Raw genomic sequence first — 57105 nt, 5'->3', positions numbered from 1 at the left:
GAAGGGGTTCGGGGTGACCCTCGCCATCGGTGTGCTGGCGTCGCTGGTCTCGGCGATGCTCATCACCCGGCTGTTCGCCGAGTGGGCCCTGAAGTGGGGAGCGGTCCGGCGGCGCCCCGGGTGGACGGGCATGACGATGAAGGGCCGGGTGCGGACCCGGTTGGAGCACCGCCCGCCGCGGCTGATGCACCGGCGGCGGCGCTGGCTGGGGATCTGCGGCGGTCTGCTGTTGGTGGCGCTCGCCGGGATCGGGGTGCGCGGTCTGGAGTTCGGCGTCGAGTTCACCGGTGGCCGACTCGTGCAGTACACCACCGAGCAGACCGTCGACGCGGACACGGCACGGCAGGCGGTCGCCGACGCGGGGTTCCCGCGTGCCGTGGTGCAGTCGTCCGGTGACAGCGACATCACCGTACGGATCACGGAACTGACCGACGACGAGCAGCAGACCGTGAAGGAGGCGCTGGCCGAGGTCGGCGGCCGGGCGAGCGTGGTGCGTGACGACCGGATCGGGCCGAGCCTCGGCAATGAGTTGCGCACCCACGCGCTGATCGCGCTGGCCGTCGCGGTGGCGGCGCAACTCGCCTATCTCGCCGTCCGGTTCCGCTGGACGTTCGCGGTGGCCGCGGTCGCTTCGATGGTGCAGGACGTGCTGTTGGTGGTCGGTCTGTTCGCCTGGCTCGGCAAGCCGGTCGACAGCGTGTTCCTGGCCGCGCTCCTGACGGTGGTCGGGTACTCCGTCAACGACACCGTCGTCGTGCTGGACCGGCTGCGGGAGTTGCGGCGGGGTGCGCCCCGCGGTGCGTGGCCCGACCTCGCGGACCAGGCCGTCGCACAGACCCTGCCCCGGACGGTGAACACGGGCATGGGGGCGTTGTTCGTGCTGGTGGCGCTGGCCGTGCTCGGTGGGGACTCGCTGGCCGACTTCTCCGTGGCGCTGCTGGCCGGGGTGCTGTTGGGCATCGGGTCCACGGTGTTCACCGCGCTCCCGCTCGCCGTGATCCTCCAGTCCCGGCGACCGGAGCGACGGCGTGAGCCCCGGGTGCGTCCGCAGCAGCGCGACAAGTCGGGTGCGGTGGTCTGATCGGACCGTGCTGCCGGGTCCGGGTCCGACGCCCCGGACCCGGCAGCCGTGGCACCCGCGCCCTACCGTGCTCTGCCGCCCGCCCGGTCGGACAACGGCCGGATTCCGTCCCGGCTGGCCAGATTTGATGTTCACCCTACAAAAGACTTAGGGTCCCCTTAGTTCACCGGCCTCGCCCGGGCTCGCCCGCGTCCCGCCACGCCTTCGTGGCCGCAGCGGCATGCCCCTCGTCACGCCGGGCCATCCGACAAGAGGAACCCTCATGCTCTTCACCTCCACCCGTCCGGGCCTGCGGGCGCTCGCCGTCGTCCCGGCCGCCGCCCTCGTCCTCGTCCTCACGGGCTGCTCCGCCGAGGAGGAGGACAAGAAGTCCTCCGGCGGGGCCGAGAGCAAGGGCGCCTTCCCGATCAGCATCAAGAACGCGCTGGGCACCGCCAAGATCACGGAGCAGCCCAAGCGGGTCGTCACCCTCGGGCACGGCTCGACGGAGACCGCCATCGCGTTGGGCCACACGCCGGTCGGCATGGAGCGCTACGAGTGGGGCAGCGACAAGACCGGTTACATGCCGTGGATCCACGAGGCGGTGACGAAGAAGGGCGACGAGCTCCCCAAGCAGTTCACCGGTGGCGAGAACCTGGACATCGAGGCCATCGCGGAGCTGAAGCCCGACGTCATCCTGGCGCCCTGGTCGGGTGTGACGCAGAAGCAGTACGACGTGCTCACGGACATCGCACCGACGGTCGCCTACCCCGGCAAGGCGTGGAGCACCAACTGGGACCAGCAGATCGAGATCGTCTCCAAGGCGCTCGGCAAGCCGGAGCAGAGCAAGGTCCTCGTCAAGGAGATCGAGAAGACGTTCGCGGACGCCGCCGCGAGCCGTCCCGAGTACAAGAAGCACACCTTCTCGTACATCTACAACACCGGCCCCGGCACGCTCGGGGTGTTCCGCACCGAGGAGCAGCGCGTCGCCGTGGTGTCCTCGCTCGGTCTGAAGGCCGACCCGGTCGCGGACACCTTCAAGGAGGTCGAGGGCACCGACTCCTCGCTGATCGGCCTGGAGAACGGCAACAAGCTCGCCAAGAGCGATCTGATCTTCACGTTCTACTCGGACGAGAAGAACCGCAAGGAGATCGAGTCGCAGAAGCTGTACAAGGCGATCCCCGCGATCGAGAAGGGCGCGGTCGTCGCGGGTGCCGAGAACCCCTTCGTCACCGCCTCCTCGATGATCAACCCGCTGACCGTGCCGTGGAGCATCGAGCGGTACCTGCCGCTGATCGACAAGGCCATCGAGAAGTCCGGCAAGTAGGACCGACGACGGATGACGATCCCGGTGAGCCCGCCCGCGCGCAGGACCGCTTCGCGCGCGGGCGTTCCACGGCTGGTGCTCTGTCTGGTGGGGGCCGCGCTGCTGTTGGTGGCGGCGGCCCTCGCCAGTGTGATGTTCGGCAGCATGAGTACCAGCGCGGGCGACGTCCTCGACGTGCTGTCCGGTGACGCCGACGCGCATCTGACGACCGTCGTCGAGAGCCGCTACCCACGCACGCTGCTCGGCGTCCTCGCCGGGGCGTGCCTCGCGGTGTGCGGAACGCTGATGCAGGGCATCACCCGCAATCCGCTGGCGGAGCCGGGACTGCTCGGCGTCAACACCGGTGCGGCGGCGGGCGTGGTCACCGCCACGGCGTTCCTCGGCGCCACGGGTTCCTCGTCCGCGATGTGGTGGGCACTGCCCGGTGCCCTGGTGGCCGGCGCCCTGGTCCACCTGATCGGTTTCAGTGGGGCCTCCTCCAGTCCGGTGCGGCTGGTGCTCGCCGGCGCGGTGCTGACGGCGGTGCTGATGGCCTACATCCAGGCCGTCACGCTGAGCCGTCCGCAGACGTTCGACAACTACCGCTACTGGGTCGTCGGGGCCCTCGGCGGGCGGGACTTCGACGTGCTGTGGTCCGTGTTGCCGTTCGCCGCGACGGGGTTGCTGATCGCCGTCCTGGTCGCGCCCGCGCTCAACGCCCTGGCGCTGGGCGACGAGTCGGCGACCTCGCTGGGGGCGAACCCGGCGGTGACCCGGGCCCTCGGCTGGGGCGCGGCCGTGCTGCTCGCCGCCGCGGCGACCGCGGCGGCCGGCCCGATCGCCTTCGTGGGGCTCGCCGTGCCGCACGTGGTGCGCGGCCTCGTCGGACCGGACCACCGCTGGCAGATCGCGCTGGCCGCGCTGGTGGGGCCGGTGCTGCTGTTGGCCGCGGACGTCATCGGCCGGGTGCTGTTGCGGCCGCAGGAACTGATGGTCGGCGTCGTCACCGCCTTCGTGGGCGCGCCCGCGTTGCTGATCACGTTGCGTCGGATGAAGCACTCGCTGTGAGCGGGACCGCAGGAAGGGCGCACGTGCCGCACGCGTGCACGGTGCCGGGACCGCGGGGCACGGCGCAGGTCGCCGGGCTCCGCACACAGCCGATGAGGGGTGGACGATGAAGACCCGTACCGTGCCGGACCCGGGCTCCCCCACGGAGCCCGTGGCCCCCTCGCGCCCACCGGCGCGGCTGAGGCTCGGGCGGGTGGTGGCCCTGCCCGTGGACGGCCGGGCGCTGTTGGTCTCGGCCGGTCTGCTGGTGCTGCTCGCGGTGGCGTCCGCGGCCACCCTCACCCTGGGGCGGCTGGGCATCGCGCTGGCGGACCTGCCGTCGGCGGTCACCGGTGGCGCCGAGGGCATGGACAAGCTGATCGTCAACCGGCTCCGCGGCCCGCGTCTGGTGACCGGCATCGGGGCGGGCGCGGCGTTCGCCGTGGCGGGCGCGCTGTTCCAGTCCGTGACGCGCAACCCGTTGGGGAGCCCCGATGTGATCGGGTTGAGCGGCGGTGCCGGCGCGGGAGCCGCACTGGTGGCCCTGCTCGCGCCGGGGTTCCCGGTGTCGGTGGGCGCGTTGGTGGGTGCCGTGGGCGCGATGGGCGTGGTGTACGCGGCGACCGGGACGGGCTTTCGTGACCCGGGCCGGCTCGTGGTGGCCGGCATCGGCGTGGCCGCACTGGCGGCGGCGGTGACCCAGTACGTGGTGTACGCGGTGGAGCGCGACCAGGCGACGGTGCTCACCTCGTACCTCAACGGCAGTCTCGCCACCCGGAGCTGGACCGACGTCAGCACCATCTGGACGCTGCTGCTGGTCGCCGTGCCGTTGACGCTGTTGCTCTCCCGCGGGTTGACGATCGGCGAGATGGGCGACGAGTTGTCCACCGCCCTCGGCACCGACCCGCAGCGCACCCGCACCGCCGCCGTGGTGCTGTCCACCGCGCTGGCAGCGGGCGCGGTGACCGTCGCCGGCCCCATCGCGTTCATCGCGTTGACCGCCCCGCAGATCGCGCGCAGGCTGGCGCCCGCTCCCGGCCCCCGGATCATGGTGTCCGCCGTGACCGGAGCGGTGCTGCTGGTCCTGGCCGATCTGGCGGCCCAGCACATGCCGCTCACCGACGACCTGCCCGTCGGCATCTACACGATGGGCATCGGCGGCATCTACCTCGGCTACCTGCTCATCCGCGAATGGAAGAAGGGCACCCTGTGACCTCGAAGCCCGATGTGTCCGCCGCCGAACGGGACCGGTCCGCCGCCGGGTTGTCCGCCCGGGACATCACGCTCTCGTACGACGGGCGGCCCGTCGTCCGCGGGGTCAGCGTGGACCTGCCGACGGACGGCCTGACCGCGATCATCGGACCCAACGGTTCCGGGAAGTCCACCTTGTTGAAGGCGTTCGCCCGGGTCCTCAAGCCGGCCTCCGGGACGCTCACCCTCGGCGGGACGGACATCCACTCCCTGCGCGGCAAGCAGTTCGCCCGGCAGGTGGCCCTGTTGCCGCAGAACCCGCAGACACCGGCCGGGATCACGGTACGGGCCCTCGTCCAGCGAGGGCGTCACCCGCACCACACGCTGCTGCGCCAGTGGACGCCCGACGACGACCGGCACATCGAGGGGGCGCTGCGCCACACGGGGCTGACCGAGCTGGCGGACACGCCCGCTTCGGCGTTGTCCGGCGGCCAGCGGCAGCGGGCGTGGATCGCGATGATCCTGGCCCAGGACACCCGGCACGTCCTGCTGGACGAACCCACCACGTACCTGGACGTGGCGCACCAGTACGACCTGCTCGAACTCTGCGCCCAGCTGCACCGACGGGGCAGGGCGATCACGGCGGTGCTGCACGACCTCAACCAGGCGGCGCACTACGCGACGCACCTCATCGTGCTCCAGGAGGGTGCGGTGGTGGCGCAGGGCGCCCCCGTCGAGACCCTGACGGCGGACCTGGTGGCGGAGGTCTTCGGGCTGACGTGCGACGTCATCCCCCACCCCCAGACCGGTGCCCCGCACCTGATCCCGCGTCCGCAGCGGCGCACGGACGACTAGCGCCGGCCGATCGGCACGACCTACGCTTCCGTGGTCGAGGACGCCGCGCATCCGGAGCAACGGAGGTCTTGCTGCGGCCGGAACCGGCAGCAGCAGCCCCACGGCGCGGGAGCGGGCGCCCGGCTACGTCTTCCTCCCGGAACACCGGGGCCGGGGCGTCGGATCAGCCCTGCTCCACTGGGCCGAGCGCCGTATCCACCGGCTCGTGCAGCAGCACGGAACCGTCCGGGCGGCCGTGATCGGCGCGAACGCCACGACCTCCGAGGAGGAGTCGACGGCTCTGTTGCTCGCCAACGGCTACCAGCGCGTCTTCACCCGACGGTGGACGTTCGAGAGCTTCCTCGCCACAGCCGATCCGACCTGTTGGTGGGCCGTTTGGGACGGGGAGCAGCCGGCCGGGGTCGTGCTGTGCTCCACCCGTCGGCACGGCCCCACGGTGGGCGAGGTCGAAGAACTGAGCGTCCGGGCACAGTCACGACGTCGGGGACTCGGTCGGGCGTTGCTGCTGGACGGGTTGCGCTGTCTGCGCCGGCACGGAGCCGGGACGGCCCGGTTGTCGACCGGCGCGGCGAATGCGCACAGGTCCTACGACCTCTACCGGAGTGTGGGGTTCCGGCCCCGGAACGAGTACGTCCGTTACCGCAAGCCGATCGCCGTGGCCTCCGGTTAGGCACCCCGGGGCGTCGGGGTCGTCGGCGAAGCCGATCAGGTGACGAGCCGGGTCGGCCGCACCGCGAAGACCCGGCGGCGCGGGATGAGCCCGCGCCGCCGGGTCCGGTCAGCGAATGGTCAGTCGGAGGTCAGATCAGCAGGGACCGAGGTCCTGCCACACGCCCCACTCACCGGTGGTGCCGGGCTCGTCGCCCTTCGTCCACCACTTGGACTTCCACTGCTTGCCCTTGTGGCTCACCGTCTGGCCACCGCCGTACTCGCCACCGGCGCTCCACGGGGGAGCGGTGCAGGTGCCACCGGAGGTGGTGCCCGACGTCGTGCCGGACGTCGTACCGGAGGTGGTGCCGGACGTCGTGCCCGACGTCGTGCCGTTGGTGCCGCCGGACGTGCCGCCACCGGGCTCGACGACCGTGGTGCCGCGGGCCAGCTCACCGGCGAGACCGTAGGTCTTGCCGGCGATGGTGACCGTCCAGTTGGACGGCGTGGAGACGGGCAGGTAGTACGTGAAGTCCATCTCCATCGAGGCTCCCGGCGCGATGGACTGCCAGGCCGGGATCTTCATGGAGACCCGGTGGAAGTCACCCTTGAGGCCACCGACGTTCGGACCCGTGTGGTCGCTGCGGATGATCGACGCGTTGAATCCGGACTGGTCCTTGGCGTTGTTCGGCGCCGAGGTCGCGTAGTCGAACTGGAACTCCGTGCCGCCCGGGAGGGTCGCCGCGGTGTTGTTGGTGATCTTCAGCTTGGGGCTGATGGGGTAGTTCTGGTCGCCGAGCTTGAACCCGCCGAAGTCCACGTCCACCTTGACGGCCTCGGTGGGCATCGCGATGTTCGACTTCTTGGCGCCGTAGGCCTTGGCGGCCTTGAACTTGTTGTAGAGCAGGGTGGTCAGCGTGCTGCCGGGCTCGTACTGGTTCTTGGTGGCGTTCCAGTCGTAGTCGCCGGCCAGCTCCCAGATCATCGTGCCGCCGAGGCCCTTGTCGACCACGTAGTCGGCCTTCGTTCCGATGGACTGCTCGTCCTCGGTGGAGATGAAGACCTTCTTCTCGGCGTTCCACAGCCACGGCGCGACGAGCGTCGAGTCGTACTTGCGGGCGTACTGGCCCTGGAGCTTGGTGTCCGGCGCGAGCCCGAACTTGGGCAGGTAGTCCGGGACGATGCCCTTCTCCAGGTTCTTGGCGTGCCACATCGGGTTGAACCCGGCGGGGGACTCCTTGCCGTTGGTGTCCTTGTCGTGCCAGATGTTGTCGACGCCGACGGCGCCCTCACCGCACTTGGTCAGACCGGAACCGGGCGGGCAGGAGGTGGCAGCAGCCTTGCCCCACAGTCCGTCGGTGCCGCCCTGCACGTTCTTCCAGCCGCGGGTGTAGTAGGGCAGACCGATGTTGATCCGGCCGGCCGGCATCGAGCCGCGGAAGTAGTGGTACGCCCAGTCGGTGTTGAGGTAGCCGATCCCGCCGTACTGGGCGGTGCCGTAGATGTTGGCGCCGGCCAGCTCGGAGTCCTTGCCGTCGTCGTACAGGGCGGCCTGGGGACCGACGTGCTCGTTCCAGGTGCCGTGCAGGTCGTACGACATGATGTTCAGGTAGTCCAGGTACTTCTGGACCTGGAAGGTCTCCATGCCGCGCAGCAGGTAACCGGAGGACGGGGCCGCCACGGTCAGCAGGTAGTGCTTGCCGTCCGCCGCGCCCGCGCGGTCGAGCTTCTCGCGCAGGACCTTCATGAGGACGGCGTAGCCCTTCATGAGCCCGGCGCGCCGGGCGTTGGCCTCGGGCCAGTCGCTCGGGTTGCCCGCGTCCTTCATCGAGGTCGGGTACTCGTAGTCGATGTCGACGCCGTTGAACCCGTACTTCTTGATGAAGTCGACGGCCGAGTCGGCGAAGGTGTTGATCCCCGCCTCGTTGACCGAACCGTCGGCGTTGGTGGCCGTCTTGTAGAAGCCGCCCGTGTCGGTCCAACCACCGACGGAGATCAGCGTCTTCACATCGGGGTGCAGCTTCTTGTACTTGTTCAGCAGGTTGAAGTGACCCTTGTAAGGCAGCGCCGGGTCCATCTCGGCACCGGCGACGCCCGGCCAGGTCATCCCCGTGTTGGCGTTCTCCGGCCCATCGGCGCCCACGCTGATCTTGTTGGCGGAATCGATGCTCGCGAAGGCGTAGTTGATGTGGGTGATCTTGTCCCACGGAATCTGGTTGGCGAGGAAGGCGGGCCTGCCGTCCTTGCCGGTACGCCAGTTGGCGAAGTAGCCGATGATGCGGCGCTGGTGGTCCGCGCCCATCTTCTCGCGGCCCTCGGTGTCGTACACCGAGCAGTAGGGGACGTCTACGCCGGGCGTCGAGTAAAGCCCCTCGGGGCGACAGTTCTCCTGGGAGGCGGCCTGCGAGACACCGGAAGTGAGGGTTCCGGCCAGCATGGCGCCGATCGCGACCGCACCGGCGGCGAACAACGCCGGTTTGGCCCGCTTGGAAGACAGCACGTTCAGATCCTCCTGGTGGGGGTCCGCGACGACAGGAGTCGCGGTTCGTGCGCAAGACGCGTCTGGGGTTGACGCGTTGACCCCGTGACTGGATGTCAGGGAGCCGAAGAGAAACGGAGGGAGTGCGCCGGTGGAAGCTGGGGTGACGCAGTGGCCAGACCTTAAGAGGACTAGACCAGGGGGGTCAATAGGTCTGGACCTTTACGATGGTTTTGCTCAGAGCACGTACCGGCCGGACATCGGAAGGGACCGGCCCCGAGCCCACGGCACCGCACTCCCCTCTCGTCACGACACGGGACGGTTTGACCCCCGCGACGATAGTCCGACCGGGTGGAAACCGGGCCCCACCTGAGAGAAGTCTCATCGCCGTGCGCACCCGCCCGGTGGCGGGCGCCGAACGACCGGGCCGCCGGACCGTCAGGGCCACCCGAGGACGCGCAAGTCCGCAGCCCGGGGCGTCTTTGGCGCCTCGGGCCGACGCGCACTAGGTTGCCTCTTCGGGCCCGGTGAGGGCAAGCCTCCCGTTCCCCGTCGTTACGGTGCCGCCGTCGGTGCAGGGAGACCCGTGAAGCTCAGCACCACACTGCTCGACGTGACCCCGTTGCGGAGCAACGCGCCGTTCCGGCGACTGTGGATCGGGCGCACGCTGTCCGGGCTGGGCGGTCAGATGAGCCTGGTCGCCGTGATGTTCCAGGTGTGGCAGGAGACGGAGAGCCCCGTCTGGTCGGGAGCGGTCGGTCTGGCCCAAGCACTCCCCCTCATCGTCCTCGGACTCTTCGCCGGGGCGGTCGTCGACCGCGTGGACCGCCGGAGGTTCTCCCTCCTCATGACCGCGGGGCAGGTGGCGTGCTCGCTGCTGCTCGCCCTCCAGGGGTTCCTCGCCCCCCTGCCGCCCGCCGGGCTGCTCGTGCTCGTCGCGGTCCAGTCCTGCTTCGTGGCCGGCAACGGCCCGGCGACCCGCTCCTTCCTCCCCCTGTTGCTGCCCCCGCACCAACTGGCCGCGGGGCTCGCGCTGAGCCGCATCGCCTTCCAGGGAGCCCTCCTGCTGGGCCCCGCGCTGGGCGGAGTGGTCGCGGGGACGCTCGGAGTGGGCGCCTGCTACACGATCGACGCACTGAGCTTCACGGCCGCGCTCTACGCCGTGTTCCGGCTGCCGCGGATGGAGCCGGGTGGCGCGGGAGCCCGCCCCGGGGTGCACGGCGTGCTGGACGGGTTGGCCTTCCTCGCCCGGACACCCGTGATCCGCGGCGCCCTGCTCACCGACCTCGCCGCCACCCTGCTGGCGATGCCCGTCAGCCTCTTCCCCCTGGCCAACGCGGAACACTTCGGCGGCGATCCGAGCACCCTCGGTCTCTTCCTCACCGCCCTGGCCGTCGGTGGGGTCGCCGCCTCCCTGCTGTCCGGCGCCTTCACCGGTCTCCCCCGGCCCGGTGTCGTCATGCTGGTCTCGTCCGCCGTCTGGGGGGTGGCGCTCGCGCTGTTCGGGGCGGCGTCCGACCCCTGGGTGGGGCTGGCCTTCCTCGTCCTGGCCGGAGCCGCCGACACGGTGTCCGTGGTGGCCCGCGGGACGGTGGTCCAGTCGCACACCCCGACGGAGTTGCTCGGCCGGGTCGCCGCCGCCGAGCAGATCGTCGGCCAGGCCGGACCCGACCTCGGCAATCTACGCGCCGGGCTCGTCGCCGATGCCACCTCGGGAGCGACGGCCCTGGTCAGCGGTGGTCTGCTCTGTCTCGGTGCGGTCGTCGCAGTGGGCGTCACCACGCCGGAGCTGCGCGGGCCCCGGCGGGTGCGGTCCCGTCCAGCGGCGACCCCCGGCGGTTCCCCGGCTCTCCCCGCGGCGAAGGAGGCACCGACCCCGCAGGAGTGAGACCATGCGCTCGAACCCCACCCGTACGCCCGAGTGAGAGTGGACCGCACCCCATGAACGCACACTCCACCTGGACCACCCGCGTCGAGACCGAAGCGGACGTCACCGCCGTTCGGGGGATCAACCTCGCGGCCTTCGACACCCCGGCGGAAGCTGACCTCGTGGACGCGCTGCGGCTCGACCCGGCATGGATCGACGGACTGTCGCTGGTGGCGGTCGACGCCGACGGTGACCCGGTCGGGTACGCCCTGCTGACCCGCTGCCACATCGCGGCGGTGCCCGCCCTGTGCCTGGCCCCGGTGGCGGTGCGTCCCTCCCACCAACGGACCGGGGCCGGTTCCGCCGTGGTCCGCGCCGTACTGGCCGCCGCGGCGCAGCGGGGCGAGCACTTCGTCGTGGTCCTCGGGCATCCCGAGTACTACCCGAGGTTCGGCTTCGCACGCGCCTCGGCCCACGGGATCGGCATCCCGCTCGACGTCCCCGACGACGCCTTGATGGCGCTCGCCCTCGATCCGGAACACCCGTTGCCCGGCGGGACGGTACGGTACGCGGCGCCCTTCGGGATCTAGGGACGAGCAGCCCCGCCGGCCCGGTTCGAAGGAACGCCCCGGAGCCGGGCCGGCCAACCGTTCGTCCCACCGGGCGGGCGCCGCTACCGGGCCCGCCCCGCCCGTCCGGACGCCCGTGCCGCCAGACCGAAGGCCAGTCCGCCGATCAGGAACCAGGGGTTCCACAGCAGGAGCGTCCACAGCCGCTGCTCCGGGCCCACGTCCAACTGCCGGCCCCCGGCGTCGGTCAGCAACACCACCTCGACCACGACGCCGCGTACCAGGAGCACCACGCAGACGCACCAGCCGAGGGCCTTGACCACGCGCCCCGCGGGGCCGCCGGGCGGCGGCCCCGCGAGCAACAGTCCCAGCGCCCCGGCGACGAGGCACAGCAGTCCCACTCCCCACAGGCCCACCAGCACGAACCACCAGGGGCGTTCCTCGGCGAGGGGACCCGCCGAGACGCTCAGGCCCCAGCCGCCGCCCAGCGCCCAGAAGAAGTGGAGTGCGGCGAAGACGAGCGCCCAGGCGCACGCGAGGCGTCCCCACGTCCCGGACGTCGTCCTGCCCAGCTGTTGATGCATGTCGGGGAGCATGCCATCGCCCTGACGCGCTGCGCCGGCCGTGTGCGGGATTCAGCCAACCCGAGCGCCGGCCGGTCCTCGTACGCACCCGCACTCGGACCGGGACCGGGACGGGGACGGGGACGGGGACCGCGTCCGGGGCCTCACGCGGACGGCCCGGCGCCGACCGGACGCCACAACACGGCGCGCGGCCAGCGGTCCAGGCCGTGCGCAGCCTCCCGCTGCCGGATCTCCCGCAAGCCCGGGGTCAGTTCGTCCTCGTCGAGGACCCGGAAGCCGATCCGGACGTAGTAGGGCGCGTTCCAGGGGACCTCGGTGAAGCTGGTCAGGGTCAACCCCGCGGCGCCGACGGCACCCGCACGGGCCGCCGCGTGGTCGAGCAGCGTCCGGCCGACGCCCCTGCGTGCCGCCTCCGGGTGCACGGACACCTGCTCGACGTGGAGGTCGCCGTCGACCGGCTCGGCGAGGAGGTAGGCCACGACCGTCCCCGTTCCGCGGGAGACCGCGACCCAACAGGCGTCCAGGGCGACGAAGCGGGCGAGTTCGTCCAACGACGGCGGATCGTCCTCGGCGATCTCGGGCATCCCGATGTCCGCGAAGGCGCGCCCGGCGGCCCGCTCGACCTCCTGGAGACGGGGCAGTTCTTCGGTGCGGACCGAACGGACGACGAAGGCGGCGCGTGGGGACATGGCCTGATCATCCGGGGTGCGGGGTGGTCGGGCGAGCCCGGGTGTCCCATCGCCCACGGCAGCCCGTGCCGGTTAGCGGAGCGCCCGCGGCCCCTCTACCCTGGCCCAGGGACCATCGGCGGCGCGGAGGGGGAACGTTGGGCGCGCCCGGCGACATCATCGACGGACGGTTCGAGCTGCTTGAACGACTGGGCAGCGGGGGCATGGGCACCGTGTGGCGGGCCCGGGACGCGGTGCTCGGCCGTGAGGTGGCGCTCAAGGAGATGAGGGCGTCCCATCCGGGACTCTCCGACCGGGACCGCGAAGTGTTGCGCGAGCGCGTCCTGCGGGAGGCCCGCGCCCTGGGGCGCATCCACCACCCCCATGTGGTGACGATCCACCAGGTCGTGCAGTCGCCTCCGGACCCCGACACGGGCGAGGTGCCGCAGCCCTGGCTGGTGATGGAGCTGCTGCCCGGCCGCACCCTGGACGACCGGACGGCCGAGTCGCCGCTCGACCCGGTGGCGACCGCCCGGCTCGGCCGCCAGGTGCTGTCCGCGCTGTGCGCCGCGCACGCGGCCGGGGTCCACCACCGGGACGTCAAGCCGGCCAACATCATGCTGCGCGAGGACGGTTCGGCGGTCCTCACCGACTTCGGCATCGCCACGCTGCGGGACGCGGGAACGCTGACCGTCACCGGACAGCTGATCGGCTCGCCCGAGTACATGGCCCCCGAGCGGGTCCGGGGCTCCGACGACGACCCCGCCTCCGACCTGTGGTCCCTGGGCCTGGTCCTGTACGTGGCCGTGCAAGGGGTGAGCCCGCTGCGCCGGACCACGACCTTCGGGACGTTGACCGCCGTCCTGGAGGACTCGGTGCCACCGGCAGCACGCTCCGGGCCGCTGGCCCCGGTGCTGTCCGCGCTGTTGGTGCGCGAGCCGCGCGAGCGGCCCGATCCCGCCCAGCTGGACGCACTGCTCGCCGCGGTGGAGAACGGCCGGACACCGCAGTGGACCGGGGCCACCGTGACGGCGCCCGGTCCCTCCGCGCCGGGTCAGGGGGCTGCGGAGCCGCGCGCCGGGGCGGATCCGGCCGCAGCGGGCCGGTCCCGCGCGGCGCTCGTGGTGGCCGTGGTCGCCGTCGTCGTGGCGGTGATCACGACCACCGCGCTGTTCCTGGCCCTCAGCGAGGGCGGCGGTGACGGACCGCGGGCGACGGGGGACCGCGCACGTCCGGCAGTCGGGGCCGCGGCCTCGCCCTCCCGTCCTCCTTCGGGGCCGCCCTCGGCCGGGGCTTCCGCGTCGGGCGTCCCGGGGCGGACCGACCCGTCGCGAAGCGCGGCCGCCCCGCCGGACGCCGGGCCGGCCGGTACCTGGATCGCCCAGCTCGCGTCCGTCGAGAGGTCACTCGGCAACACGGCCCGCGAGCAGCAGGCGGCGGCGCTGCGGGCCCGGGGGCTGTCCGGTGTCCGGGTGCTGTCCAGCGACCGGTTCGCCGCCCTGCGCCCCGGGTACTGGGTGTTCTACTTGCCGGACTTCGCGACCGGGCGGGCGGCGGTGGAGTACTGCCGGAGCAAGGGGCTGGTGACCCGGAACGCCTGCGTGGGACGGTACGTGAGCGACGATGCCGCGGACTTCGTCTTCCAGTGTTATCCGACGGTGCGGGGCGTGCAGCCCGGCAGCCGTTGCACCCGCGACTGACCGGACCGCAGCAACCACCCGGCGGGCGGGTCGGGCGGCGGGTCAGTCCAGTCCGACCTGGCTGATCCGGTCGTCGCCGAGGTCCCGCTGCACCGTGCGGAGCAGGGCACCGAGCAGCTGCGCCAGTTGTTCCTGCTGGGCCGTGGTGAGGCCGCCGACGAGTTCCGCCTCGCGGTGCAGCACATGGCCGACGGTCGCTTCGACGACCCGGTGACCGGCTTCGGTCAGGGTGACGTCGACGGTCCGGGGTCGGCCGGCCCCGGACCGCCGGGTGACCAGTCCCTCGCGTTCCGCGCGGGCCACCCGCTGGGAGACGGCTCCGGCGGTGACCAGGGAGCGACGGGCCAGTTCGCGGGTGCTCAGGGTGTAGGGCAGGCCGCCCCGGCGCAGGACGCTGAGCAGGTCGAGCGTGGCAGCGTCCACCTCGGCGCGGGCGAGGATCCGGCGGCGGTCGTCCCCGAACAGCTTGGCGAGCTGCCACACCGGGGTGACGATCCCGATCGGCGCGACCGGCACGCCGGGCAGTTCGCGGGCCCAGGCGGCGGAGATCTCCTCGACGGTGGCGGCGCCCCGGCCCCGCTCCGCGGCTCCGTTCGGGGGCACGTCCCGGTCCGCATGGTCTGCGGTCCCCTGCGCGTCCCGTTCGGCTCCGGTGCCCTCGCTTGCCACAGCACCCCTCCCCCATCTTATATTTAGACCTGAATTTAGACCTGAACGAACAGTGGAAGGACAGCATATGGCACGCACCGTCCTGGTCACCGGCGGTGGCACGGGCATCGGACGAGCGATCGCCCGGCAGTTCGCCGCCCTGGGGGACGACGTGGTCGTCACCGGTCGCCGTACGGGGCCGATCCGTGCACTGGCCGAGGAGACCGGCGCACGGGCCCTGGTCTGCGACCACACCGACCCCGCGGCGGTCGAACACCTGGTGGGCCTGCTCCCCGGCACCGGCACCGTTGACGTACTGGTCAACAATGCCGGCGGCAACACCGACTTCGACGCGGACGGCGCCGGCGGGCTCGCCGCGTACGCCCGTGACTTCCGGGCCAATCTGGACGCCAACCTCGTCAGCGCCGCGCTGACCACGAAGGCCCTGGAGGAGCGGCTCGTCGCAGGCGGCAGCGTCATCCAGATCGGGTCGATCGCAGCGGGTCAGGGCGCCGGCTCCTACGGGGCGGCCAAGGCCGGACTCATCGCCTGGAACCTCGACCTGGCGAAGGCGCTGGGCCGGCGGGGCGTCACCGCCAATGTCGTCGCACCGGGTTACGTCGCCACCACCGAGTTCTTCCGCGACCGCCTCACCGGGGAACGTCAGGACGCTCTGGTCGCCGCGACGTCCACCGGCCGGGCGGGGACTCCCAAGGACATCGCCGGCGCGGTGCTCTTCCTCGCCTCGACCGCCGCGCGGCACGTCACCGGGCAGGTGCTCCAGGTGAACGGAGGTGCGTACACCCCGCTGTGAGCCGCGGTCGGTCAGTAGCGCAGGGCCCGGTCGACCTTGGTGCGGATGGTTCCGGACAGCTGGTGGGTGCTCCGCGCCACCGCCTTCTTGGTCCCTGCGGCGGGCACGTCGGACACGGTCACGGCGACGGCGTCGACGAGGTTCCCGGCGGAGTCCTGGAACGTGACCTGGACGACGAAGGACTTGGTGCTGTCGGCGGTGTTGTGGGCGGTGACCTCGACCGTGGTGCGGCCGTCCCCGTCGGTGGCCTGGCCGGAGAGCTTCACCTCGTCCCGGGCGTCGACGCCGTCGGTGACCTCGTCGATCTTCCGTTCGGCCGCTGCGGAGGCCGAGGCAGCGGCCTCGGCGGCCTGGGAGGCGAGGCCGGCTCCCGCGGAGGCCGCGGCGGAGGCCGCCTTGGAGACCGTGCCCGACGGCGAACCACCGCTGTCGGAGCAACCGGTGCCGGTGGCGGCGAGTCCCGCCACCAGAGCGACGCTCACCACTCCCCGTCCGAAGTGCCCGTTCACCTGCCGCCTCCCGTGCCGTGATCGCTCCCCGCCCTCGGCCAGTCAAGGAGCCGTCGGGGCGATCCGCACCTCCGGGCCCGCCGAACGGGTGGGCGGAGCGCGCGTCGCGGGGTGCGTTCGGCCGAGCGGCCCGATCAGAAGGAGTCGCCGTACCAGTGGACCGCACCGGGTGCGGTGAGGGTGCGCCCGACGCGGTCCGGGGCCTGCGTCAGCGGGCGGGCCATGCCGGTGGGGTCCACTGCCTCGACGGCGGTGCCGGCGGCGATCAGGAGCGGCGCGGCCCGCCGGGACGCGGCGCACGGGGGCGGGAAGAGCCGGACCCTGGTGCGCCCGGCGGTCCGGGCCCGGAGCGCGAGTTCCGCGTACAGGTCGGTGAGCACGTCCGGCTCTGCGGGTTCGCGTGCCGTCTCCAGGACGTCCACGCGATCCGGGCCCACCGGACGGGCGACGAGCCAACCGCTCGGCGGGCCGCCCCGACGGCGCTCGGCCAGCAGCGACCAGCAGTCCGGCCCGTACCAGGCGGGTACCCGTACCCGCCAGTCGTCGGCGTCACGGACGGCGCTCAACGGCCGGGCCGCGTTGTGGGCCGACTGGAGTCGGATCACCGCCGGGGCGTCGGCGGGGAGCGCGGAGCGCACCCGGTACCGCCCGGTGCCCTCGCGGTTTCGCCCGTTCCGTGCCGGGAGTGCGCCCTCGGTGCGGGGGCGGTGGAACTCCCGCCAGCCGGAGCCCCGGTAGACCCCCGGCGTGCCGGTGAACAGCAGGGACCAGGCGCAGCCCTCCGCCGCCATGGTGTCGACCGCACGGGCCAGCAGTTCCCCGACCAGTCCCCGTCCCCGGGCCTCGGGACGGGTGGCGACGGAGCCGATGCCTCCGACGCGTTGGGCTGTGCCGGTCGCGTCGCGCAGGGTGCGGGGAACGTACACGACGACCGCGTCGAGGGTGCCGTCGGTGCGTGCGGCGACGAAGGTGCGGTGGTGGCGGCCCGGGTCGAGGGCGTGCAGCGCGGGGAGGTGGCGGGCGGTGGGGAAGCAGACGGCCCACAGGGCGTGCAGGGCCGCCCCGTCGCCGGGGCGAGCGGTGCGGATCACGGGCGGACGTCCTCGGAGCGGGCACCGCCCGGGGGGAGGGCGCTGCGGTAGGGCGGCATGAAGCGGGTGCGGGGCATCTGGTCGGCGAGGACGCCGCCGTCCACGACGAGCCGGCTTCCGGTGAGGTAGGCACCCGCGTCGGAGGCGAGCAGGAGGAGCGCGCCGACGCATTCGTCGGGGTCGGCGTAACGACCGAGGGGGATGCGTTCGCGGTACGCGGACTCGAACGCTTCCCGGTCGAACGGGAACTCCCCGTCGATGGGGGTGTCGACCATGCCGGGGGCGAGCGTGTTGGCGGTGATGCCGTGCGGGGCGAGTTCCACGGCGAGGGTCTCGGTGAGGAGTTGGGCGGCGGCCTTGGAGGCGTTGTAGTGGGCGAGCCCGGCCTCGGCGACCAGCGCGTTCTTGGAGGTGACGGTGATGATGCGGCCCCTGACGCCGTCCGCGATCATGTGCTCGGCGATCCGCTGGGACAGGAAGAACACGGCGTCGACGTTGACCCGCATGATCTGCTGCCAGGATGCGGGGGTGATGGTGTTGAAGCGTTCGAGGGCGGCGGTTCCCGCGTTGTTGACGAGGACGTCCGGGGTGCGGTCGAGGTCGGTGCGGATGCGGTCGGCGAGCGTGGCCAGTTCCTCGGTGCGGGCGAGGTCCTGGGCGTAGGTGTGGGTACGGCGGCCGAGGGCCTGGACCGCCGCCTCGGTCTCCGCGAGGCCCGGGGCGCCCGGGAGGTCGACCAGGACGAGGTCGGCGCCCGCTTCGGCGAGTCCGACGGCGAAGGCGCGGCCCAGGCCCCGGGCGGCCCCGGTGACCAGGGCGGTGCGGCCCGCGAGGCTGAATCGGTGCATGGGTTCGTTCCTCGGTGGGAAGCGGGGCACCCGGACGGGAGTCCGGGCGGGCCCGGGGGGCGCGGAGTGCGCACTCCCCCCGGGCGTTCGCGCGGTCGGTTCCCGGCGGGTGCGTGACGGGTACGCGATGGGGAGCCGGGGCCGCGGTCAGTCGGTGAGGCCGAGCAGGGGCAGCGCATCGCGGTGGATCAGTTTCTCCACCTCGTCCTTGTCGAGGGGCGGCAGGCCGGGGATGCCGGGGACGTCCGCCACGGCCCGGAGCCCGGCGACGGAGTCGTCCACGGTGGTGAACGGGTAGTCGCTGCCGAACAGCAGCTTGTCCCAGACCCCGTAGTCCTGGACGAGCCGCAGGCTGTGCCAGAGCTGGAAGGGGCGGTAGTGCAGCGCGCTGACGTCCGCGTAGACGTGCGGGTGCTTGCGGATGACCGCGATGCACTCGCCTTCGAAGGGGTGGCCGAGGTGGGCGAGGACCATGCGGAGTTCGGGGTGGCGGATGGCGACCGCGTCGAGGTGGCGCGGCATCGCGTACTCCAGCGGCGCCGCCGACACGAAGGTGGTCCCCGTGTGGACGAGCAGCGGCAGTGCGTGCCGCTGCGCATAGGTGTAGAGCTCGTCGTACGCCGGGTCGGCGGGGTCGAACCCGGCGTACATCGGCATGAGTTTGATGCCGCGCAGTCCGAGTTCCTGGTGCCCGTACCGGAGTTCGTCCTGCCATCCGGGTTGGGTGGGGTCGATCGAGAGGTAGCCGATGAGTCGGTCGGGGTGGGCGGCGGTGTAGGCGGCGACGGCCGCGTCGTCCACCCAGAGGCCGCTGCGGCGGGCCTTGCCGCCGACGACGACGGTGCGGGTGTCCTCGGGGGCGGTGGCGGCGTACTCCTCCCAGTCGACCGTCAGGTCCACCTCGCCGGCGTGCGCCCGGGCGGAGTCGGAGGCGAACGGGTCGCCGATGTCGTGGTGGTGCCGGAACAGGTGGGAGTGGACGTCGGTGATCATGACGGCCGCCTCCGCGTCGACGGCCGCGGCCCGATGGGGGCGGGTGCTGCTGGTTCCGTCATGTGCGGTTCCTCTTCTCCCAGCCGTCTTCGAACATGTTCCAGAACCGGTGGGTCGGCGGGTGTTCCGCGAAGACCTCGTCCACGAGTTCGACGCCGAGGCCGGGCGCGGTCGGGAGACCGATGTGCCCGTCCACGAGGGGGAGGGTGCCCTTGAGTGCGTGGAAGACGTGGTCCTCCAGCAGACCGTCGAAGGTCTCCAGGATCTTGAGGTTGGGGATGCCGAGGGCCGCGTGGACGGACGCGGTGGTGCACAGCGGCGAGTTGGAGTTGTGCGGGGCGACGAGCATGCCGTGGGCGTCGGCGATGGCGGCGATCTTGCGGACCTCGGTGAACCCGCCCGCCATCGACAGGTCGGGCTGGATGATGTCGACGGCCGCGGTGGCGAAGAGTTGTTTGTACTCGTAGCGGTTGTGGAAGTGCTCGCCGCCGGAGATCGGGAAGGCGGCCCGCTGACGCAGTTCGGCGTACCGCTCGATGTGGGTCCACGGCATCGGTTCCTCGAACCAGCCGATGTCGAAGGGTTCGAGGGCGTGGACCAGTCGGCTCGCGGTGGGCATAGCGAAGCGGGCGTGGCCCTCGACGAAGAGGTCGACCTCCGGGCCGATCGCCTCGCGCACGGCGGCGACGAGGTCCAGGGAGCGGCGCAGTTCGGCGCGTTCCAGCTCGTGCAGGCCGGGGCCGAAGGGGTCGAACTTGAGGGCGGTGAAGCCCTTGGCGACGGTGGCCCGGGCCTTGGCGGCGAAGACGTCCGGGTCGCGTTCGCCGTTGTACCAGCCGTTGGCGTAGACCCGGACCCGGTCCCGGCAGGCGCCCCCGGTGAGCCGGTAGGCGGGCACCCCGAGGGCCTTGCCCATGAGGTCGTACATGGCCTGGTCGAGGCCGGACAGGGCGATGCCGCCCATGTCTCCGCCGCGCAGGAAGTCGCCCTGGTAGAGCCGGAGCCAGATCTCCTCGACGTCGAAGGGGTCGGCACCGATCAGATGGCGGCGGGCGAGGGATTCGGTGAGGGCGCAGACCTCGGCGCCGCGGTACGGGTGGGTGATCTCGCCGATGCCCGACAGTCCCTCGTCGGTGTGGACGCGGACGTAACCGAAGTCGCGCCAGGCGGTGCCGAGCATCAGGGTCTCGACGCGGCTGATCCGTCCGGCGGGGCCGGCGGGGCGGGAGGTGTTGACGGTGAGCATCAGCGGACCGCCCCGCCCATGGTGGAGGCGTTCTCCAGGTCGCGGGCGCCCCCGTCGGCGAGGACGGCCCGTACGGCGGCCTCGGTGCCTTCGAGCAACCGGTCGACGTCCGCATCGGTGTGCGCATAGCTGAGGTGGCTGCGCTTGAGGTTGAGCGGGAGTTCGAACAGTCCGTGGTCGAGGAGGCGACGGCGGTAGCCGACGAAGAGGGTCGCGTCGTTGGCGAGGAGGTCGTCGTAGGTGCGCGGAGCGTCGCCCGGCATGAAGTAGGTGACGAAGACGGAGCCGTGGCCGGTGACGACGGCGGGCACGTCGAGCCGCTGGTACACGCCCCTCAGCCCGGTCCGGACCCGCTCGCCGAGGCGGTGGACGTGGTCGTGGACGGGTTCCGTACGGAGCTTGTGCAGGGTGGCGAGGGCCGCGGCGACCACGGAGGGGTGGCCGTTGTAGGTGCCGGCGAAGAAGGCGGGGGCACCGGGGCGGGTGGAGAACAGGTCCATGAGGTCGGCACGCCCGCCGATGGCTCCGACGGGGGCGCCGTTGGCGATGGCCTTGCCGAGGGTGGTGAGGTCGGGGGTGACCCCGCTGATCGACTGCCAGCCGCCGAGCGCGTGGCGGAAGCCGGTGATCACCTCGTCGAAGACGAGGACGCTGCCCGCTCTGGCGGTCTCCTCGCGCAGGGTGGTGAGGAACTCCGGGTACGGCAGGAGGGTGCCGACGTTGTGCGGAACGGGTTCCACGATGACTGCGGCGATGTCGTGACCGTGTTCGGCGAAGGCGCGGCGGACGGCCTCGCTGTCGTTGAACGGCAGCACCAGGGTGGCGTCCAGCACCTCGGGGAGGATGCCGGTGGAGATCGGGTCGTGACGGCCGACCATCTCGGGTGCGGAGATGACGTTGAGGCTGACCGAGTCGTGCCACCCGTGGTAGCAGCCCTGGAACTTGACGATCAGGCGGCGTCCGGTGGCGGCGCGGGAGACCCGTAGCGCGTGGAAGGTGGCCTCGCTGCCGGTGCTGGTGAGGAGGACCTTCTCCACGGAGGGGATCAGCTCGGTGAGTTGTTCGGCGAGTTGGACCTCGCCCTCCGTCACCCCGACGCCCAGATGGCCGATGCGGGCGCCGGCCTCGGCGGTGGCCCGGGCCACGTCGGGGTCGTTGTGGCCGAGCAGCGGGGGACCGAAAGCGGCGTGGAAGTCCGTGTACTCGCGGCCGTCGGCGTCCCGGAACCGGGCGCCCGAGGTCGCGGTGACGACGAGGTCGGCCAGTCCGGGAACGCTGCGCTGGCCGCTGTTCACGCCGCCGGGCACGACCTTGCGGGCGCGCTCGGCGATCCGGGCTCCGGAGGTGGTGTCCGGGCCTGAACTCATGGTGCTTGCTCCTTGCGTCGAGAGTCGTCGGGTGCGCAGGCCCTGCCCGGCCTCCGCACCCCGGCGCCATCCGCCCGGCAGTCGCCGCAGGAAGTGGGTCGGTTCGTTCGGTGGATCTGTGCGATCTATGCGATCTGTACGACTTGCCGTGCAGATCGGATGAGATGGTGCGGTGAATTTTCAGAACACCGTTCTGTGATGCAGAACAGTTCCTGAAGGTTACGGCCGCCACTCCCCTCGGTCAAGACCTTTCGCCCCCATGAACCCCTGCACTACGGCTAAGCTGTTCGGTCATGACGAACAGAGCTGGTCCGGACGAGCCGAAGTACTGGGTGAAGAGCGTCGCCAGGGCCGCCGATCTCCTGGAAGTCCTCGCCACCCCCGCGCCGGGCAACGGGCTGAGCGTCACGGAGGTGGCGCAGCTCTGCGGCATCTCCAAGAGCGCGGCCTTCGGCACCCTCCAGACCCTGCGCGCGTACGGCCTCGTCTCCGACGACGGCGAGGGCATGAACCGGCGGTACCGGCTCGGCATGGGACTCGCCCGCCTCGGCGACCGGGCCCGCGCCCAGGTCTCCCTCCGGGGGGTCGCCCACCCCGTACTGCGGGAGTTGACCCGGCTGACCGGCATGGCCTCCCGACTCGCCGTGCCGGAGGACGGACACGCGGTGGTGGTCGACCAGGTCGAGCTGGACCACCGGGTCCGGCTCGACCTGCGGATGGGGCAGCGCGAGCTCCCCCACTGCACCGGCCTCGGCAAGGCCCTGCTGTCCGCGGTGCCGCCGGCCGAGGCCGCCGCCGTGATCGAACGACATGGACTGCCCCGCCGCACCCCCCGCACCATCACGGACCCCGCGACGTTCCTCGCGCACCTACGGGACATCGCACGGGTCGGCTACGCGCTCGACGACGAGGAGGACGCCGAGGGCATCCTCTGCATCGGCGCACCCGTCCGCGACGACCACGGCACGTGCGTGGGGGCGATCAGCATCACGGGACTGAAGCTCGGACTTCCCGCCTGGCGCTACCAGGAGCTGGGCGGACAGGTGCGGGACGCCGCCGAGCAGATCAGTACGGCACTGGGGTGGGCCGCGCCGGACCAGGACGACGACACGGGCCGGGCGGATCGGCCGGCCGACCCGCCCGCGCACCCCTGACCTGACCGACCGGCCGCACAACCGGCCGGCCCGCGCACACCCCGCTCCCCCTCACGCCCCCACGCCCCCACGCCCCCAGTGCACGGTGCCCCGGCCGCGCGATCGGTGACACCGGGAAAGCGGGGGCGTCCGCGCCGCGCCGCACCGCGCCGCACCCGGACCGTGCCGTGCCCTCCCTGACCGTTCCGCCCCGGTACCGCTGCGCTCCCACCGATTTCGCCCGGGCGGAAATTCGTCGTGAACGACCCCTTGACCTCCCGTCGAACCGGCACGTACGTTCCTGCCATCCGCCGGGACGTTCCCCGTCACCGGCCCCGCATCTCCGCACGAATCCCCTCCCGGGCCCTGCCCTCCCGCCCGGGAACCCCTCTGTTCACCCTCCAGAGGGCGCTCTCTTCGAGCCATCCGCCGTATCGGCAGTCCACCCGCAGGAACGCTCCCTTTCCGTCCGGTTCCCCGGCATTCCCCGGAAGGCGAAGTCCGCGATGAGCGTTCCGCACCACCCGAGCACCGCACGCCGCAACCTGCTGCGCGCCTCCGGCATAGCCGGCCTGGCCGTCGCGGGCACGGCAACCGCCACCGCCCCCGCCCAGGCCAAGTCCGCCAAGGACGCCACCCTGCACGTCCCCACCGTCGCGGAACTCCGCGCCCTGTCCCCCAGGTCCCTGCGCGCCGACGCCGTGGTCGTCGTCGCGGGGTACCACCGGGCGGGTGACGGAGGGACCTTCGCGGCCCGCTGGGACGACGGGTCGACCGCTCCCCACAACGGCGGCACCGTCATCGCCCCCGCCACCAGGCGCCCCGGCGCGGGCCGCTGGCTGCAACTCCACACCGGCGTCCTCGACTTCCGCACCTTCGGCCACTTCGACGCCGACAAGCCGGCCGACGACGCGCTCGACGCCATGGTCGAGGACCCCGCCGTCCACCGCGTCGAAGCCCACACCCCCCTGCTGCTCCAGCGGCGCCACACCTTCACCCGCTCCCACATCGAACTGGACTTCCACGGCAACCGCCTGCACACCCGGGGCACCGAGAAGAACACCCACGACAACCCCTTCGGCGCCACCCTCGCCTTCCGCGGCCGGACCACCGACGACACGCACAGCCACCAGCTGACCGCCGCGATGCCCGACCTCTCCGACGTCTTCGAGGTCGGCGACTCCGGCCGCTTCGCCGTCGGACAGTGGTGGGCCGTCGAGGTCAACGCCCTCGCCGGACGGTGGGAGCGCGAAGTCCAACGGCTGGTGCAGGTGACGCAGGTCGTCGACGGCTCCCGCATCCGGGTGAACTACCAGATCGGCTGGGACCTCGCGGCGGGGCGCACCCTCAGTTGGACCCGCGTCGAACCGGTGGACCGCGCCCACGTCCGCAACCTGGTCTTCGAAGGCGCGGGCGACGACCAGTACACCGGTACCCATCCCGTCTCCTACGAGTACGCGGTGCGCTGCGACGTCTCCGGGATCGAGGCGACGGGCACCTTCTGGCCGGTCGTGATGCGCCGCTGGTGCACCCACTTCCGCACCGAACGCTGCTCGCTCACCAACCCGAAGTCCGTCACGTACGGCGGTGCCGGGTACCTCACCCAGCAGATCTACTGCCTGTACGGACATGTGACGGACTGTCATGTGTCCAACGCCCGCCACCTCAACGACTTCACGGCCTCGGCCTACTGCTACGTCACCAACTGTCACGGCGACGGCGACGACCAGGGGCCGTTCGTCACCCACGGCCAGTACGAGCACGACCTCGTCTACACCGGCAACTCGGGGCTGATGACCTTCGCCAACTCCGGGTCGGCCTGGGGCGGAGCGGCCAAGCGGATCACCGTACGGCGCCACTCCTGTTCCTGGTTCGTGGCCCGGGTCAAGGTCACCGACCTGACCCTGGAGGACGTGACCGTCATCGGCAAGAAGTCCCTCGCCGGTTCGGGAATGCTGTGGGTGAACGCGGACGGCGTGCAGCTGCGCGGGTGCACCGCCAGCGGTCCGCTGATCGTCTCCCAGGCGTCCCGGCGGTCCGCGCGGCCGAACGTCATCGCGGACTCGTCCTTCGCCCTCGGCCCGGGCGCCGAGGTCACCCGGGCCGAGGTGACGACGCCCCTGACCCTGGAGCGGGTGACCCTCACCGGGATCGGCGGCGCCGCGTTCAAGGGCACCGGACGGCTCACCCTGGACCACTGCGAGCTGACCGGCGCACCGGACGCCGCGCCCGCCACGTACGCGCACTCCGAGGTGCACGTCGAGGGCGGACGCCTCACCGACACCGGGATCCGGTTGACCGGAGCCGGGGACCAGACGCTACGGATCGACGGCGCCCGGCTGACCGGCACCACCAAGGACGGCGCGTTGTTGTCCCGCGCGGGTGCCGACCGCACCGTCACCTGGCGGCTCAGCGGCGTCGAGTCCACCGCCCCGGACGGCACCGCCCACGTCCAGCTCACCGACGGGGTCAACCGGTACCGCGCGCACGGCTGCGCCTTCACCGGTGGACGGCTCGAACTGCGCCCGGGCGCCTTCGGCGACGGCGGCCACCTGCTGCACACCGGGTGCGTCGAGGACGGCACGGAACGCACCGCGCTGCCCGACGAGGGCCCCGCGGTGTCCCACGGCACGGGCAATCTGCGCCCCTGAACCGCGCGGCCCGCCCGGCGCCCGCCCCACCGTCCCAGCGAACCAGGGAACCCCCGTGTCCACGCATACCCCGATCACCGGCCGACCGGTGCGCGTCGCCCTCGTGGGCGCCGGAAACCGCGGCCTCACCTACACCGAGTGGATCAAGGCGAACCCCGAGCGGGCGCAGCTCGTCGCGGTCGCCGACCCCCGTCCGGCGGCGCGCGCCGCGGCCGGTGCGCCGGTCGAGTTCGACGACTGGCGTCCGCTGGCGGAACAGCGGATCGCGGACGCCGTGATCGTCGCCACCCAGGACCGCGAACACGTCGAGCCGGTGCTCGCGCTGGCCCGGGCCGGGTACGCGATCCTCGCCGAGAAGCCCCTGGCGCCGACCGAGGAGGAGACCCGGACCCTGGTCGAGGGGGTGCGGGAGGCGGGGGTGTTGTTCGCCGTCTGTCATGTGATGCGCTACCAGCCGTACACGGACCTGGTGAAGCGGGTCGTGGACTCCGGGGTGCTCGGCCAGTTGGTGTCCCTGGACCACCTGGAGCCGGTCGGCTGGTGGCACTACGCGCACAGCTACGTACGCGGCCCCTGGCGCAGCGAGAAGCGCTCCTCGCCGATGCTGCTCGCCAAGTCCTGCCACGACCTCGACTGGATCAGTTACGTCCTGGACGGCCGGATCGAGGAGGTGGCGAGTTTCGGGGGGCTCGCGCACTTCCGGCCGCAGAACGCACCGGCCGGGTCGGCCGAACGGTGCCTCGACTGCGCGGTGGAAGCCGGTTGCCCGTACAGCGCGTTGAAGCTGTACCTGCCGACGCTGCGCGAGAAGGGCGCGGTGTGGCCGGTCACCCATGTGACGGAGGCGACCGACGAGGCGGGGCTGCTCCGGGCCCTGCGCGAGGGCCCGTACGGGGTGTGCGCGTACCGGTCGGACAACGACGTGGTCGACCACCAGGTGCTGGCCATGCGGCTGTCGGGCGGGGTGACGGCCACCTTCCAGATGGTGGCGTTCACCGAACAGACGCACCGGCAGACCAGGATCTTCGGTTCGCACGGCTGGTTGCGGGGGGACGGCGAGCGGGTGACCGTCCAGGACTTCAGGACCGGCGACACGGTGACGCACGAGCTGGGCGGGAGCGGCTCGAACGCGGCGGACGGGCACGGGGGCGGTGATCCGGCGCTGGTCGAGGCGTTCGTCCGGGCCGTGGCCACCGGCGATCCGGGGGCCGTCCGTTCGGGTACGACGGCCTCGCTCGGCAGTCACCTCGCGGCCTTCGCCGCGGAACGGGCCCGGCACTCGCGGACCGTGCAGACCGTGCCCGCGGGCTGACCGGGACCACCGCTCCCCCTCGCTCCCCCGCTTCGTCCGACACCCCCCGACACCCCCGGCGCTCCTTCCCTGATCCCTCCCCGCTCCACACCCACGACTCGCAGCCTTCGGAGGCACCCTCATGTCACGCTCCTCTACCGTCCGCACCTCCGCCCGTCGCGGCAGACTCCGGGCCGCCGCCGTGCCGGTGGTGTCCACCGCCCTGGCCACGGCCCTGCTCACCGCCTGCGGCGGGGGGAGCGGCGGCAGCGGCGACAAGTCCGTCACGATGTGGACGTACCCGGTGATCTTCGACGAGGCGAAGAACAAGGCGTACTGGGACGGTCTGGTCAAGGAGTTCGAGAAGGCGCACTCCGGCGTCTCGGTGAAGGTGGAGACCTTCCCGTGGGCCAACCGGGACACCGCGCTCGCCACCGCCATCGCCTCCGGCAAGGGCCCGGACGTGGTGTACCTGGTCCCCGACCAGCTGCCGAAGTACGCCAAGAGCATCGTCCCGGCCGACGAGTACATGCCGGCCGACGCCAAGTCCGACTACACGGACTTCGCCCTCACCTCCGTGACCGTGGACGGCAAGCCGCTCGGCACCCCGGTGCTGACCAGCGCCAACCCCCTGATCTGCGACAAGCGGGTGTTCGAAGCGATCGGGGAGAGCGCGTACCCGCAGACCTGGGCCGATCTGGAGGGCCTGGCACCGAAGCTGAAGGAGAAGGGCTACTACGCCACCAGTTACAGCGGCGACACCCAGCAGACCCTCAACATGACGTTCTACCCGCTGCTGTGGCAGGCCGGCGGCGACGTGTTCGCCGACGACGGCAAGAAGACCGCGTTCAACGAGGACGCCGGGGTCAAGGCGCTGACGTACCTCAAGGACCTGGTGGACGGCGGCCACACCGACAAGGACCTGGTGACGACCACGCCGAAGTTGGAGCAGACACCCGTCGCGAAGGGCAAGGTGGCCTGTACCTGGCAGAACGTGGCGGCCGATGTGGAGCCCTTCTGGGGCAAGGAGAACATCGTCGTCCAACCGCCGCTCAAGGACGCCGAGTCCGTCGGCTACGGCACCGTCGGTGCCCTGTCGATGCTGAAGGGCGCCAACAAGGAGGTCGCCGGCGACTGGATCTCCTTCGTGGCCGAGGCGAAGAACGCGGCCGGTCTGGAGAAGGAGTCCGGGTACTTCCCGGCCCGGAAGTCGGGCGGCGACCTGTACCCGGGCGATGCGCTCCAGAAGGCGGTGGGCGACACCCTGCCGACCATGACGGCGGGACCGCTGCACGACAAGTCCCGTGAGGTGATGGGCGTGTTGGCGCCGGAGATCCAGGCGGCCCTGCTCGGCAAGAAGAGCCCCCGGGAAGCGCTGGACGCGGCGGCCAAGGCGGCGGACGCGATGCTCGCCCGCTGATCCGCCCGAGCGGGGCGGCCGGGGGCGCGAGCCGCCGCCCCCGGCCCCGCCCCGCCTCTCTTGAGTCTCCACCGGCCGGGACCCGTACCGCGGGCCGCCCGGCCCCGCCCTCAGACCTCCCTCCCCCGCACCGCAAGGAGAATCACCGTGGCAGTCGTCGCGGAACGCGCCCGTCGGGGCCGTCTCAGCGGGCCGCTGGCGCGCCGCGAGGCCCGGATCGGCCTGCTGTTCGTCCTCCCCTGCTTCCTGCTCTTCCTGGCCTTCCGGTTCGGTCCGGGTGTCGCCGGCGTGCTGATGAGCTTCACCGACTACTCCCTGACCGGCGGCGGTCAGTTCATCGGCCTCGACAACTTCTCCCGACTGTGGGACGACCCGCTGTTCTGGCAGGCCCTCCAGGTGACCGTCATGTACACGGCCATCGCGGTGCCCGGCACGTTGCTGATCTCGGTGGCGCTGTCGCTGCTGACCCGGCGGGCCTTTTGCGGGTCCAAGGTCTTCCGGTCGGTGTTCTTCCTCCCGGTGGTCACCTCACTGGTGCTCGCCGCGACCGTGTTCGTGTGGATCTTCTCCACCGGTGGCCCGTGGTCGACGCTCATGGGATGGCTGGGCTTCTCCGAGGGCTCCTGGCTGTCGGACGACGTCCTCGTCATCCCGGCCCTGGCGCTCGTCGGCGTCTGGTCCCGCTTCGGCTACGGCATGCTCATCCTGCTGGCCCGGATGCAGGACATCCCCCGGGAGTTGGAGGAGGCCGCGCTCACCGACGGAGCGGGGCCCTGGCAGCGGTTCCGGTACATCGTGCTGCCCCAGCTGAAGCCGACCCTGTTCTTCCTCGCGGTGATCGAGACGACCGCGTCGTTCCAAGTGTTCGACGCCGTCTACACCATGACGGGCGGCGGCCCGGCGAACGCCAGCTACACGCTCGTCTTCCAGCTCTACGACGCGGGCTTCAAGTACTTCGACCTGGGCTACGCGGCCACCATCGGTGTCGCGCTGTTCGTGCTGACCCTGGTGGTCGCCTTCGTGCAGCGGCTCGTGATCGGGAAGGACCAGTGACCATGACCACGACCACCACACCGGTCGAGTCCCCCTCCACCGGGGCCGGAGAGCCGACCGGGCGCAGCGGGGCGAAACCCGACCGCCGCAGCCAACGCCGGTTGCGCCGGGAGGCCGAGCGCGACTCCGTTCCGCACGCGATGCGCGGAACGCGGGGCGGTCGGATCGGCCGTGCGCTCCTGCTGGGACTCGCGGCGATCGTCACCGTCTTCCCGTTCTACGCGATGGTCGTGCTGTCCCTGAAGCCGTCCGCCGCCGTCGAGTTCCCCGGCAGTCTGCTGCCCTGGCCGTTGACCGGCGAGGCGTACGACAGCGTGTTCCGTGCGCAGGACGTGCCGCGTTGGGTCTTCAACACCCTCGTCTACTCGCTGGTGTCGGTCGTCGGCACCCTGCTGCTGGCCTCGCTCGCGGGATACGCCTTCGCGAAGAAGCGGTTCCCCGGGCGGGAGGCCATGTTCTGGTCGTTCCTGTCGATGGTGATGGTCCCGTACCACGTGACGATGATCCCCACCTTCGCGATGATCGCGAAGCTGGGCGGGGTCGACACGTACTGGGGTCTGATCGTGCCGACCCTCGCCAACGCACAGGCGGTCTTCCTGATGCGGCAGTTCATCAAGGGGCTGCCCGACGAGCTGTTCGAGGCGGCGCGCCTGGACGGCTGCAACGAGTGGCAGATCTTCCGACGGATCGTGTTGCCGCTGCTCAAACCGATCCTCGCCACGCTCGGCGTCTTCGTCTTCCTGTGGCACTGGAACGACTTCCTGTGGCCCCTGGTCATCGGCCAGTCCACCGACATGCGGACCCTCACCGTCGGCATCGCCTCGCTCCAGCAGCAGAACGTGCCGCTCAACGTGGTCCTGTCGGGCTCCGTCATCGCGTTCGTGCCCATCTTCGCCGCCTATCTGGTGGGCCAGCGCTACTTCACCGAGGGCGTCACGGCGTCCGGAATCAAGGGATAGCACTCCATGTTCACCGACGAGGCGGCGCTCGAAGAGCGCCTCGCCACTCCTTCTCCCGCCCTCGTCGCGGATCTCGCCCGACTGGACGGCGATCTGCTGGTGCTCGGCGCGGGCGGCAAGATGGGCCCCAGCCTCTGCCGGCTGGCGCGCCGCGCACTGGACGCGGCCGGACGCACCGACACGCTGGTCCACGCGGTGTCGCGCTGGTCCGACCCGGCCGCCGCCCGGGAGCTGGCAGCCGACGGGGTACGGACCGTGGCCTTCGACCTGATGGACCCGACGGCCGACCTCACGGACCTCCCGGACGCGGCGAACATCGTGTTCATGGTCGGCGCCAAGTTCGGTTCGGCCGGGGCTCCCTCGCACGCCTGGGCCGTCAACGCGGCGCTGCCCGACCGGGTGGTGCGGCGCTGGCCGGCCGCCCGGATCGCCGCCTTCTCCACCGGCAACGTCTACCCGCTGGTACCGGTGACCTCCGGCGGCTGCACCGAGGAGCATCCGGTGGGGCCGGTCGGCGAGTACGCGATGTCCTGTCTGGGGCGGGAGCGGATCTTCGGGCACGCAGCCCTGACCCGCGGCACCCGGGTGGCCCTGATCCGCCTCAACTACGCGGTCGACCTGCGCTACGGAGTCCTCGCCGACCTCGCCGTCCGGGTCCGCACGGGCGGGGCCGTCGACGTGCGGACCTCGGCGGTGAACGTGGTGTGGCAGGGATACGCCAACGAGGTGACCCTGCGCTCCCTGCTGAACGCCACCGCCGGCGAGGCGTTCACCCTCAACCTCACCGGACCCGAAACGGCCCCGGTCCGGCGGATCGCGGACTGGTTCGGCGCCGAGTTCGACACCGCGGCGGTGTACGAGGGGGAGGAGTCCGGGACGGCCCTGTTGTCGGACGCGAGCCGCTGCCACGCCCTCTTCGGATATCCCGACGTGCCGTTGCGCACCCTGGTCGGATGGCAGGCCGACTGGCTGCGCCGCGGACTGCCGTTGTCGGGCAAGCCCACCAAGTTCCAGGTCCGCGACGGAAGGTTCTGAGGCGTTGACGTCCCCCGCCGCGACCCCGCGCACCACCGCCCCGCACACCCCCACCGCCCCGCACACCCACGCCGTCCGGCCGGCCCCGCCCGACCGGGCCCCGTCCCCCACGGAAGCAGCCCTGATGACCCCCCTGGAAGTCCTCGCCCACGGCACGGTGATCCCGGCCCATCCACTCGCCCTCACCGCCGGGTCGGACCTCGACGAACGGCGCCAGCGCGCGCTGACCCGCTACTACCTCGCGGCCGGCGCCGGTGGCGTCGCCGTGGCCGTGCACACCACCCAGTTCGAGATCCGTGAGCCCGGCGTCGGACTGCTGCGACCCGTGCTGGAGCTCGCCGCGGAAACCGTCGACGCCGAGGCGGGACGGCCGTTCGTGAAGGTCGCCGGGGCCTGCGGCTACACCGCGCAGGCCGTCGCCGAGGCGGAACTCGCCGCCTCGCTCGGCTACGACGCGGTGCTGCTGAGCCCGGCCGTGCCCGGGGCCGACGAGAAGGGCCTCATCCACCGGGCGCGTGCGGTGGGCGAGGTGTTGCCCGTGATCGGCTTCTACCTCCAGGAGGCGGTCGGCGGCCGGTACCTCTCCCCCGCGTTCTGGTCGGCCTTCACCGACCTGCCGTCGACGGCCGCCGTGAAGATCGCGCCCTTCGACCGCTACCGCACCGCGGACGTCATCCGCGCGGTGGCCACCGCCGACCGGGCCGACGAGGTGGCCCTGTACACCGGGAACGACGACGACATCATCGGCGACCTCCTGACCCCGTACGCCACGTCGGGCGGGCGCCGCTGGTTCGCGGGCGGGCTGCTCGGCCAGTGGTCGGTGTGGACCCGGTCCGCCGTGGCCCTGCTGGAGGACGTGCGGCTGGCCCGCACGGGCGACCACGCGGCCGTGGTGCGGTGCCTGACCCGCCGGCCCGAGCTGACCGACGCCAACCAGGCGGTGTTCGACGTGCGGGGCGGCTTCCGGGGGTGCCTCGCGGGCGTGCACGAGGTGCTGCGGCGCCAGGGACTGCTGGCGGGCACCTGGTGCCTGGACCCCTCGGCCGTCCTGTCGCCCGGGCAGGCCGAGGAGCTGACCCGGGTCGCGGCGGCGTACCCCTGGCTGACCGACGACGCGTTCGTCGCGGAGCACCTCGATGACTGGCTCCGCTGATCCGCGCCCGGGCCGCCCCCGGGTCGTGGTGGCCGTGCCGCAGCGGCTGCGCGTCCAGTTCTTCGCGGCCGGGACCTGGGCCCGGCTCACCGAGCGCGCCGAGGTGACCGTCCTCGACGAGCACACCGACCGGGAGGCGTTGGCCGCCGCGCTGCCCGGGGCCCGCGCCCTGGTCACGGCCTGGGGCGCGCCCCGCGTCGACGCGGAACTCCTGGACGTGGCGGACCGGCTGGCGCTGGTCGCGCACACCGGGTCGGCGGTCGCGCCGTACGTCACCGAGGAGGTGTTCCGGCGCGGGGTGCGGGTCACCCAGGCGGGCGACGCGATGGCCCGGCCCGTGGCCGAGGTGGCCCTCGCGTTCACCCTGGCCCTGTTGCACCGGGTGCACCGTTTCGACCACGCCCTGCGCATCGGCGCGGACTGGGAGAGCGCGGGGCGCGCACCCGACCGGCACGAGATCCACGGCAGTGCGGTCGGGGTGATCGGCGCCTCGCGGACCGGCCGCGCGTACCTCGCGCTGGCCCGTGCCCTGGGTGCCCGGGTGGCGGTCGCCGACCCGTACCTGTCGCCGGCCGCCGCGGAGGAGCTGGGCGTGCAACTGCTGCCCCTGGACGCCTTGTTGGAGCGCAGCAGGATCGTGGCGGTGCACGCCCCCGCGACCGAGGAGACCCGGCACCTGCTGGGTGCCCGGGAACTGGCGCGGATGCCGGACGGGGCGGGGTTGGTGAACACGGCGCGCTCCTGGCTGGTGGACGAGGACGCGCTCCTGGCGGAGGTGCGCACGGGTCGCCTCGATGCGGCCGTGGACGTCTTCGACGCGGAGCCGCTGCCCGTGCACCATCCGCTGCGCACCCTGCCGAACGTCCTGTTGACCCCGCACCAGGCGGCGGGCACCGTCGAGTGCCGGCTCCGCCTCGGGTCGAGCGCCGTCGAGGAGGTCGTGCGCCTGTTGGACGGTGCGCCACCGGTGCACGCGGTGGGCCCCGAAGCCCTGGCCCGACTCGACTGACCATCCGCTCGTCATCCGTCACCCACCCACCCACTCGGGAGAATCCCATGCGTCTGATGCGCGTCGGCGAACCCGGCCAGGAGCGCCCGGTACTCGCCGGGGCCGACGGCCACCACTACGACCTGTCCCCGCTCACCGACGACATCGACGGGGCGTTCCTCGCCCGGCTCACGGACGACCCGTCACTGGTGTCCGCGGCCGTGCACCGGCTGCCCGCCGTCGACGTCACGGGCCTGCGCATCGGAGCGCCGATCGCCCGGCCGTCGGCGGTGCTGTGCATCGGGCAGAACTATGCGGCGCACGCCGCCGAATCGGGGTCCGCCCCGCCCGAGCAACCGATCCTCTTCTACAAGTCGCCGAACACGGTCGTCGGTCCCCACGACGACGTCCTGATCCCACGGGGCTCGGAGCGGACCGACTGGGAGGTGGAACTCGCGGTGGTCATCGGCCGTCGGGCCGCGTACCTGGAATCCCCCGAGGCGGCCCTCGCGCACCTCGCCGGGTTCACCGTGAGCAATGACGTGTCCGAGCGGGCGTTCCAGTTGGAGGCCTCGGGCGGGCAGTGGTCCAAGGGCAAGTCGTGCGCCACCTTCAACCCGCTCGGCCCGGTCCTGGTGACGCCCGACGAGATGGGCGATCCGCAGGACCTGCGGCTGCGGTCCTGGGTGAACGGGGAGCCCCGCCAGGACTCGAAGACCGCCGACATGATCTTCTCGGTCGCCGAGATCGTCCACCACCTGTCGCAGTACCTGGTGCTGGAGCCCGGTGACCTGGTCAACACCGGCACTCCGGAGGGGGTCGCCCTGTCCGGGCGCTTCCCCTACCTCGGTGCGGGCGACGTGGTGGAGTTGGAGGTCTCGGGGATCGGGCGGCAGCGCAACGCGTGCCGCCCGGCCTGACCGACCTCCGTTCCGTGGTCCGAGCACGGCCCGTGCTCGGACCTGCGGGGGAACCGTCAGGGCTTGCGGCCGACACCGCCGTAGGCGTCGACCCGCTGCACCGCGGCGCCCACGGTCTCCGGCCGCCATTCGGTCACGGGGACGATGCCGGGCTCCAGCAGTTCCAGCCCGTCGAAGAAGCCCGTGATCTCGTCCACGGCGCGCACGTGGTAGGGCACGGCGCCGCTGGAGTTGTACGCGTCGGAGGCGGCGATCATGCCCTCGCTGGTGGCGGTGCTGTCGCTGATGACGAGGTAGCTGCCCGACGGCAGACCCTCCATCAGGGTGGCGACCAGGGAGCGGGCCTGAGCGTGGTCGGCCACGTGACCGAGGGTGTTGAGGATCATCAGCGCGACGGGCTTGCTGAGGTCCAGCGTCTCCTCGGCGGCCTTCAGCACGGCGGCCGGCTTGTAGAGGTCGGCGTCGAGGTAGTCGGTGCGGCCCTCTTCGGTGCTGGTGAGGAGCGCACGGGCGTGGGTGAGCACCAGGGGGTCGTTGTCGACGTAGACGATCCGGGCGTCGGGAGCGACGCGTTGGGCCACCTCGTGGGTGTTGTCGGCGGTCGGCAGGCCCGTGCCGACGTCGAGGAACTGGCGTACGCCCCGTTCTCCGGCGAGGTGGTGCACGGTGCGTCCGAGGAACTGGCGGCTGCTGCGCGCCACGTCGACGAGACCGGGGAAGATGTCCTTGATGTGGTCGCCGATTTCGCGATCGACCTCGTAGTTGTCCTTGCCGCCCACGAAGTAGTTCCAAAAGCGCGCCGAGTGCGGCTTGGTGGTGTCGATCCGCGCGCGTATCTCCGCTGCCGCGCGCATCGAGTCACGGTCGGACACGAGGGTGCCTCCTCAAGGAACATGGGCCGGACGGCTCGCCGGTCCCCGCGCCGCCGCGCCGGCCTGGACACGCGTTCCAGCCAACGGAAGTGGGCGTACGGGCTTGCGATTTGGCCAGTATGGCACGGCCACCCGGTCTCCGCCGGTCCCCTGTCGGAGGAGCTCTTCGCGGGTCGGAGCGGTCGCCCCACCGTCCGACCGGCGCACCGCGTGCGGTGGGTCCGCCGCCCGGAGGACACGTCCGCGCCACGCGGCCGAGGCTCGGAACGCGCCATGGCGACGGCGGCGGCCCGGGCCCGTGCCGCCGCCCGCGGACTCCGGCACGGGCCGTGCCAAGCTGGTCGCATGCCCCGTACACCCACGAGTTCCGGCGTCGACTCCTTCCGCTTGCATCCGGGCGCACCCGAGTCCCCCGTGATCCTGCACGTCCCCCACTCCTCCCGAGTGGTCCCGGACCGCGCACGTGCGGGCATCGTCCTGGACGACGCGGCGCTGGAGCGCGAGCTGGACCACATCACGGACGCGCACACGGCCCGGATCGCCGCCCGGGCCGCCGACTCGGCCGCCGTCACCCCCTGGCGGTTCGTCAACGGTCTGTCCCGGCTGGTGGTGGACCCCGAACGGTTCCCCGACGAACGCGAGGAGATGGCGGCGGTGGGGATGGGAGCCGTCTACACCCGGACCACCCACCGCGAGCCGCTGCGCGCCGCCGGGTTCGACCCCCGCCCGCTGGTCGAACGGTACTTCCTGCCGTACGCCCGGGCCGTGCAGGAGGCGGTGGCGGACCGGCTCGCCGCCACCGGTCGGGCCGTGGTGATCGATGTGCACTCGTACCCGACCGCGCCCCTGCCCTACGAACTGCACGGCGCCGGCGAGCGGCCCCCGATCTGTCTGGGCACCGACCCCTTCCACACCCCGAAGCGGCTCACCTCGCTCGCCCGGGAGGCGTTCGGCGGATTCGGCGGAACCGGTCTCGACAGCCCCTTCGCGGGCACCTACGTGCCGCTGGCCTTCTACGGGCGTGACCCGCGGGTGGGCGCGCTGATGGTGGAGATCCGTCGCGACCAGTACATGGCGGAGCCGGGCGGGGCCCCGGGGCCGGGCCTCGACGCACTCGCCGGAGCGCTCGCCACCCTGATCGACGGTGCCGGCGCCGGCGCCGGCGCGAGCTGACCAGCCGCCGACGGGTCAGCTCCCCGGGGCCACCGGCGGGGCGTGCGACGAGGGAGTGCGATGGTCGTTGAAGATGACACCGGGTGTGGCGGGCGCCTGGTTGAGCACCCAGAGCCCCGCCAGGGTGGCGAGGGTGAACACCACGGCGATCAGCAGGGCCAGCACGAGCCGGCGCCGGCGCTCGCGGCGCAACCACTCGCCGCGCACCGTGCGGTAGGCGTCCGGGGCCGGACGGACCTCCCGCGCCACGGCCTCCAACGCCTCGCGCAGCCGGCGCTCGGTGTCTGTGCCACTCATCTGCGCGCCTCCATCGCCTTGGTGAGGGCGGCGATCCCCCGTGCCGTGTGGGTCTTGACCGATCCCGCCGAGATGCCCATGGCGTCGGCTATCTCCGACTCCTTCAACCCCATCCAGTGGCGCAGCACCAGTGCCTCGCGCTGACGGGTGGGCAGTTCCCGCACCGCGGCGATGAGCACCCGCTGGTCGTCCTGGATCAGGGCGTCGTGCTCGGCCGAGGCGACCTGTTCCCTGACGGGGGCGGGGGCCTCGACGTGTTTGCGGATGGTCTGGAGGTGTCGGATGCGCATCCTGGTCAGATTGCAGACCACCGAGCGGAGGTAGGCCTCCGCCCGGTCGGTCTGTCGGAGTCGGCGCCACTTGCGGTAGAGCTGGTAGTAGGCCTCCGCGACGATGTTCTCCGGGTCGTCGGCGCCGAGGAGGGTGGCCAGCCGCAGCATCGACGTGTAGTGCTCGCCGAACAGTCCGGCGAGGGCGACGTCCCGTTCCCGGTCGGGGACCTCGCCGACCGGCGGCGTGCCCGGTGGGCCCGCGGAGCCGGGGTCCGTGGTGGCGGGCGACGCCGGGTTCGGGCCGCCGGGGGCCGTGGGTGCCTCGGTCACGGGTGCGCGGTCGGCGAGGGTGAGGGCGCGGCCGGCTCGTCTCATCCGTCTCATGTGCTCGCTCCTGTTCCCGGGCGGCGCCTGGAGGCCGGCCCTGGTGGTAGGGCGGTGGTGTCGACGCCGCGAGCGACGCCGGACCTCCGCAGGACGGGGGTGGCGGCCACGGCGACCGCGAGGTTCAGCAGCAGTGCCGCGAGACCGGCGTAGACCTCCAAGGTGTGCCCGGTGGGGCCCAGCGGCATGACGGGTGAGAAGCCCTCCCGCACGACCATGAGGGTGCCGACGGCCATGCCGACCGCCCAGCCCGCGAGCAGGGCGCGCGGATGCAGCCAGTTGGTGTAGAGACCGATGGCGACCGCGGGGAAGATCTGGATGATCCAGACCCCGCCCAGGAGTTGCAGGTTGACCGCGGCCTGGTCGCGCAGCCCGAACACGAAGGCGACGGCGCCGAGCTTGGCGATCAGGGAGATCACCCGGGCGATGCGGACCTGACGTTTGGGCGTGGCGGTGGGGTGGACGTACTCCACGTACACGTTGCGGACGAACGAGGTGGCCGCGGCGACCGACATCACGGCGGCGGGGACGAGCGCCCCGACGGTGATGGCGCCGAGGACCAGCCCCGCGACCGGCGGTGACATCAGTCGGTCCACGAGCAGGGGCACCGCGGTCTCGGCGCCCCCCGCGGTGGTCCTGATCCGTTCGGCGACGGCGGCGATGCCGAGCAGGCCGAACAGGGCGAGGACCGCGGTCCAGGCGGGGAGGGCGACGGTCACGCGGCGCAGGGTCCCGGGGCTGCGGGCGGCGAGCGCGGCGGTGAGCATGTGCGGGTACATCAGCACGGCGAAGGCCGACCCCAGGGCGAGCGAGGCGAAGGCGGCCTGTTGGTGCGGGGCGAGCAGCAGTGCCGCGTCGCCGGCGCCGCCGAGGTCCATGCGGCGGGCGGCCTGCTCGAAGGCGGCGCCGGGTCCGCCGAGGTCGTCGAGGACGACCCAGACCGCGGCGATGACGGCCGTGAAGACGGCGACCCCCTTGAAGGCCGCGATGACGGTGGGCGCGCGCAGTCCGTAGCGGAAGGTGGCGATGGCGAGCCCGGCGAACAGGGCGACCATCGCGAGGTGCGCGGCGATCGCATCGGGGTCGACCCCTCCGGCGGCCAGCACGGCGCGGATGCCCAGGAGTTGCAGGGCCAGGTACGGCATGGTCGCGAGGATGCCGGTGAGGGCGACGACCAGGGCGAGGGGCGGGGAGCCGTAGCGGCCGCGGACGAAGTCGGCGACCGTGACGTACCCGTTGCGGGCGCAGACCTCCCAGAGGCGGGGCAGCAGGACGAAGGCCAGGGGGCAGGCGATGATCGTGTACGGGACGGCGAAGAAGGCCGTCGCACCGTTGCCGTAGGCGAGTCCGGGCACGGCGGTGAAGGAGTAGGCGGTGAAGAAGGTGCCGCCGATGAGGAGCCAGGACCATCCGGTGCCGAGCCCGCGGTCGGCCAGGGCCCAGCCGTCCAGGGAGGGGAGCCGTCCGGTGGGACGGAACCGGCGGGCGGCCACGGCGAGCAACGACGTCGCGGCGATGACGGCGAGGTACGCGACGAGCGTGCCGCCTCGGATCATCGTCCACCGTCCGTACCGGCGACCCGGGGGCGCGGTGCGCGCCCGGGTCGGCCCTCTGAGTCCTGCTTCCCGTACGTCCTGCTCTCCCTGCCGTGACCCACCGCGACTGCGGGCGGCGTCGTCGTCGCCCGGGTGCGGTGCGACCGATGAACGGCGAGTGGCCTGGAACTCCGGATGATCCGTCCGAAAATCCACCACCCGGGTTGTCAACCGAACCGAGGGTGTCGGCAACTCTTCCACAGACCAGCGCGGTACGGGAGCGGGGAAACAAGGAGGAACCCGTGGCAGACGACGGACACACACAGCATTCCGGCCGTATCACGGCACGGCGTGTCGTGGCGGCTTTCTGCCTACTCGTTCCCGTGGTGGCCCTCGTCTGGGTGCCCTGGTACGCCGGTGCACAGCCGGAGTTGGCAGGGATTCCGTTCTTCTACTGGTACCAGTTGGCGTGGGTGCCCGGCTGCACGGTGTGGTTACTGGCCGCGTACCTGCTCACCCGGGGGAGCCGGGGCTCGCCGGGCTCGTGAGCTGCCCGGACTGCGCGCCGGGGCGGTCGCGGTCCCGCGTCCGGTGCGTGTGGCGTTGTGTGTGCTTGATGCGCGTTCCGTGAAGTCCGTGACCCGTGGGGCCGGTTGACCGGTACCCCTACGACGCATTGTGTTCTCCCCTGCGAACAGAAGGATTCACCGTGTCCGGAACCCTTGTGCCACCATCGCGGCTCCGCTGGAAATCGGTCTTGATATGGTCCCTGGTCGCTCTGGTGGGAGGCGTCTCCTGGGGGGTGCTCGCGCTCTCCAGGGGTGAGGAGATCTCAGCCGTCTGGCTGTTGGCGGCGGCCCTCGGTTCGTTCGCGATCGCGTACCGCTTCTATGCGAAGTTCATCGCGCGGCGGGTGTTGCGCCTCGACGACACCCGGGCCACCCCGGCGGAGCGGATCAACGACGGGGTGGACTTCCAACCCACGGACCGTCGGGTGCTGCTCGGGCACCACTTCGCGGCGATCGCCGGCGCCGGCCCGCTGGTGGGCCCGGTGCTCGCGGTGCAGATGGGGTATCTGCCGGGCACGATGTGGATCGTCGCGGGCGTCATCTTCGCGGGTGCCGTGCAGGACATGGTGGTGCTCTTCCTGTCGATGCGGCGCGACGGCAAGAGCCTCGGACAGATGGCCCGGGAGCAGTTGGGGCGGATCGGTGGGGCGGCGGCGCTGCTCGCCGTGTTCGCCATCATGATCATCCTGCTGGCGGTGCTGGCGCTGGTCGTGGTCAATGCCCTCGCGGACTCGCCGTGGGGGACCTTCTCCGTCGCGATGACGATTCCGATCGCCCTGTTCATGGGCTGTTACCTGCACGTCCTGCGTCCGGGGCGGGTCCTGGAGACCAGCGCGATCGGGGTGGGCCTGCTGCTCCTGGCGATCGTGGGCGGCGGCTGGATCGAACACTCGTCGCTGGCGGACACCTTCACCCTGAGCCCGACGACCCTGGTGTTCTGCCTGGTGGTCTACGGGTTCGTGGCGTCGGTGCTGCCGGTGTGGATGCTGCTGGCGCCGCGGGACTACCTGTCGACGTTCATGAAGATCGGCACGATCGTGTTGCTCGCGGTCGGGGTGGTCATCGCCGCCCCGCGGCTCAACGCCGAGGCGGTGACCTCCTTCGCCTCCTCCGGCGAGGGGCCGGTGTTCGCGGGTTCGCTGTTCCCGTTCCTGTTCATCACCATCGCCTGCGGTGCGCTGTCCGGCTTCCACGCCCTGGTGGCCTCGGGGACGACCCCGAAGCTGGTCCAGAAGGAGTCGCAGGTCCGGATGATCGGGTACGGGGCCATGCTGATGGAGGCGTTCGTCGCCGTCATGGCGTTGATCGCCGCGGCGGTGCTGGACCCCGGGCTGTACTACGCGATGAACGCGCCCGCGGGACTGCTCGGTTCGACCGTGGAGTCCGCTTCCCAGGCGGTCGCCGGGCTGGGCTTCACCATCTCGCCGGAGGAACTGGCCGCGGCGGCCAAGGCGGTGGACGAGGGTTCGTTGGTCGCCCGCACCGGTGGCGCCCCGACCCTGGCGGTGGGCATGGCGCAGATCTTCTCGGAGGTGGTCGGCGGTGAGGGGATGAAGGCGTTCTGGTACCACTTCGCCATCATGTTCGAGGCGCTGTTCATCCTGACGACCGTCGACGCGGGCACTCGGGTCGGCCGGTTCATGCTCCAGGACATGCTGGGCAACGTGTGGAAGCCGATGGGGCGCGTCGGTTGGAAGCCCGGTGTCTGGTTGGCCAGTGGCGTGGTGGTCGCCGGCTGGGGGTACTTCCTCTACGTCGGCGCCACGGACCCCCTGGGCGGGATCAACCAGCTCTTCCCGCTGTTCGGCATCGCCAACCAACTCCTCGCGGCGATCGCGCTCACCGTCGCCACGACCCTCCTCATCACCTCGGGCCGACTGCGCTGGGCGTGGGTGACGGGCGTGCCGCTCGCCTGGATCGTGGCCGTCACCTTCACCGCGAGTTGGCAGAAGGTCTTCTCCGACGACCCTCGTGTCGGCTTCTTCGCCCAGCGCGAGCGCTACGCCGACGCCATCGACGCCGGGACCCAGCTGCGACCGGCCACCTCCATGGACGAGATGCACACGGTGGTGACCAACTCCACGGTGAACGGCGTCCTCATCGTGCTCTTCGTGCTGCTGGTGCTCACGGTCCTCGTGAACGCCCTGGTGGTGTGCGTCCGGGCAGTCCGCTCCCCCGGGAGCACGAGGTCCACCCAGACCCCGCACGTCCCGTCCGCGATCGACGCCCCGGCACCGCGCCCGCGGCGCCGGGCCGGTGCGGCGTCCGGACCCGGGGAGGCACCATGACGCCCGCCCGGACCCGGGGCGCTGCCGCGCCGGGCCGCGGGCGGGGTGGCGGCGGGCCGGTGCGGCGGGCCGTGCGCTGGGTCCACTGGTACCTGCGGGAGCTCACCGGCGAGACCGAGTACGAGCGGTACTGTGCGCGGCACCGCCACGAAGATCCCGGTACTCCCGTGCCCACCCCTCGGGAGTACCAACGGATCAAGGCAGCCCGTCAGGAAGCGGCCCCGCGATCGAGGTGCTGCTGACCGGCTCACCCTCACCGACCCATCCACATCCGGGCGCCGCGTCGACCGCGCGGGGCCCGCCCTCCCCCACAGAGGACCAGTGATGCTGCGAAGAAGCAGAACGGTTCGCATCCGTCCGGAGCTGGACGACCGTGAGCTGCGCCAAGCGCTCACCGACATCCGGCCCATCCACCAACTGCAAGGGTTCGGCGCCGACCGCACCCGCCCCGCCTGGCAGCCGGTGGCCGATCTGCTGGACGCCACGGGGGCGGACTGGGACCGCAGGACCCACCGGGTGTCGGTGCTGTCCCGAGTGCTGTCCCCGGCCGCGGCGGACCACTGGGTCGACTACGCTCCGGACAACCCGGACGCGGTGGTGATGCAGGCGTGCGTCCAGGCCCACCGAGCGGTCTCCGGAACGGCGGCGGCGCTGGACGGGGCCCAGACCCGTTGTGTCCGGGCGGCCCACGCCCACCCGAAGGACCCCACGCCCTTGATCGCCCTGCTCGATCTGATGCGGGGGTGCCGGGTTCCGTCGCGGCGGGCCGCTCCCATCTGGCGGGAGATCATCGACCGTGACCCGGGCAACCGGACCGCCCACCACGTGGTGCTGCGGTACCTCTCGCCCCGCAGTCACGGCTCGGTGAGCGACATGACGACCTTCGCCTGGCACTCGGCGGCACAGGCGCCGCCGGGCTCGCCGTTGGCCCTGCTGCCGCTGGCGGCCCGGGCCGAGCACTTCGCGCACGCCGTCGACGCGGGCGGCACCCGGGCGTTGGCGGCCCACCGCATCTGGCACGAGAAGGCCGCGGCCAGCGAACTGGAACTCGCGTTGAAGGGCTGGTTCCACACCTCGGCGCCCCCGCACGCCGAGGCCGTGTCCGATCTGAACCTGTTGGCGTTCGCCCTGGTGCGGGCGCGTTGGCTGCCGGAGGCCACCGAGGTCTTCCAGCGCGTCGGGCGCCATATGACGATGTTCCCGTGGGACGCGTTGGAGGACCCCGTGACGGCCTTCACCTACTGGCGGGACCGAATGGGCGCGGCCTGACCGACCGCGCCACCTCGGGACGGTGCGCACCGCGGCGGGACCACGACCCCGCCGCTCGCCCGATGCCGTCCGCCCTTCCGGGGGCCGTGCCGCACACGGTCCGTCACCGGTCCTTGGACAGGGCGAGCAGTTCCGCGAAGAGCCCGTCCGACGCGCGCAGCTCCTCGTACCGGCCCTCCTGGACGATCCTGCCGTCCCGCATGACCACGATCCGGTCGGCGATCCGGGTGTTCTCCAGTTGGTGGGTCACCACCAGGGTGATCCGGTCCGCAGCGATCTTCTTGATCTCCTCGAAGATCTGGTGCTCACCGCGTGCGTCCATCTGCGACGTGGGCTCGTCGAGGATCAGCAGCGCGGGCCGCCGGTACAGCGCCCGGGAGCAGGCCAGGCGCTGCCACTGGCCGCCGGAGAGTTCATGACCGCCGAAGACCTCCCGGGCCAGCAGGGTGTCGAGTCCCCGGGGCAGTTCCTCGACGGCGGTGCGCATCCCGACGGCGTCCACCGCCTGCCAGACCGGGGCGTCGTCAGGGCTGCGGGGCTGGCCCAGGGTGACGTTCTCCCGGACCCGCAGCGGCCATTGGGCGAAGATCTGCGGAACCAGCCCGGTGTGCGTCCACACGGTGTCCGGGTCGGCGGCGGCCAGGTCGGTTCCGTTCCACCGCACCGTGCCCCGGTCGGGGAGCAGGACGCCGGTGACCAGTCGGGTCAGCGTCGACTTTCCGGAGCCGTTCTCGCCGACGATCGCCACGATCTCGCCGCGCCGCAGGGTGAGGCTGAGCCCGTCGACGGCGGGACGGTCCTTGCCGGGGTAGCGGTGGACCACGTCGTCCAACCGGATCTCGTGGACGGGTGCGGTGATCACGGCCGGGCCCCGGGCGGGCGCGTGACGGTCCGCGAGGTCCAGGAAGGCGCGCATGTCGGCGAGGTAGAGGCTGGTGTGGAACATCTCGGCGCCGCCGCGGACGAGTTGGGTGAGCGCGCCCAGTGAACTCTGGACGGCGACCACCGCCGTCGCGGCGATCGCGAGCTCCACCCTGTCGGTCGCCGCGAGCCAGGCGAGCGCCGCCCAGGTCACCAGGAGGAACACACCACCGAGTGCCGACGCCGCGAGGGAGATCCGCAGCACCCGGGGGGCGATGCCGAGGGTCCGCCGGTCGATCCGCTCCGACAGGCTGCGGTACCAGAAGAGCAGGTAGCCCGTCATGCCGTTGGCCCGGACCTCGTCGCCGTACTTCGGGGCGGTCGACCACCAGCGCATCATGCCGCGGACGTTGCGGTCGCCCAGGTTGGCGTAGTGGGTCTCGTAGTCGACGCGCGCGGACAGCACCGCGCCCACCCCGGCCGGCAGCACCGCGAGCAGGAGCAGGGGCAGCAGGAGCGGGTGCAGCACGGTCAGGACTCCGCTGGCGGCGACCATCCGGACGGCCGCGGCGAGGAAGGTCTGGCCGTCGCGGACCATGGCCGCGGTCCGCACCACGCCGATCTCGGCCGCCTCCTGGCGTTCCGCGAAGCTCTCCGTCCCGTACGCCGACGCCTCGACCCGGCACACCGCCTCGACGAGCGCGGTGTCGGCCGCCGTGCTGAGCAGCGGGCTGACCCGGTCGTCGGCGTACCAGGAGAGTGCGGCGGCGATCCGGCCGACGGCCGCCGCGGCCGCGACGACCAGCAGTACGGGAAGCATCGACTGGAGCCGGTCGGTGACCGAGCCGCTCGCCACGAGGGCCTGCATCGCCCGCGCGGTGGCGGCGAGCAGCACGACCGCGGCCACCCCGGTCAACGCCTGGCAGACCAGGAGGAGCAGCACGGCCCGCCGGTCCACCGCCCAGGCGAGGCGCCCGGTGTGGGCGAGCACCGAGGGCAGTCGGGCGCACAGGGCCCGGAAGCCGACCTCACCGAGGGGGTTCTTCCCGTACTGGCCCTGGTAGCGGATGTCCGCGGGGGGTGGTGGAGGGGCGTGGGGGGCGTCGGGTTCGACGTCCGGTGTCCGGTCGCCCGATCCGTCGCCGGGCAGGGTGAGGGTGCTCATGCGAACTCCCCCTCGACGAGCCGGTCGAGGGTGCGGCGGCCCCGCGCGGTGACCTCGTCGTCGCCGTACTGCGGTCCCCACATCAGGGAGCCGATGGCGTCGAGCGCGGCGAGGCAGCGCAGCGCGTGCCGTTCGGTCGGGCCGGGCCGGCGTCCGTAGCCCGCGAGGAAGGCCGCGCGCAGGGCCGGGCGGTCGGCCCAGGGACCGGCGGCCAGCCGGACGAAGTCCTGGACCGCGGGGGCGAACCGGGCCCGCTCGAAGTCGATCCAGGCGGCGTGTCCCGCCGCCGACCACATCAGGTTCCCGGGCTGGACGTCACCGTGGACGAAGGCGAGCGGCAGCGGCCCGATGTGCGGGAGGTCGGCCACGAGTCCTCGGACCAGGGCGCGTTCCCGGGCCGTCACCCGGTCCCCACACATGTGGAGGTGGCGTTCGAGTCGGTGCGGGGCGCCGTCGAGTTCGTCGCGTGCCTCGGCGTGGCGCCCGGGGGTGGGTTCCGCCGCGGTGTGGAACCGGGCGAGCAGTGCCCCCGCCTGCCGGTACGCCTCGCGCTCCTCGACGGTCGGCAGGCGCAGTTCCCGCAGCGGGCGGCCGGGGAGGGCGGTGAGCAGCAGGGCGAGGTGTTCGGCGCCGGAGTCGAGGAGGAGGGGCGCGCCGCCGGACGGTACGGCGGGCACGGCCTGACGGTAGGCGAAGGTTTCGGCGCGGTAGCGTGCGGGGTCACGTGCGATCTTGATGATGAACCGGGTGGTGCGGTCCGGGCGGGTGAGTTCCCACACCCGGGAGGAGCCCGGGGCGGGTGCGGAGACGTCCCGGACCGTATCGAAGGCGCCGACGGCCCGTCGGGCCCAGGCGTCGAGGGTGTCGGGCAGGTGGTTCAGTAGCCGCATGCGCACCGCCTCGGGCATGCACATGGTGAGGGCGCGTACGCACCTGACTGGTCGTCAACCGCGCGTGGCCCCCAGGCCACGGAACGGGTCATGCACTCGAACACCAGGTGAAGACTGGGACGAACGGGAACAGGATGCACGGGACCTCCCACGTCGAGGGGTGAAGTCTTGACGCAAGCACAACGCACCAGATCAACAGCGCGTCACGCTCACTTCCGGACGAATCTTCGGCCGAAAGTTCGATGACCGACCCACGGACCCCTGCCGCCCGGCCGGATGCCTGTGATGCGGCGTTCGATTCACTCGGGAGAGGACGCTCCCCCGTTCGAGGGATTGCCGTCGGAACCCCACCACCGTCGTGCCGCACACCACCCACGGGGACGACGAGCCACCTGACGCGGCGCGACGCGAACCACGGAGGGCCACGCCGGAAAAAGTCGCCTGGATCCCCACACAACAAGGCATCAGGAAAGCCCCCCAGCGACCCTCTGCCGCATTTTCACAGCCCTGAGGCAGGGGGGGATCGCCTCCCGCAAGGAAAGAGGCACACGCTGGCAGGTGAGGGCACTGTCGCCCCATCAACGAGGGGCACCTCCCGTATCTTGATCGGCGTTCCGGCAGTCAAGGGCCCGATGCCCGTGAGCTTCCGGGGCCCTGTTTGGGCTGCCCTGCCCCGTCTCCGCCAGCGGTCCGGCCGCTTCCGCACCGTGGTGCGGGAGCGCGGTCCGCCATGCCCGAAAGAGAGCATCCGTGACCACCCACGACACTCGCACGGCCACCAGCAACAGCAACAGCCCCGGCACCCCCGAACCCCGGCAGCCCGGCCGTGCCGGGGCCGCGCCGTACGACGCCAACGCGATCACCGTGCTGGACGGCCTGGACGCCGTGCGCAAGCGGCCCGGGATGTACATCGCCTCCACGGGAGAGCGGGGACTGCACCACCTGGTGCAGGAGCTCGTGGACAACTCCGTGGACGAGGCACTCGCGGGAGTGGCCGACCGGATCGACGTGACGGTCCTCGCCGACGGTGGCGTGCGGGTGGTCGACAACGGTCGTGGCATCCCGGTGGGCATGCACCCGGTGGAGAAGCGGCCGGCCGTCGAGGTGGTGCTGACCGTGCTGCACGCGGGCGGGAAGTTCGGGGGCGGCGGGTACACGTTCTCCGGCGGTCTGCACGGTGTGGGCCTGTCGGTGGTCAATGCGCTGTCGACCCGGCTGTCGGCGGAGATCTGGACCGACGGCCACCGGTGGACGCAGGAGTACCGGCACGGCGCTCCCACCGCCCCGCTCGCCCGCCACGAGGCCGTCTCCCGGACGGGCACCTCGTTGACGTTCTGGGCGGACGGCGACGTCCTCGAAACCACCACGTACTCGTTCGAGACGCTGTCCAGGCGGTTCCAGGAGATGGCCTTCCTCAACCGCGGGCTCACCCTGACCCTCACCGACGAACGGCCCTCGGCGCGCGCGACGGCCGCGGCCGACACCACCGCCCCGGACCCGGCAGCGAAGACGGTCTCCTACCGCTACGCCGGCGGCATCACCGAGTTCGTCGCCCACCTCAACACCCGCAAGGGCGAGCCGGTCCACCCCTCGGTCATCACCATCGCCGCTCAGGACCCGGAACGACTGCTGTCGGTCGAGGTCGCCCTCCAGTGGAACGGCCAGTACACCGACAGCGTGTACTCCTACGCCAATGCCATCCACACCCACGAGGGCGGCACCCACGAGGAGGGCTTCCGCGCGGCTCTGACCACCGTGGTCAACCGTTACGCGCGGGAACGGAAGCTGCTGCGGGACAAGGACGCCAACCTCTCCGGCGAGGACATCCGCGAGGGCCTGACCGCGATCGTCTCGGTGAAGCTCAGCGAGCCGCAGTTCGAGGGCCAGACCAAGACCAAACTCAGCAACGCCGAGGCGCGCACCTTCGTGCAGAAGGTCGTCCACGAGCACCTGACCGGCTGGTTCGACCGCAGTCCCCACGAGGCCGCCGACATCGTGCGCAAGGCCGTCCAGGCGGCCACGGCCCGGGTCGCGGCCCGCAAGGCGCGCGACCTGACCCGCCGCAAGGGCCTGCTGGAAACGGCTGCGCTGCCGGGCAAACTGTCCGACTGCCAGTCGAACGACCCGGCCGTCTCGGAGATCTTCATCGTCGAGGGGGACTCCGCCGGCGGCTCGGCCAAGTCCGGGCGCAACCCGCGGTACCAGGCCATCCTCCCGATCCGCGGCAAGATCCTCAACGTCGAGAAGGCCCGGATCGACAAGATCCTGCACAACCAGGAGGTCCGGGCGATCATCTCGGCCTTCGGCACGGGCGTGCACGAGGACTTCGACATCGCCAAGCTCCGCTACCACAAGATCATTCTGATGGCGGACGCCGACGTCGACGGGCAGCACATCAACACCCTGCTGCTGACCTTCCTGTTCCGCTTCATGCGCCCCTTGATCGAGGAGGGCCACGTCCACCTCTCCCGCCCCCCGCTGTACAAGGTCAGGTGGAGCCGGGACCACGTGGAGTACGCCTACTCCGACCGCGAACGCACCGTGCTCCTGGAGCGGGGCCGGCGGGACGGCCGCCGGGTCAGGGACGACTCCGTCCAGCGCTTCAAGGGCCTGGGCGAGATGAACGCCGAGGAACTGCGCGTCACCACCATGGACCCCGACCACCGGGTACTGGGCCGGGTCACCCTCGATGACGCGGCCGTCGCCGACGACCTCTTCTCCGTCCTGATGGGCGAGGACGTCGAAGCACGCCGTCACTTCATCCAGCGCAACGCCAAGGACGTCCGCTTCCTCGACATCTGAGCCCGGGCGCCAGAGAGGCGGTACGAGGGTCTCGGCGAGAGGGACGCCGACCAACTCGCCGAGACCACCGTGGACCCGCGGCACCGGACCCTACGTCGGATCGACCTCACCGACCTGGAGGCCGCGGAAGCCGTGTTCGACCTGCTGATGGGCCACGACGTCACACCGCGCAAGGAGCTCATCGCCCGCTCCGCCGCCACGCTCGACCGGTCCGGGATCGACGGGTGGGAACGGCGCGGCAGCCGCCCGGGCGGGCGGGCACGGGTGGGGCGCCGGGTCGGCGGCGTCGAGTTCGTCCCCGTAGGTGGGGAAGTGCGAAGTGAACCCGCCGTCCACGGAGATCGTGGTGCCGGTGATGTATCCGGCCTCGTCGGACACGAGGAAGGCCACCAGGCAGGCGATGTCCTCGGGCACCCCGACCCGGGGGGTGAGGGTGTGCCGGGCGAGGGCCTTCTGTTGTTCGGGGGTGAGGTTGTCGGTCAGTGCGGGGGTCAGCACCAGGCCCGGGGCGATGCCGACCGCACGGACCCCCTGTTTCCCGTACTGGGTGGCGATGCTGCGGGTGAGGCCGAGGATGGCCGCCTTGGAGGTGCCGTACATGGGGCGGACGAGTTCGGCGAGGAGGCCGGCCGCCGAAGCGGTGTTGACCACGACGCCACCACCGCGCGCGATCATGTGGGGTATCGCGTGCTTGGCGGCCAACGTGTAGCCGAGCACGTTGACCCGCAGGACCCGGGCGAACAACTCGCCGTCGATGTCGGTGATGCGCTGGTCCCGACCGAGGACGTCGGGGGCGAGCAGCGCCGCGTTGTTGTGGAGCACGTCCACCCCTCCGAACGCGGCCACCGCCGTGGCGACCATCGTCCGGATCTGCTCCTCCTCGCCCACGTCGACCGTGACCGGAACGGCTTCGAGACCCCGGGCGACCAACCCGCCGGCGACACGATCGGCGGCGGTCGCGTCGATGTCGGCCACGACGACACTGGCGCCGCGTTCGGCCAGCACGGTGGCGGTGGCGCGGCCGATGCCGGACCCCCCGCCGGTGACGACGGCGACCTTGCCCCGTAGGGGTGGTGGGCGGGAAGGGAGCGACGGATGCGGCGCGTACGGCAGGTTCTGTGTCGTCATGGGACTTCCTGGTCCGGCGCCTGTGGGAACGCCTGGTGAGGGTAGGGCCACAGCAGCGATTTTCTTGTTCCACACGGGACTTGTTGGCCGGAACTCCGAGGATGGCCGGCATTGACCCGTGTCGTGGAGTCCCCGTGCCGCCGGGCGGGGAACGGGCCGCAGGCCCGCAGCGGGAGCCGCCCACCACCATGCCCGGCGCCGCCCGGGCTCGGGCGGCGGCGACCGAGGCGCCGGAACGAGAAGTTGGCCGAAGTCGTTCGGCCGGCGCCCGACCGGTTCGTACCCCGTCGCCCCGAACCTCCCCCGTCCACGTTTGTGTTGCCGGCATGTTGCAGGCTCATGGCCAGCTCGCCGACGGGCTACCGGAACCAACCCCTCGCGGGTACTTTGCGTTCCGCCGGGTGTTTTGGGCCCTTCTCGCCCCGGCACGGAAGCGGTACGGGCCGGACCCGTACCGCTTCCGCCCCCTCCCCAGTGACCTCGCGCGAAGGAACCGCCCATGAGCCAGCCCCTCGACTCGGTGACAGCCGGTCACACCCCCGACGACGAGCCGGCGCCCGCCTCCGGGTGGTCGTTCGAGACCCGGCAGGTCCACGCGGGCGCGGAGCCCGATCCGACCACCGGTGCACGGGCCGTACCGATCTACCAGACCAGTTCCTTCGTCTTCCGGGACACCCAGCACGCGGCGAACCTCTTCTCGCTCGCCGAGCCCGGGAACATCTACACCCGCATCCACAATCCGACGCAGGACGTCTTCGAACAGCGGATCGCCTCGTTGGAAGGGGGAGTCGCCGCGGTCGCCCTCGCCTCGGGACAGGCCGCGGAAACCCTCGCGATCCTCACCCTGGCCGGCGCCGGTGACCACATCGTCTCCAGCACCTCGCTGTACGGCGGAACGTACAACCTGTTCCGGCACACCCTGCCCCGGTTCGGCATCGAGGTCTCCTTCGTGGACGACCCCGACGACCTGGACGCCTGGCGCGCCGCGATCCGCCCCAACACCAAGGCCCTCTTCGCCGAGAGCCTGGGCAACCCCCGCGGCAACGTGCTCGACGTACGGGGCGTCGCGGACACCGCGCACGCGGCCGGGGTGCCGCTCATCATCGACAACACCCTGCCGACGCCGTTCCTGCTGCGGCCCATCGAGCACGGCGCGGACATCGTGGTGCACTCGGCGACCAAGTTCCTCGGTGGGCACGGCACCACCATCGCGGGCGTCGTGGTGGACGGCGGCACCTTCGACTTCGGTGCGCACCCCGAGCGCTTCCCCGACTTCAGCGAGCCCGACCCCAGCTACCACGGACTCCGGTACTGGCCGGACCTGGGCCCGAGCGCCTTCGCGGTGAAGCTGCGGGTGCAGCTGCTGCGCGACATCGGGCCCGCGCTCTCCCCGCACTCGGCGTTCCTGCTGCTCCAGGGCGTCGAAACGCTGAGCCTGCGGATCGAACGGCACTCCGCGAACGCCCTGGCGCTCGCCCAGTGGCTCGAAGCACGGGACGAAGTGGCGGCCGTGCACTACCCGGGCCTGGAGTCCAACCGCTGGTACGCGGCGGGTCGCCGCTACCTGCCGCGCGGCGCGGGGGCCGTCCTGGCCTTCGAGCTGAGGGACGGGGTGGAGGCGGGCAAGCGGTTCGTGGACGCGGTGTCGCTGTTCAGCCATCTGGCGAACGTCGGAGACGTCCGCTCGCTGATCATCCATCCGGCGTCGACGACCCACAGCCAGTTGGGCCCCGAGGCGCTGGCCGCCACGGGGACGGCGCCGGGCCTGGTGCGGCTGTCGGTCGGGATCGAGCACCTGGACGACCTCACGGCGGACCTCTCCGCCGGGTTCCGTGCGGCGAAGGAAGCGTCCTGACCGAGCTGGCGCCCCACGCCCCGGCGGATCAGCCCGTCGCTCCCCTCCCGCCGGCCTCCGGGGCCTGGCGGGAGGGTGACCCGCCCGGCGGTCGACGCTGGGTGTCCCTCGCCGCGCCCCTCCCCTTGGAGGCCGGCGGCGAACTGCCGGACGTGCGGGTCGCTTACGAGACCTGGGGGCACCTGGCTCCCGACGCGTCCAACGCCGTGCTGGTGCTGCACGCGCTGACCGGGGATAGTCACGTCAGCGGTCCGGCCGGGCCCGGACACCCCACGGCCGGCTGGTGGGACCCGCTGGTGGGACCGGGGCGGGCCCTGGACACCGACCGGTGGTTCGTGGTGGCACCGAACGTCCTGGGCGGTTGCCAGGGCAGCACCGGTCCGTCCTCGCTGCGCGGCGACGGCACCCGCTGGGGCGGCTCCTTCCCCTTCCTGACCCAGCGGGACCAGGTCGCCGCCGAGGCCGCACTCGCCGATGCGCTCGGCATCGACCGCTGGGCCCTGGTGGTGGGCGGCTCGATGGGCGGAATGCGGGCGCTGGAGTGGGCCGTGGGCCACCCCGACCGGGTGTCCGCACTGTTGGTCCTGGCCTGCCCGGCCGCCTCGGGCGCGGAACACATAGCCTGGGCCGACGTACAACTGCACGCGATCCGCGCCGACGCCCGGTGGCGCGACGGCCACTACCACGACGCCCCCGACGGCGAGGGACCGCACCGGGGCCTGGGCACCGCCCGACGCCTCGCCCACGTCACCTACCGGACGGGGGCCGAACTCGCAGCCAGGTTCGGCCGGGCGCCGCAGGCGTCGGAGGATCCGTGGCGCGGCGGACGGTACGCGGTGGAGTCCTATCTCGACCACCACGCGACCAAACTGGTGCGCCGATTCGACGCGGGCAGCTATGTGACCCTGACCGAGGCGATGAACAGCCACGACCTGGGCCGGGGGCGCGGCGGCACGGCCCGCGCGCTGCGCCGGGTCAGCGCCCGGACGCTGGTGGCCGGGGTGGACTCCGACCGTCTTTACCCCTTGGCCGGGCAACGGGAGTTGGCCGCCGGACTCCCGCACGCGGACGCCCTGCGGATCGTGGAATCCCCGTACGGGCACGACGGGTTCCTGATAGAGACCGAGCAGGTCGGCGCCCTGGTGGGCGAGTTGACGAAGGGCCGGTGACGGTCGCCCGGTCCGTGGCGAGCGGACCGGGGTGCCGACCGCTCACCGGCGCTCCGCTCGGGCACCGGCACGCGGTCACACACGGTCATTGAACATGCGCGGTGCGGCAGCTCGTGCCAGGCTGAGGGCATCCCCGCCCCCACACCTCACGGGAGTACCCATGGGCATCAAGGACCAGTTCCAGGACAAGGCCGAGCAGCTCAAGCAGCGGGCCCAGCAGGCCGCACAGGGCGGGCAGGACGAGACCCGTCGACGGTCGGAGCGGGGGGCGGACGAGGCCCGGGACGCGTCGCGGGGCGGCGGCCCGCAGGAACGGGACTCCCGGCGGCGCACGACGGACGAGCCCGAAGAGCCGCCTCAGCGGTGACGTGCTGAAGCGCTGAGCAAGGCGGTGGGTGACCCTTGAGGTCCACCCACCGCCTTCTGCCGTGGCGTGGCCGCGGTTTCCGGGGCCGCCGGTCCGGTGCGGCTACTGCCAGGTCGCGGTGTCGGGGTCGATGCCGTGGGCGCGTGCGCTGGCGTCCACGATCCGACGGAACCACGTGGCGAGGCCGGGACGGATGCCGTCGTAGTGAGCGGCGAACGCCGGATCGGCCTCGTACCTGCGGCCGAGACAGACCTGCATCTGCCGGGTGAGGGGGAAGTACGAGGCGAACACCTCGCGGTGCCGATCCACGAGCTGATGCGCCTCCGGGCTGCCCGGGGCTACACCGGCGTCCATCGCTTCCCCGAGGGCACGGTCGAGACCGGCACCGGCGTCGGCGATGACCTGCCATTCCTCGGGGCCGCGCGCGGCCGAACGTTCGGCGTACTGGAGCCACTGCGTGGTGTCGCCGTAGCGCTGGCGGGCTTCGACGGGCCAATCCGGGTTCCACCGGGGGCCGAAGAGCTCGGCCTGCTGCTCGGTGGTCAACAGCAGGCCGCGTTCGTGGGCGTCGATCATCCGGCCCAGTCCGGCGCTGAGGCGCTGGAGGCGGTCGATCCGTTCGGCGACCTGGGTGCGCTGTGCGCGCAGTGCGCCGGGCACGTCTGCGGTCGGGTCGTCCAGGACGGCCCGGATCCTGTCCAGGCCGAGACCGATCTCGCGGTAGACGACGATGCGGTGCAGGCGTTCCAGGTCACCGGCGGTGTAGAGCCGGTATCCGGCAGCAGTGCGCAGCGACGGTCGGGCCAGGCCGATCTCGTCCCAGTGGTGCAGCGCGCGGACCGTGACGCCCAGGCGCGTCGATACCTGGCCGACGGTCAAGCCGTCGGTGTCGGTGTCATCAGACATGCTCCTCATTGTCATTGTCATTGTCGTTGTTGTCGCCGCTGCCGACGTCCGGTGGGGTGATCCCCATGGCCTCCAGGTTGCGGGCCTCCTGGCTGGCCGGATCGAAGGGCTTCGCCGCGGTGAACACGATCCGTGCGTTCTCGGGGGTGATCACCACCACGTCGCGGGTGTTCCAGGGGGTGTCCCGCGGGCCGTCGACCGCGTTCGGACGCAGGGCGCGGCACGCCTCGACGATCGCATCGACCTGGCCGAGCACGCACGCGAAACTGACGCTCAACTCCGGTGCCCGCTCCGGAACGCTCGGCGCCCGGACGAGGAGTACGTCCTGGAACGCCCACCGGCGCAGGTGCGCGAGTTCGCCGGGGATGCCGAACAGTTCGAAGAACCCGAGCCCGCGGACCCAGAAGTCCACCGAGGCCGACAGGTCGCTGGTCGGGATCGTCACGAAGGCGGGCATGCCGTAGATGCCGCGGAACGGCTCCGGCGGAACCGCGTCCGGACCGGGATCGGGCACGGGACTGATCTCGAACGCGTTGTAGTGGTCGCTCATGCACCCCACCTTCGGGCCTCACGCAACGTGAGGGTCAAGCCGTCCCTGCCGGGACCGGGCCCGGACGGTCCGACGCTGGTGCTCCTCTGCGGCGTGACGGCGCCCTGACCCGCTGCGGTCCGGTCCGCCCCGTCAGCGCTTGCGGGCGACCGCGCCGTACATGCCGACCTCCGGTTCGTCCGTGGCCTCCCCCGACGCGCGCCACCGGGAGCAGGGCACCAGACCGGGCGGCAGGACGTCCAGCCCGTCCATCAACCGGGCGATGGCCTCGGGGGTGCGCTGGGTCAGTGCCGGGGAGCCGTGCTGGTTCCAGTAGGCCACCGCCGCGTCGACCTCCGGCATCCGGGAGCTGCGGACCGTGTGCGAGAGGACCAGATGGCTGCCCGGGGGCAGGGCGGCCATGAGGCGTCGCACCGCGGTGCCGGCCTCCTCGTCGTCCTCCACGAAGATCAGCACGCCGAGCAGCAGCAGGGCCACGGGACGCCCGAAGTCAAGGGTGTCGGCCGCCTGTTCGAGGATGCCGTCCACGTCCCGGACATCGGCGTCCACGTACCCGGTACGGCCCTCCGGTGCGCTGACCAGCAGGGCCCGGGCGTGGGCGAGGACGGTCGGGTCGTTGTCGACGTACACGATGCGCGCGTCGGGAGCGACGCCCTGGGCGATCTCGTGGGTGTTCTCGGCGGTGGGCAGGCCGGTACCGATGTCGAGGAACTGGCGGATGCCGACCGGCCCGGCGAGCTGGCGCACCGCCCGTCCGAGGAACTGCCGGTCCGCCCGTGCGTAGGCGCTGACCTCCGGGTACAACGCGTTGATGCCCTCGCCCACCCGGCGGTCCGGCTCGTAGTAGTCGGCGCCACCCAACCAGAAGTTCCAGATCCGCGCCGAGTGGGCCCGGCGGGGATCGACGGTGGACCGGGTGGCCGTGGAGAGTCGGGACGAAGCGGGGGTGGGCACGTGCGCATCTCCTGCGGGCCGGTACGGGGGGTGACCGGACAGTCCGTCAACTCATCAGCTGATCATACGAGTCCATTGCGCCACGGTCGTCTCCCGTACACGTGACGCTCGACTCAGCCGGGGAGCACCCGCAGCCGCACCGCTAGAGCGTCGCTCCCCCGTGTTTGGCGTAGTTCTCGATCAGACGGGTGCGGGCACCTGCCAACCGGTGGGCCAGGATCTCCGCGATGGTGCGCAGCAGCACCAGCCCGAGTGCCGACTCCTCCTCGCAGAGGGACCGGACCTTGGCCGCGTCGAACTCGTAGGCGCGCACCGGACTGAACGCCTCCGCGCCGAAGTCCCACTGGTGCGGGGGGAACAACCAGGACCAGCCGAGCAGGTCGCCCGGTTGCAGGGTCTCCACGGTGACCCGGCGCCGATCGGGGACCTGGAGGTCCAGGGCGACCGTGCCGGAACGGATCACCCAGAGCCGGTCCGCAGGGCCGCCCTCCTCGAAGATCCGACTGTCCTGGGGGAAGGACACCTCCTGGGCCAGGTCCATGAGGCGCTGGCGATGATCAGCGGGCAGAGCCGTGAGCAGCCTTCTCGCAGTCGTCATGCCGGACCTCCTCGTGAGCGGACACGGGCCGCGCCGCACACGGGGCCTCCCCACCCGGAGACCGCCGTGCGTGGGGTTCGTGTAACTCTCTTACCCGGGTTCGCCCCATTCGTCACCCGACCGGCGCAACCGCGTCCGCCGCCCGGGGCGCCGTCGGGCGACGGTCCCGTCACCGGGGGTCACGGGGCCACGAGGGTCGCCCGCAGGAGGTCCAGTTCCCCTTCGGTGAGCCCGCTGCGCAGCAGCCAGCCCGCTCCGCCGCCGTGGTCGGCGTGCAGCCGGGCCAGGAAGTCGTGCATGGTCTCCGCCCGGGACGCCATGTAGGTGTGACCCACGTCCGGGATGCTGTGGTAACCCCCGACCGCGAGCAGCCGGTCCCTGACCCGGGCGATGCGCTGGGCGGTCAGCTCGTAGTCGACGGCGATCACCTCGGCCGCCACCCCGACCGCGTCCAGGAGCACGGCGGCGCACACGCCCGTGCGGTCCTTGCCGATCGCGCAGTGGAACAGGACCGCGTGCTGGTCGGGATCGGCGACGATCCGCGCCGTGGCCGTCAGCGTGTCCGCGCTGCTCCCCAGCAACCGGAAGTAGAAGTCGACCGCACCGCCGTCGGGACCGTCGGGCACGACCTCGGTGGCGCGCCCCTGCGGCAACCGGACCGGGAGATGCTCCCGGCGCACCCGCGTGGCCGTGAGCAGTCCGTGCCCCTCCCGGGCGGACTCCTCCGGTCCCCGGAGGTCCACGACCGTCCGCAGACCCAGTCCGTCCACCAGGAACTCCACGTCGGCGTCGGTCACCGCCTGGAGGGTGCTGCTGCGGAACACCACGCCCCGGCGGGTGGTACCACCGCCGGAAACGGGCAGTCCGCCCAGGTCACGCGTGTTGTCGGCGCCCATGAGCGGCACCCAGCGGGACTGCTGCGGGGCTTCCGGCTCCGCAGGCCCGTACCCGTCGCACACCGTGTCCGCCACCGTGCCGCCCGCTTCCCCGTCCACGGTCCCCCCGTTCCCCGCACCGGCACGTCCGGTGCGCCAGGATCGCCGCTCCGACGGCCCGGTGTCCAGAGGGCCGCCCCCACCAAGCGGTGTGCGGGCGCGGTCGGAACCCT

Annotated in this window: 49 protein-coding genes and 3 pseudogenes (1 of these 52 only partly in view); 30 read left to right on the top strand and 22 right to left on the bottom strand. The window is 72.0% G+C overall.

Features of this window, described 5'->3' with window-relative positions; translation table 11 throughout:
• From secD to ACFV88_RS32005, 6 genes and pseudogenes are all read left to right on the top strand, one after another.
• Window positions 1-1081: the 3' portion of a protein translocase subunit SecD gene (gene secD, locus ACFV88_RS32030; protein WP_385495605.1), read on the top strand. Its footprint begins 1214 nt before the window's first position; 1081 of the gene's 2295 nt are visible here — the last part of the coding sequence; the start codon falls outside the window, past its left edge; it ends in the stop codon at window positions 1079-1081.
• Between the two features lie 262 nt (window positions 1082-1343).
• Window positions 1344-2387, top strand: a complete 1044-nt coding sequence (locus ACFV88_RS32025) for an iron-siderophore ABC transporter substrate-binding protein (protein WP_385495604.1) — start codon at window positions 1344-1346, stop codon at window positions 2385-2387.
• A 12-nt stretch (window positions 2388-2399) separates the two neighbouring features.
• On the top strand, window positions 2400-3434 hold the full coding sequence (locus tag ACFV88_RS32020; RefSeq protein WP_385495603.1) for a FecCD family ABC transporter permease: 1035 nt from the start codon (window positions 2400-2402) through the stop codon (window positions 3432-3434).
• Window positions 3435-3540: 106 nt separating this feature from the next.
• Window positions 3541-4626, top strand: a complete 1086-nt coding sequence (locus ACFV88_RS32015) for a FecCD family ABC transporter permease (RefSeq protein ID WP_385495602.1) — start codon at window positions 3541-3543, stop codon at window positions 4624-4626.
• On the top strand, window positions 4623-5459 hold the full coding sequence (locus ACFV88_RS32010) for an ABC transporter ATP-binding protein (protein ID WP_385495601.1): 837 nt from the start codon (window positions 4623-4625) through the stop codon (window positions 5457-5459). The genes ACFV88_RS32015 and ACFV88_RS32010 overlap by 4 nt, the downstream gene beginning before the upstream one ends.
• 121 nt (window positions 5460-5580) lie before the next feature.
• Window positions 5581-6129, top strand: a pseudogene (locus ACFV88_RS32005) (GNAT family N-acetyltransferase); the annotation flags it as partial.
• Between the two features lie 135 nt (window positions 6130-6264).
• On the opposite strand, the gene ACFV88_RS32000 reads toward ACFV88_RS32005, so the two are convergent.
• Window positions 6265-8544 (bottom strand): chitinase C-terminal domain-containing protein, encoded by a 2280-nt coding sequence (locus ACFV88_RS32000; RefSeq protein ID WP_385495631.1) that lies wholly within the window; start codon window positions 8542-8544, stop codon window positions 6265-6267.
• A gap of 628 nt (window positions 8545-9172) precedes the next feature.
• Between ACFV88_RS32000 and ACFV88_RS31995 the strand changes: the two genes are divergently transcribed.
• Together ACFV88_RS31995 and ACFV88_RS31990 are read left to right on the top strand one after the other, a co-directional pair.
• Window positions 9173-10474 carry an MFS transporter gene (locus ACFV88_RS31995; RefSeq protein WP_385495600.1) on the top strand — a complete coding sequence of 434 codons (1302 nt, stop codon included), beginning with the start codon at window positions 9173-9175 and terminating at the stop codon, window positions 10472-10474.
• A 53-nt stretch (window positions 10475-10527) separates the two neighbouring features.
• Complete coding sequence (locus ACFV88_RS31990) at window positions 10528-11043, top strand: GNAT family N-acetyltransferase (protein ID WP_385495599.1); 516 nt, start codon at window positions 10528-10530, stop codon at window positions 11041-11043.
• Between the two features lie 83 nt (window positions 11044-11126).
• Here ACFV88_RS31990 and ACFV88_RS31985 read toward each other — a convergent pair whose 3' ends face one another.
• Both ACFV88_RS31985 and ACFV88_RS31980 read right to left on the bottom strand, forming a co-directional pair.
• The gene (locus tag ACFV88_RS31985) at window positions 11127-11606 is read right to left on the bottom strand and encodes a DUF3995 domain-containing protein (RefSeq protein WP_385495598.1); all 480 of its coding nucleotides are present in this window, start codon (window positions 11604-11606) and stop codon (window positions 11127-11129) included.
• Between the two features lie 143 nt (window positions 11607-11749).
• A complete protein-coding gene (locus ACFV88_RS31980; protein ID WP_385495597.1) occupies window positions 11750-12295 on the bottom strand; it encodes a GNAT family N-acetyltransferase in 546 nt (181 codons plus the stop codon).
• 137 nt (window positions 12296-12432) lie between these two features.
• Between ACFV88_RS31980 and ACFV88_RS31975 the strand changes: the two genes are divergently transcribed.
• Complete coding sequence (locus ACFV88_RS31975) at window positions 12433-13974, top strand: serine/threonine-protein kinase (protein WP_385495596.1); 1542 nt, start codon at window positions 12433-12435, stop codon at window positions 13972-13974.
• Window positions 13975-14016: 42 nt separating this feature from the next.
• Here ACFV88_RS31975 and ACFV88_RS31970 read toward each other — a convergent pair whose 3' ends face one another.
• Window positions 14017-14577 (bottom strand): MarR family winged helix-turn-helix transcriptional regulator, encoded by a 561-nt coding sequence (locus ACFV88_RS31970; RefSeq protein ID WP_385495630.1) that lies wholly within the window; start codon window positions 14575-14577, stop codon window positions 14017-14019.
• A 133-nt stretch (window positions 14578-14710) separates the two neighbouring features.
• Here ACFV88_RS31970 and ACFV88_RS31965 point away from each other — a divergent pair, with 133 nt between their 5' ends.
• Window positions 14711-15436 carry an SDR family NAD(P)-dependent oxidoreductase gene (locus tag ACFV88_RS31965; protein ID WP_385495595.1) on the top strand — a complete coding sequence of 242 codons (726 nt, stop codon included), beginning with the start codon at window positions 14711-14713 and terminating at the stop codon, window positions 15434-15436.
• An 11-nt stretch (window positions 15437-15447) separates the two neighbouring features.
• Here ACFV88_RS31965 and ACFV88_RS31960 read toward each other — a convergent pair whose 3' ends face one another.
• The 6 genes from ACFV88_RS31960 to ACFV88_RS31935 form a co-directional block, all read right to left on the bottom strand.
• Window positions 15448-15918: an FxLYD domain-containing protein gene (locus ACFV88_RS31960; RefSeq protein WP_385495594.1), complete on the bottom strand. Its 471-nt coding sequence runs from the start codon at window positions 15916-15918 to the stop codon at window positions 15448-15450.
• Window positions 15919-16079: 161 nt separating this feature from the next.
• Entirely contained in the window at window positions 16080-17036 is a 957-nt protein-coding gene (locus ACFV88_RS31955) for a GNAT family N-acetyltransferase (RefSeq protein ID WP_385495593.1), read from the bottom strand.
• The gene (locus ACFV88_RS31950; RefSeq protein WP_385495592.1) at window positions 17033-17884 is read right to left on the bottom strand and encodes an SDR family NAD(P)-dependent oxidoreductase; all 852 of its coding nucleotides are present in this window, start codon (window positions 17882-17884) and stop codon (window positions 17033-17035) included. Before ACFV88_RS31950 ends, ACFV88_RS31955 begins: the two co-directional genes overlap by 4 nt.
• A 147-nt stretch (window positions 17885-18031) precedes the next feature.
• A complete protein-coding gene (locus ACFV88_RS31945; protein ID WP_385495591.1) occupies window positions 18032-18877 on the bottom strand; it encodes an amidohydrolase family protein in 846 nt (281 codons plus the stop codon).
• 58 nt (window positions 18878-18935) lie between these two features.
• Complete coding sequence (locus ACFV88_RS31940) at window positions 18936-20123, bottom strand: mandelate racemase/muconate lactonizing enzyme family protein (RefSeq protein WP_385495590.1); 1188 nt, start codon at window positions 20121-20123, stop codon at window positions 18936-18938.
• Window positions 20123-21490 carry an aspartate aminotransferase family protein gene (locus ACFV88_RS31935; RefSeq protein WP_385495589.1) on the bottom strand — a complete coding sequence of 456 codons (1368 nt, stop codon included), beginning with the start codon at window positions 21488-21490 and terminating at the stop codon, window positions 20123-20125. The genes ACFV88_RS31940 and ACFV88_RS31935 overlap by 1 nt, the downstream gene beginning before the upstream one ends.
• 293 nt (window positions 21491-21783) lie before the next feature.
• Here ACFV88_RS31935 and ACFV88_RS31930 point away from each other — a divergent pair, with 293 nt between their 5' ends.
• From ACFV88_RS31930 to ACFV88_RS31885, 10 genes are all read left to right on the top strand, one after another.
• Window positions 21784-22644: an IclR family transcriptional regulator gene (locus ACFV88_RS31930; RefSeq protein WP_385495588.1), complete on the top strand. Its 861-nt coding sequence runs from the start codon at window positions 21784-21786 to the stop codon at window positions 22642-22644.
• 485 nt (window positions 22645-23129) lie between these two features.
• Window positions 23130-25274 (top strand): peptidase C14, encoded by a 2145-nt coding sequence (locus tag ACFV88_RS31925; protein ID WP_385495587.1) that lies wholly within the window; start codon window positions 23130-23132, stop codon window positions 25272-25274.
• Between the two features lie 55 nt (window positions 25275-25329).
• Complete coding sequence (locus tag ACFV88_RS31920; RefSeq protein ID WP_385495586.1) at window positions 25330-26586, top strand: Gfo/Idh/MocA family protein; 1257 nt, start codon at window positions 25330-25332, stop codon at window positions 26584-26586.
• A gap of 121 nt (window positions 26587-26707) precedes the next feature.
• The gene (locus tag ACFV88_RS31915) at window positions 26708-27985 is read left to right on the top strand and encodes an extracellular solute-binding protein (protein WP_385495585.1); all 1278 of its coding nucleotides are present in this window, start codon (window positions 26708-26710) and stop codon (window positions 27983-27985) included.
• A gap of 147 nt (window positions 27986-28132) precedes the next feature.
• Entirely contained in the window at window positions 28133-29038 is a 906-nt protein-coding gene (locus tag ACFV88_RS31910; protein ID WP_385495584.1) for a carbohydrate ABC transporter permease, read from the top strand.
• 2 nt (window positions 29039-29040) lie between these two features.
• On the top strand, window positions 29041-29997 hold the full coding sequence (locus ACFV88_RS31905) for a carbohydrate ABC transporter permease (protein WP_385495583.1): 957 nt from the start codon (window positions 29041-29043) through the stop codon (window positions 29995-29997).
• 6 nt (window positions 29998-30003) lie between these two features.
• The gene (locus tag ACFV88_RS31900; protein WP_385495582.1) at window positions 30004-31032 is read left to right on the top strand and encodes an NAD-dependent epimerase/dehydratase family protein; all 1029 of its coding nucleotides are present in this window, start codon (window positions 30004-30006) and stop codon (window positions 31030-31032) included.
• 124 nt (window positions 31033-31156) lie between these two features.
• Window positions 31157-32185, top strand: coding sequence for a dihydrodipicolinate synthase family protein (locus ACFV88_RS31895; protein ID WP_385495629.1), 1029 nt, complete (start codon window positions 31157-31159; stop codon window positions 32183-32185).
• Entirely contained in the window at window positions 32169-33194 is a 1026-nt protein-coding gene (locus ACFV88_RS31890) for a hydroxyacid dehydrogenase (protein ID WP_385495581.1), read from the top strand. The genes ACFV88_RS31895 and ACFV88_RS31890 overlap by 17 nt, the downstream gene beginning before the upstream one ends.
• A gap of 47 nt (window positions 33195-33241) precedes the next feature.
• The gene (locus tag ACFV88_RS31885) at window positions 33242-34093 is read left to right on the top strand and encodes a fumarylacetoacetate hydrolase family protein (RefSeq protein ID WP_385495580.1); all 852 of its coding nucleotides are present in this window, start codon (window positions 33242-33244) and stop codon (window positions 34091-34093) included.
• Between the two features lie 56 nt (window positions 34094-34149).
• Here ACFV88_RS31885 and ACFV88_RS31880 read toward each other — a convergent pair whose 3' ends face one another.
• Window positions 34150-34947: an SAM-dependent methyltransferase gene (locus tag ACFV88_RS31880; protein WP_385495628.1), complete on the bottom strand. Its 798-nt coding sequence runs from the start codon at window positions 34945-34947 to the stop codon at window positions 34150-34152.
• A gap of 363 nt (window positions 34948-35310) precedes the next feature.
• Here ACFV88_RS31880 and ACFV88_RS31875 point away from each other — a divergent pair, with 363 nt between their 5' ends.
• A complete protein-coding gene (locus ACFV88_RS31875; RefSeq protein ID WP_385495579.1) occupies window positions 35311-36138 on the top strand; it encodes an N-formylglutamate amidohydrolase in 828 nt (275 codons plus the stop codon).
• A 15-nt stretch (window positions 36139-36153) separates the two neighbouring features.
• Here ACFV88_RS31875 and ACFV88_RS31870 read toward each other — a convergent pair whose 3' ends face one another.
• Genes ACFV88_RS31870 through ACFV88_RS31860 form a run of 3 tightly spaced genes read right to left on the bottom strand, consistent with a single transcriptional unit; the run spans window position 36154 to window position 38647 of the window.
• Window positions 36154-36435 carry a hypothetical protein gene (locus ACFV88_RS31870; protein ID WP_385495578.1) on the bottom strand — a complete coding sequence of 94 codons (282 nt, stop codon included), beginning with the start codon at window positions 36433-36435 and terminating at the stop codon, window positions 36154-36156.
• The gene (locus tag ACFV88_RS31865) at window positions 36432-37091 is read right to left on the bottom strand and encodes an RNA polymerase sigma factor (protein WP_385495577.1); all 660 of its coding nucleotides are present in this window, start codon (window positions 37089-37091) and stop codon (window positions 36432-36434) included. The genes ACFV88_RS31870 and ACFV88_RS31865 overlap by 4 nt, the downstream gene beginning before the upstream one ends.
• Window positions 37088-38647 carry a sodium:solute symporter gene (locus ACFV88_RS31860; RefSeq protein ID WP_385495576.1) on the bottom strand — a complete coding sequence of 520 codons (1560 nt, stop codon included), beginning with the start codon at window positions 38645-38647 and terminating at the stop codon, window positions 37088-37090. The genes ACFV88_RS31865 and ACFV88_RS31860 overlap by 4 nt, the downstream gene beginning before the upstream one ends.
• A 281-nt stretch (window positions 38648-38928) precedes the next feature.
• Here ACFV88_RS31860 and ACFV88_RS31855 point away from each other — a divergent pair, with 281 nt between their 5' ends.
• The 4 genes from ACFV88_RS31855 (at window position 38929) to ACFV88_RS31840 (ending at window position 42752) form a co-directional block, all read left to right on the top strand.
• Complete coding sequence (locus tag ACFV88_RS31855; protein ID WP_385495575.1) at window positions 38929-39174, top strand: DUF3311 domain-containing protein; 246 nt, start codon at window positions 38929-38931, stop codon at window positions 39172-39174.
• Between the two features lie 161 nt (window positions 39175-39335).
• Complete coding sequence (locus ACFV88_RS31850; protein WP_385495574.1) at window positions 39336-41483, top strand: carbon starvation CstA family protein; 2148 nt, start codon at window positions 39336-39338, stop codon at window positions 41481-41483.
• On the top strand, window positions 41480-41725 hold the full coding sequence (locus tag ACFV88_RS31845) for a YbdD/YjiX family protein (protein WP_385495573.1): 246 nt from the start codon (window positions 41480-41482) through the stop codon (window positions 41723-41725). Before ACFV88_RS31850 ends, ACFV88_RS31845 begins: the two co-directional genes overlap by 4 nt.
• Before the next feature lie 82 nt (window positions 41726-41807).
• Window positions 41808-42752: a hypothetical protein gene (locus ACFV88_RS31840; RefSeq protein ID WP_385495572.1), complete on the top strand. Its 945-nt coding sequence runs from the start codon at window positions 41808-41810 to the stop codon at window positions 42750-42752.
• Window positions 42753-42855: 103 nt separating this feature from the next.
• On the opposite strand, the gene ACFV88_RS31835 is transcribed toward ACFV88_RS31840, so the two are convergent.
• Both ACFV88_RS31835 and ACFV88_RS31830 read right to left on the bottom strand, forming a co-directional pair.
• Window positions 42856-44778 (bottom strand): ATP-binding cassette domain-containing protein, encoded by a 1923-nt coding sequence (locus tag ACFV88_RS31835; protein ID WP_385495571.1) that lies wholly within the window; start codon window positions 44776-44778, stop codon window positions 42856-42858.
• Window positions 44775-45668: a phosphotransferase enzyme family protein gene (locus ACFV88_RS31830; RefSeq protein WP_385495570.1), complete on the bottom strand. Its 894-nt coding sequence runs from the start codon at window positions 45666-45668 to the stop codon at window positions 44775-44777. The genes ACFV88_RS31835 and ACFV88_RS31830 overlap by 4 nt, the downstream gene beginning before the upstream one ends.
• 750 nt (window positions 45669-46418) lie before the next feature.
• Between ACFV88_RS31830 and gyrB the strand changes: the two genes are divergently transcribed.
• Together gyrB and ACFV88_RS31820 are read left to right on the top strand one after the other, a co-directional pair.
• Entirely contained in the window at window positions 46419-48470 is a 2052-nt protein-coding gene (gyrB, locus tag ACFV88_RS31825) for a DNA topoisomerase (ATP-hydrolyzing) subunit B (RefSeq protein WP_385495569.1), read from the top strand.
• A 42-nt stretch (window positions 48471-48512) separates the two neighbouring features.
• A pseudogene (locus ACFV88_RS31820) lies at window positions 48513-48695 on the top strand (hypothetical protein); the annotation flags it as partial.
• Window positions 48696-48800: 105 nt separating this feature from the next.
• On the opposite strand, the pseudogene ACFV88_RS31815 reads toward ACFV88_RS31820, so the two are convergent.
• A pseudogene (locus tag ACFV88_RS31815) lies at window positions 48801-49598 on the bottom strand (SDR family NAD(P)-dependent oxidoreductase); the annotation flags it as partial.
• A 499-nt stretch (window positions 49599-50097) separates the two neighbouring features.
• On the opposite strand from ACFV88_RS31815, the gene ACFV88_RS31810 reads away from it, so the two are divergent.
• From ACFV88_RS31810 to ACFV88_RS31800, 3 genes are all read left to right on the top strand, one after another.
• The gene (locus ACFV88_RS31810) at window positions 50098-51453 is read left to right on the top strand and encodes a bifunctional o-acetylhomoserine/o-acetylserine sulfhydrylase (RefSeq protein WP_385495568.1); all 1356 of its coding nucleotides are present in this window, start codon (window positions 50098-50100) and stop codon (window positions 51451-51453) included.
• 5 nt (window positions 51454-51458) lie between these two features.
• Window positions 51459-52622 (top strand): homoserine O-acetyltransferase, encoded by a 1164-nt coding sequence (locus ACFV88_RS31805; protein WP_385495627.1) that lies wholly within the window; start codon window positions 51459-51461, stop codon window positions 52620-52622.
• Between the two features lie 160 nt (window positions 52623-52782).
• The gene (locus ACFV88_RS31800) at window positions 52783-52989 is read left to right on the top strand and encodes a hypothetical protein (protein WP_385495567.1); all 207 of its coding nucleotides are present in this window, start codon (window positions 52783-52785) and stop codon (window positions 52987-52989) included.
• A 102-nt stretch (window positions 52990-53091) separates the two neighbouring features.
• On the opposite strand, the gene ACFV88_RS31795 is transcribed toward ACFV88_RS31800, so the two are convergent.
• The 5 genes from ACFV88_RS31795 to ACFV88_RS31775 form a co-directional block, all read right to left on the bottom strand.
• Window positions 53092-53895 (bottom strand): MerR family transcriptional regulator, encoded by an 804-nt coding sequence (locus ACFV88_RS31795; protein ID WP_385495566.1) that lies wholly within the window; start codon window positions 53893-53895, stop codon window positions 53092-53094.
• A complete protein-coding gene (locus ACFV88_RS31790; protein ID WP_385495565.1) occupies window positions 53888-54445 on the bottom strand; it encodes a VOC family protein in 558 nt (185 codons plus the stop codon). The genes ACFV88_RS31795 and ACFV88_RS31790 overlap by 8 nt, the downstream gene beginning before the upstream one ends.
• A 132-nt stretch (window positions 54446-54577) precedes the next feature.
• Window positions 54578-55399, bottom strand: a complete 822-nt coding sequence (locus ACFV88_RS31785; RefSeq protein ID WP_385495564.1) for an SAM-dependent methyltransferase — start codon at window positions 55397-55399, stop codon at window positions 54578-54580.
• A gap of 142 nt (window positions 55400-55541) precedes the next feature.
• Window positions 55542-55997 carry a cyclic nucleotide-binding domain-containing protein gene (locus ACFV88_RS31780; protein ID WP_385495563.1) on the bottom strand — a complete coding sequence of 152 codons (456 nt, stop codon included), beginning with the start codon at window positions 55995-55997 and terminating at the stop codon, window positions 55542-55544.
• 179 nt (window positions 55998-56176) lie between these two features.
• Entirely contained in the window at window positions 56177-56992 is an 816-nt protein-coding gene (locus tag ACFV88_RS31775) for a tyrosine-protein phosphatase (RefSeq protein WP_385495562.1), read from the bottom strand.
• Between the last annotated feature and the right edge of the window lie 113 nt (window positions 56993-57105).

It is taken from the genome of Streptomyces sp. NPDC059816 (genome assembly GCF_042732055.1).
Lineage (GTDB): Bacteria > Actinomycetota > Actinomycetes > Streptomycetales > Streptomycetaceae > Streptomyces.
Note: the sequence above shows the minus strand (reverse complement) of the source record. Positions and strands in the feature narration are given on the sequence as shown.

Coding starts and splice junctions, on each gene's coding strand:
- ACFV88_RS31900 (WP_385495582.1), top strand. CDS start 30,004: ATGTTCACCGACGAGGCGGCGCTCGAAGAGCGCCTCGCCACTCCTTCT.
- ACFV88_RS31835 (WP_385495571.1), bottom strand. CDS start 44,778: ATGAGCACCCTCACCCTGCCCGGCGACGGATCGGGCGACCGGACACCG.
- ACFV88_RS31990 (WP_385495599.1), top strand. CDS start 10,528: ATGAACGCACACTCCACCTGGACCACCCGCGTCGAGACCGAAGCGGAC.
- ACFV88_RS31870 (WP_385495578.1), bottom strand. CDS start 36,435: ATGAGTGGCACAGACACCGAGCGCCGGCTGCGCGAGGCGTTGGAGGCC.
- ACFV88_RS31935 (WP_385495589.1), bottom strand. CDS start 21,490: ATGAGTTCAGGCCCGGACACCACCTCCGGAGCCCGGATCGCCGAGCGC.
- ACFV88_RS31915 (WP_385495585.1), top strand. CDS start 26,708: ATGTCACGCTCCTCTACCGTCCGCACCTCCGCCCGTCGCGGCAGACTC.
- ACFV88_RS32025 (WP_385495604.1), top strand. CDS start 1,344: ATGCTCTTCACCTCCACCCGTCCGGGCCTGCGGGCGCTCGCCGTCGTC.
- ACFV88_RS31925 (WP_385495587.1), top strand. CDS start 23,130: ATGAGCGTTCCGCACCACCCGAGCACCGCACGCCGCAACCTGCTGCGC.
- ACFV88_RS32015 (WP_385495602.1), top strand. CDS start 3,541: ATGAAGACCCGTACCGTGCCGGACCCGGGCTCCCCCACGGAGCCCGTG.
- ACFV88_RS31965 (WP_385495595.1), top strand. CDS start 14,711: ATGGCACGCACCGTCCTGGTCACCGGCGGTGGCACGGGCATCGGACGA.
- ACFV88_RS31780 (WP_385495563.1), bottom strand. CDS start 55,997: ATGACGACTGCGAGAAGGCTGCTCACGGCTCTGCCCGCTGATCATCGC.
- ACFV88_RS31840 (WP_385495572.1), top strand. CDS start 41,808: ATGCTGCGAAGAAGCAGAACGGTTCGCATCCGTCCGGAGCTGGACGAC.
- ACFV88_RS31860 (WP_385495576.1), bottom strand. CDS start 38,647: ATGATCCGAGGCGGCACGCTCGTCGCGTACCTCGCCGTCATCGCCGCG.
- ACFV88_RS31930 (WP_385495588.1), top strand. CDS start 21,784: ATGACGAACAGAGCTGGTCCGGACGAGCCGAAGTACTGGGTGAAGAGC.
- ACFV88_RS32000 (WP_385495631.1), bottom strand. CDS start 8,544: ATGCTGGCCGGAACCCTCACTTCCGGTGTCTCGCAGGCCGCCTCCCAG.
- ACFV88_RS31865 (WP_385495577.1), bottom strand. CDS start 37,091: ATGAGACGGATGAGACGAGCCGGCCGCGCCCTCACCCTCGCCGACCGC.
- ACFV88_RS31875 (WP_385495579.1), top strand. CDS start 35,311: ATGCCCCGTACACCCACGAGTTCCGGCGTCGACTCCTTCCGCTTGCAT.
- ACFV88_RS31845 (WP_385495573.1), top strand. CDS start 41,480: ATGACGCCCGCCCGGACCCGGGGCGCTGCCGCGCCGGGCCGCGGGCGG.
- ACFV88_RS31795 (WP_385495566.1), bottom strand. CDS start 53,895: ATGTCTGATGACACCGACACCGACGGCTTGACCGTCGGCCAGGTATCG.
- ACFV88_RS31895 (WP_385495629.1), top strand. CDS start 31,157: ATGACCCCCCTGGAAGTCCTCGCCCACGGCACGGTGATCCCGGCCCAT.
- ACFV88_RS31880 (WP_385495628.1), bottom strand. CDS start 34,947: ATGCGCGCGGCAGCGGAGATACGCGCGCGGATCGACACCACCAAGCCG.
- ACFV88_RS31985 (WP_385495598.1), bottom strand. CDS start 11,606: ATGCATCAACAGCTGGGCAGGACGACGTCCGGGACGTGGGGACGCCTC.
- ACFV88_RS31810 (WP_385495568.1), top strand. CDS start 50,098: ATGAGCCAGCCCCTCGACTCGGTGACAGCCGGTCACACCCCCGACGAC.
- ACFV88_RS31940 (WP_385495590.1), bottom strand. CDS start 20,123: ATGCTCACCGTCAACACCTCCCGCCCCGCCGGCCCCGCCGGACGGATC.
- ACFV88_RS31980 (WP_385495597.1), bottom strand. CDS start 12,295: ATGTCCCCACGCGCCGCCTTCGTCGTCCGTTCGGTCCGCACCGAAGAA.
- ACFV88_RS31945 (WP_385495591.1), bottom strand. CDS start 18,877: ATGATCACCGACGTCCACTCCCACCTGTTCCGGCACCACCACGACATC.
- ACFV88_RS31890 (WP_385495581.1), top strand. CDS start 32,169: ATGACTGGCTCCGCTGATCCGCGCCCGGGCCGCCCCCGGGTCGTGGTG.
- ACFV88_RS31800 (WP_385495567.1), top strand. CDS start 52,783: ATGGGCATCAAGGACCAGTTCCAGGACAAGGCCGAGCAGCTCAAGCAG.
- ACFV88_RS32020 (WP_385495603.1), top strand. CDS start 2,400: ATGACGATCCCGGTGAGCCCGCCCGCGCGCAGGACCGCTTCGCGCGCG.
- ACFV88_RS31885 (WP_385495580.1), top strand. CDS start 33,242: ATGCGTCTGATGCGCGTCGGCGAACCCGGCCAGGAGCGCCCGGTACTC.
- ACFV88_RS31950 (WP_385495592.1), bottom strand. CDS start 17,884: ATGCACCGATTCAGCCTCGCGGGCCGCACCGCCCTGGTCACCGGGGCC.
- ACFV88_RS31905 (WP_385495583.1), top strand. CDS start 29,041: ATGACCACGACCACCACACCGGTCGAGTCCCCCTCCACCGGGGCCGGA.
- ACFV88_RS31830 (WP_385495570.1), bottom strand. CDS start 45,668: ATGCGGCTACTGAACCACCTGCCCGACACCCTCGACGCCTGGGCCCGA.
- ACFV88_RS31790 (WP_385495565.1), bottom strand. CDS start 54,445: ATGAGCGACCACTACAACGCGTTCGAGATCAGTCCCGTGCCCGATCCC.